The 57,671-nt window shown below is 46.4% G+C and carries 53 protein-coding genes and 1 tRNA gene (1 of these 54 cut by a window edge); 3 read left to right on the top strand and 51 right to left on the bottom strand.

Annotated features, from left to right (window positions below; all coding sequences use genetic code 11):
• Position 1: 1 nt before the first annotated feature.
• From AAH944_RS05035 to AAH944_RS04990, 10 genes are all read right to left on the bottom strand, one after another.
• Positions 2–77 (bottom strand) — tRNA-Glu (locus AAH944_RS05035).
• A gap of 85 nt (positions 78–162) precedes the next feature.
• Positions 163–1,827, bottom strand: a complete 1,665-nt coding sequence (locus AAH944_RS05030) for a ribonuclease J (protein ID WP_415537030.1) — start codon at positions 1,825–1,827, stop codon at positions 163–165.
• A 371-nt stretch (positions 1,828–2,198) separates the two neighbouring features.
• Positions 2,199–3,083 (bottom strand): 4-hydroxy-tetrahydrodipicolinate synthase, encoded by an 885-nt coding sequence (gene dapA, locus AAH944_RS05025; RefSeq protein WP_415537783.1) that lies wholly within the window; start codon positions 3,081–3,083, stop codon positions 2,199–2,201.
• A 41-nt stretch (positions 3,084–3,124) separates the two neighbouring features.
• Complete coding sequence (gene dapG / locus AAH944_RS05020; RefSeq protein WP_415537028.1) at positions 3,125–4,351, bottom strand: aspartate kinase; 1,227 nt, start codon at positions 4,349–4,351, stop codon at positions 3,125–3,127.
• Positions 4,352–4,467: 116 nt separating this feature from the next.
• Entirely contained in the window at positions 4,468–5,460 is a 993-nt protein-coding gene (locus AAH944_RS05015) for an aspartate-semialdehyde dehydrogenase (RefSeq protein ID WP_415537026.1), read from the bottom strand.
• A 111-nt stretch (positions 5,461–5,571) separates the two neighbouring features.
• Positions 5,572–6,168, bottom strand: coding sequence for a dipicolinate synthase subunit B (locus AAH944_RS05010; RefSeq protein WP_415537024.1), 597 nt, complete (start codon positions 6,166–6,168; stop codon positions 5,572–5,574).
• Complete coding sequence (gene dpsA / locus AAH944_RS05005) at positions 6,158–7,105, bottom strand: dipicolinate synthase subunit DpsA (RefSeq protein WP_415537022.1); 948 nt, start codon at positions 7,103–7,105, stop codon at positions 6,158–6,160. Before dpsA ends, AAH944_RS05010 begins: the two co-directional genes overlap by 11 nt.
• Positions 7,106–7,182: 77 nt before the next feature.
• Entirely contained in the window at positions 7,183–7,986 is an 804-nt protein-coding gene (gene dapB, locus AAH944_RS05000) for a 4-hydroxy-tetrahydrodipicolinate reductase (RefSeq protein WP_415537020.1), read from the bottom strand.
• Between the two features lie 101 nt (positions 7,987–8,087).
• Positions 8,088–8,339, bottom strand: a complete 252-nt coding sequence (locus tag AAH944_RS04995) for a YlmC/YmxH family sporulation protein (RefSeq protein ID WP_019226749.1) — start codon at positions 8,337–8,339, stop codon at positions 8,088–8,090.
• A 1-nt stretch (position 8,340) separates the two neighbouring features.
• Positions 8,341–8,655 (bottom strand): hypothetical protein, encoded by a 315-nt coding sequence (locus tag AAH944_RS04990; protein WP_415537018.1) that lies wholly within the window; start codon positions 8,653–8,655, stop codon positions 8,341–8,343.
• A 232-nt stretch (positions 8,656–8,887) separates the two neighbouring features.
• Between AAH944_RS04990 and AAH944_RS04985 the strand changes: the two genes are divergently transcribed.
• Positions 8,888–10,096 (top strand): OFA family MFS transporter, encoded by a 1,209-nt coding sequence (locus AAH944_RS04985; protein ID WP_415537016.1) that lies wholly within the window; start codon positions 8,888–8,890, stop codon positions 10,094–10,096.
• Positions 10,097–10,119: 23 nt separating this feature from the next.
• Here the strand turns inward: AAH944_RS04985 and dut are convergent, their stop codons facing one another.
• From dut to AAH944_RS04800, 37 genes are all read right to left on the bottom strand, one after another.
• Positions 10,120–10,584 (bottom strand): dUTP diphosphatase, encoded by a 465-nt coding sequence (gene dut, locus AAH944_RS04980; RefSeq protein WP_415537781.1) that lies wholly within the window; start codon positions 10,582–10,584, stop codon positions 10,120–10,122.
• Positions 10,585–10,625: 41 nt separating this feature from the next.
• Complete coding sequence (locus AAH944_RS04975; RefSeq protein WP_415537014.1) at positions 10,626–11,894, bottom strand: M16 family metallopeptidase; 1,269 nt, start codon at positions 11,892–11,894, stop codon at positions 10,626–10,628.
• Positions 11,895–11,935: 41 nt separating this feature from the next.
• Positions 11,936–13,135 carry a D-alanyl-D-alanine carboxypeptidase family protein gene (locus AAH944_RS04970; protein WP_415537012.1) on the bottom strand — a complete coding sequence of 400 codons (1,200 nt, stop codon included), beginning with the start codon at positions 13,133–13,135 and terminating at the stop codon, positions 11,936–11,938.
• A gap of 22 nt (positions 13,136–13,157) precedes the next feature.
• A complete protein-coding gene (locus AAH944_RS04965; RefSeq protein WP_415537010.1) occupies positions 13,158–13,913 on the bottom strand; it encodes a polysaccharide deacetylase family protein in 756 nt (251 codons plus the stop codon).
• A gap of 445 nt (positions 13,914–14,358) precedes the next feature.
• Positions 14,359–16,497, bottom strand: a complete 2,139-nt coding sequence (locus AAH944_RS04960; RefSeq protein ID WP_415537008.1) for a polyribonucleotide nucleotidyltransferase — start codon at positions 16,495–16,497, stop codon at positions 14,359–14,361.
• Positions 16,498–16,715: 218 nt separating this feature from the next.
• The gene (rpsO, locus tag AAH944_RS04955) at positions 16,716–16,982 is read right to left on the bottom strand and encodes a 30S ribosomal protein S15 (protein ID WP_019226874.1); all 267 of its coding nucleotides are present in this window, start codon (positions 16,980–16,982) and stop codon (positions 16,716–16,718) included.
• Between the two features lie 95 nt (positions 16,983–17,077).
• Positions 17,078–18,022, bottom strand: coding sequence for a bifunctional riboflavin kinase/FAD synthetase (locus tag AAH944_RS04950; protein WP_415537006.1), 945 nt, complete (start codon positions 18,020–18,022; stop codon positions 17,078–17,080).
• A 34-nt stretch (positions 18,023–18,056) separates the two neighbouring features.
• Positions 18,057–18,941 carry a tRNA pseudouridine(55) synthase TruB gene (truB, locus tag AAH944_RS04945; protein ID WP_415537004.1) on the bottom strand — a complete coding sequence of 295 codons (885 nt, stop codon included), beginning with the start codon at positions 18,939–18,941 and terminating at the stop codon, positions 18,057–18,059.
• Positions 18,925–19,920, bottom strand: a complete 996-nt coding sequence (locus AAH944_RS04940; protein ID WP_415537002.1) for a DHH family phosphoesterase — start codon at positions 19,918–19,920, stop codon at positions 18,925–18,927. The genes truB and AAH944_RS04940 overlap by 17 nt, the downstream gene beginning before the upstream one ends.
• A complete protein-coding gene (gene rbfA / locus AAH944_RS04935; protein WP_015044118.1) occupies positions 19,901–20,275 on the bottom strand; it encodes a 30S ribosome-binding factor RbfA in 375 nt (124 codons plus the stop codon). The genes AAH944_RS04940 and rbfA overlap by 20 nt, the downstream gene beginning before the upstream one ends.
• Before the next feature lie 22 nt (positions 20,276–20,297).
• Positions 20,298–23,162, bottom strand: a complete 2,865-nt coding sequence (infB, locus tag AAH944_RS04930) for a translation initiation factor IF-2 (protein ID WP_415537780.1) — start codon at positions 23,160–23,162, stop codon at positions 20,298–20,300.
• Positions 23,163–23,297: 135 nt separating this feature from the next.
• Complete coding sequence (locus tag AAH944_RS04925) at positions 23,298–23,615, bottom strand: L7Ae/L30e/S12e/Gadd45 family ribosomal protein (RefSeq protein ID WP_015044122.1); 318 nt, start codon at positions 23,613–23,615, stop codon at positions 23,298–23,300.
• Entirely contained in the window at positions 23,612–23,878 is a 267-nt protein-coding gene (gene rnpM / locus AAH944_RS04920; RefSeq protein ID WP_015044123.1) for an RNase P modulator RnpM, read from the bottom strand. The genes AAH944_RS04925 and rnpM overlap by 4 nt, the downstream gene beginning before the upstream one ends.
• Before the next feature lie 38 nt (positions 23,879–23,916).
• Positions 23,917–25,389 carry a transcription termination factor NusA gene (nusA, locus tag AAH944_RS04915; protein WP_415536999.1) on the bottom strand — a complete coding sequence of 491 codons (1,473 nt, stop codon included), beginning with the start codon at positions 25,387–25,389 and terminating at the stop codon, positions 23,917–23,919.
• Between the two features lie 27 nt (positions 25,390–25,416).
• Positions 25,417–25,875 carry a ribosome maturation factor RimP gene (gene rimP / locus AAH944_RS04910; protein WP_415536997.1) on the bottom strand — a complete coding sequence of 153 codons (459 nt, stop codon included), beginning with the start codon at positions 25,873–25,875 and terminating at the stop codon, positions 25,417–25,419.
• 158 nt (positions 25,876–26,033) lie between these two features.
• Positions 26,034–29,747, bottom strand: coding sequence for a PolC-type DNA polymerase III (locus tag AAH944_RS04905; RefSeq protein WP_415536995.1), 3,714 nt, complete (start codon positions 29,745–29,747; stop codon positions 26,034–26,036).
• A 495-nt stretch (positions 29,748–30,242) separates the two neighbouring features.
• A complete protein-coding gene (locus AAH944_RS04900; RefSeq protein WP_415536993.1) occupies positions 30,243–31,967 on the bottom strand; it encodes a proline--tRNA ligase in 1,725 nt (574 codons plus the stop codon).
• A gap of 129 nt (positions 31,968–32,096) precedes the next feature.
• Positions 32,097–33,176, bottom strand: a complete 1,080-nt coding sequence (gene ispG, locus AAH944_RS04895) for a flavodoxin-dependent (E)-4-hydroxy-3-methylbut-2-enyl-diphosphate synthase (protein WP_415536991.1) — start codon at positions 33,174–33,176, stop codon at positions 32,097–32,099.
• Positions 33,177–33,883: 707 nt separating this feature from the next.
• Positions 33,884–34,963, bottom strand: coding sequence for an RIP metalloprotease RseP (gene rseP, locus AAH944_RS04890; RefSeq protein ID WP_415536989.1), 1,080 nt, complete (start codon positions 34,961–34,963; stop codon positions 33,884–33,886).
• A 1-nt stretch (position 34,964) separates the two neighbouring features.
• Positions 34,965–36,113 (bottom strand): 1-deoxy-D-xylulose-5-phosphate reductoisomerase, encoded by a 1,149-nt coding sequence (locus tag AAH944_RS04885; protein ID WP_415536987.1) that lies wholly within the window; start codon positions 36,111–36,113, stop codon positions 34,965–34,967.
• A gap of 93 nt (positions 36,114–36,206) precedes the next feature.
• On the bottom strand, positions 36,207–37,310 hold the full coding sequence (gene ytvI, locus AAH944_RS04880; RefSeq protein WP_415536985.1) for a sporulation integral membrane protein YtvI: 1,104 nt from the start codon (positions 37,308–37,310) through the stop codon (positions 36,207–36,209).
• 2 nt (positions 37,311–37,312) lie between these two features.
• On the bottom strand, positions 37,313–38,095 hold the full coding sequence (locus AAH944_RS04875; protein WP_415536983.1) for a phosphatidate cytidylyltransferase: 783 nt from the start codon (positions 38,093–38,095) through the stop codon (positions 37,313–37,315).
• A 10-nt stretch (positions 38,096–38,105) separates the two neighbouring features.
• On the bottom strand, positions 38,106–38,867 hold the full coding sequence (locus AAH944_RS04870) for an isoprenyl transferase (protein WP_415536981.1): 762 nt from the start codon (positions 38,865–38,867) through the stop codon (positions 38,106–38,108).
• A gap of 303 nt (positions 38,868–39,170) precedes the next feature.
• On the bottom strand, positions 39,171–39,728 hold the full coding sequence (gene frr / locus AAH944_RS04865) for a ribosome recycling factor (RefSeq protein WP_415536979.1): 558 nt from the start codon (positions 39,726–39,728) through the stop codon (positions 39,171–39,173).
• Positions 39,729–39,734: 6 nt separating this feature from the next.
• On the bottom strand, positions 39,735–40,451 hold the full coding sequence (gene pyrH / locus AAH944_RS04860; RefSeq protein WP_019225602.1) for a UMP kinase: 717 nt from the start codon (positions 40,449–40,451) through the stop codon (positions 39,735–39,737).
• A 157-nt stretch (positions 40,452–40,608) separates the two neighbouring features.
• A complete protein-coding gene (gene tsf / locus AAH944_RS04855) occupies positions 40,609–41,262 on the bottom strand; it encodes a translation elongation factor Ts (protein ID WP_415536977.1) in 654 nt (217 codons plus the stop codon).
• Positions 41,263–41,354: 92 nt separating this feature from the next.
• A complete protein-coding gene (gene rpsB / locus AAH944_RS04850) occupies positions 41,355–42,092 on the bottom strand; it encodes a 30S ribosomal protein S2 (RefSeq protein ID WP_415536975.1) in 738 nt (245 codons plus the stop codon).
• 159 nt (positions 42,093–42,251) lie between these two features.
• Positions 42,252–42,710: a hypothetical protein gene (locus AAH944_RS04845; RefSeq protein ID WP_415536973.1), complete on the bottom strand. Its 459-nt coding sequence runs from the start codon at positions 42,708–42,710 to the stop codon at positions 42,252–42,254.
• A gap of 18 nt (positions 42,711–42,728) precedes the next feature.
• Positions 42,729–43,520 (bottom strand): GTP-sensing pleiotropic transcriptional regulator CodY, encoded by a 792-nt coding sequence (gene codY, locus AAH944_RS04840; RefSeq protein ID WP_415536971.1) that lies wholly within the window; start codon positions 43,518–43,520, stop codon positions 42,729–42,731.
• A 78-nt stretch (positions 43,521–43,598) separates the two neighbouring features.
• Entirely contained in the window at positions 43,599–44,981 is a 1,383-nt protein-coding gene (gene hslU, locus AAH944_RS04835; RefSeq protein WP_025205392.1) for an ATP-dependent protease ATPase subunit HslU, read from the bottom strand.
• Positions 44,981–45,523, bottom strand: coding sequence for an ATP-dependent protease subunit HslV (hslV, locus tag AAH944_RS04830; protein ID WP_415536969.1), 543 nt, complete (start codon positions 45,521–45,523; stop codon positions 44,981–44,983). Before hslV ends, hslU begins: the two co-directional genes overlap by 1 nt.
• Positions 45,524–45,625: 102 nt before the next feature.
• Entirely contained in the window at positions 45,626–46,516 is an 891-nt protein-coding gene (xerA, locus tag AAH944_RS04825; RefSeq protein ID WP_415536967.1) for a site-specific tyrosine recombinase/integron integrase, read from the bottom strand.
• A 446-nt stretch (positions 46,517–46,962) separates the two neighbouring features.
• Positions 46,963–48,297, bottom strand: a complete 1,335-nt coding sequence (gene trmFO, locus AAH944_RS04820; RefSeq protein ID WP_415536965.1) for a methylenetetrahydrofolate--tRNA-(uracil(54)-C(5))-methyltransferase (FADH(2)-oxidizing) TrmFO — start codon at positions 48,295–48,297, stop codon at positions 46,963–46,965.
• 44 nt (positions 48,298–48,341) lie between these two features.
• The gene (gene topA, locus AAH944_RS04815) at positions 48,342–50,435 is read right to left on the bottom strand and encodes a type I DNA topoisomerase (protein ID WP_415536963.1); all 2,094 of its coding nucleotides are present in this window, start codon (positions 50,433–50,435) and stop codon (positions 48,342–48,344) included.
• A gap of 199 nt (positions 50,436–50,634) precedes the next feature.
• On the bottom strand, positions 50,635–51,762 hold the full coding sequence (gene dprA, locus AAH944_RS04810; protein ID WP_415536961.1) for a DNA-processing protein DprA: 1,128 nt from the start codon (positions 51,760–51,762) through the stop codon (positions 50,635–50,637).
• 129 nt (positions 51,763–51,891) lie between these two features.
• Positions 51,892–52,131: a DUF2922 domain-containing protein gene (locus tag AAH944_RS04805; RefSeq protein WP_415536959.1), complete on the bottom strand. Its 240-nt coding sequence runs from the start codon at positions 52,129–52,131 to the stop codon at positions 51,892–51,894.
• Between the two features lie 87 nt (positions 52,132–52,218).
• Positions 52,219–52,443, bottom strand: a complete 225-nt coding sequence (locus tag AAH944_RS04800; protein WP_415536957.1) for a DUF1659 domain-containing protein — start codon at positions 52,441–52,443, stop codon at positions 52,219–52,221.
• A gap of 207 nt (positions 52,444–52,650) precedes the next feature.
• Here AAH944_RS04800 and AAH944_RS04795 point away from each other — a divergent pair, with 207 nt between their 5' ends.
• The gene (locus AAH944_RS04795; RefSeq protein ID WP_415536955.1) at positions 52,651–53,544 is read left to right on the top strand and encodes a DUF3102 domain-containing protein; all 894 of its coding nucleotides are present in this window, start codon (positions 52,651–52,653) and stop codon (positions 53,542–53,544) included.
• A 40-nt stretch (positions 53,545–53,584) separates the two neighbouring features.
• Positions 53,585–54,049, top strand: a complete 465-nt coding sequence (locus AAH944_RS04790; RefSeq protein WP_415536953.1) for a type II toxin-antitoxin system HicB family antitoxin — start codon at positions 53,585–53,587, stop codon at positions 54,047–54,049.
• 217 nt (positions 54,050–54,266) lie between these two features.
• Here AAH944_RS04790 and AAH944_RS04785 read toward each other — a convergent pair whose 3' ends face one another.
• From AAH944_RS04785 to serA, 4 genes are all read right to left on the bottom strand, one after another.
• The gene (locus tag AAH944_RS04785) at positions 54,267–54,683 is read right to left on the bottom strand and encodes a hypothetical protein (protein ID WP_415536951.1); all 417 of its coding nucleotides are present in this window, start codon (positions 54,681–54,683) and stop codon (positions 54,267–54,269) included.
• A gap of 266 nt (positions 54,684–54,949) precedes the next feature.
• Positions 54,950–55,699, bottom strand: coding sequence for a hypothetical protein (locus tag AAH944_RS04780; RefSeq protein WP_415536949.1), 750 nt, complete (start codon positions 55,697–55,699; stop codon positions 54,950–54,952).
• A 564-nt stretch (positions 55,700–56,263) separates the two neighbouring features.
• Positions 56,264–57,097: a TIM barrel protein gene (locus AAH944_RS04775; RefSeq protein ID WP_415536947.1), complete on the bottom strand. Its 834-nt coding sequence runs from the start codon at positions 57,095–57,097 to the stop codon at positions 56,264–56,266.
• Between the two features lie 12 nt (positions 57,098–57,109).
• A protein-coding gene (serA, locus tag AAH944_RS04770) for a phosphoglycerate dehydrogenase (RefSeq protein WP_415536945.1) crosses the window boundary here: on the bottom strand, positions 57,110–57,671 show its end. The gene runs 1,031 nt beyond the window's last position; the window shows 562 of its 1,593 coding nt (coding positions 1,032–1,593); its start codon lies off the right edge, out of view; it ends in the stop codon at positions 57,110–57,112.

Below are 57,671 nucleotides of genomic sequence, written 5' to 3'. Positions count from 1 at the left end.
ATGGTGACCCGTACGGGATTCGAACCCGTGTTACCGCCGTGAAAGGGCGGTGTCTTAGGCCGCTTGACCAACGGGCCAAAATTGCGAGAACATTTGATAGTATAGCTAAATGCGAAAACATTGTCAACCCGTTTAGGAAAAAAATGTTCGAACTTGTTGAACTTATTTCACTTCTTGAATGATTGGCAGGATGACCGGCTTTCTTTTCGTTTTTTCGTACAGATGCTTGCCTAGAACGTCTTTAATCTGATTTTTGAGAGTGACCCATTCAATAATGCCGTTTTCAAGGCAGCGTTCGGTTGTCTGTTTGATTTTCTCTTTGGCCTCATCCAGCATCGTTTCGGATTCTCTGACATAGACGAATCCCCTGGTCACAATATCAGGCCCGGCAACGATTTCATTGGTGGAACGGCTCAGCGCAATGACTACGATTAAAATACCGTCCTGAGACAGCTGTTTGCGGTCGCGCAGCACAATATTGCCGACGTCCCCTACGCCAAGTCCGTCCACTAAAATTCTGCCGGATGGCACTTTTCCAGCGATACCTGCTCCATTTCTGGTGAACTCAATGACACTTCCATTTTCGGCAATAAAAATATTTTTGTGCGGAATGCCAAGCTGTTCGGCAATCTGACCATGCTTGATCAGCATGCGGTACTCACCGTGCACAGGCACAAAATACTGCGGTCTTACCATATTCAGCATCATCTTTAATTCTTCCTGACTGCCATGGCCGGAAACATGGACGCCCGATGCTTGTTCGTGGATCACATTGGCGCCGAGTTTAAACAACTGATCGATGGTCCGGGCAACCGATTTCTCATTTCCCGGAATCGGACTCGCCGAAATAATCACCGTATCACCGGGCAGGATTTCGACCTGTTTATGATCGCTGGAAGCCATACGAGAAAGTGCCGACATCGGTTCTCCCTGGCTCCCTGTTGTAATAATACAGACCTGATTCGGCGGCAGCTGCAGAACCTCTTCTACATCGACCAGTGTTCCTTCTGGAATGATCAGATAGCCGTATTCAGCAGCGATTGAGGCGTAATTCTGCATGCTCCTGCCAACAATTGCAACCTTCCTGTTCGTTTTGAAAGCAGCGGTGATGACCTGCTGCACGCGATGGATATTCGAAGCAAAGCTGGCTAAAATGATCCTTTCCTTGGCGGTACGGAATACATCGTCAAACATCTGGCCGACCACTCTCTCCGACATCGTAAAACCAGGCCTTTCTACATTTGTGCTGTCGGACATTAAGCAGAGTACGCCTTTTTCACCCAATTCGGAGAATTTATAAATATCTAGGATCTCCGAGGTAACGGGGGTATGATCCAGTTTAAAATCTCCGGTATGGACAATCACACCGAGGGGTGTATGGATAGCCAGACTCACAGAATCAGGTATGCTGTGGTTGACCCGGATAAAATCAATTTTAAAAACGCCAAGCTTGATACTCTCTCCAGGATTGACGACAGTCGATTTAAACCGGTTGACATTGCACTCCTTTAATTTGGCCTGGATCAGTCCCAAGGTAAGTTTTGGCGCAAATACAGGCGCGTCTATGTCCTTCAGAAGATACGGGAATGTGCCGATATGATCTTCATGACCATGGGTCACCATAATCCCGAGCAGCATGTCCTTGTTTTCGATAACATAGGAATAGTCAGGGATGACCAGATCAATTCCAGGCATGTCATCTTCAGGAAAAGCCATACCGGCATCAATCATGATCATCTGGTTGTCATACTTTACCAGCGTCATGTTTTTCCCGATCTCACCCAACCCGCCTAAAGGGATAATTTGCAGTTTGTGTTCTTTTGGCAAGGGCAATACCTCCATCAATTTATATATATTTCACTTTACTAATTTCAATTTCAATCCTATTAATTTTGTAAACAAAAGAAAACAAGAAGATACCCCGAAGTATCTGAGCCAGATAAAAAAGACTAAAACAAAAAAACACAAACAAAAATAGAAACAGGTAAAAATACCTCTTGGTTTCTTTGATTCCGTTATTCGGTTAGCCGTACAACACCATTAGATTTATTATAGTACCTGAATATCAGATATGCAAGCTGGGTGAACAGCTTCCAACACTATTGTTGCCCATTCGCGAATAAAACTAAAACTTCGGCATAACCAAAGTTTTTAATTTTATTTTTAATTTTAGTTTTATCTGAAAGCAATTTTTAAGGTCAAACCTCTTCAGGCAGATTCCGGATATTCGTGAGCAATTCTTTTAAGAAAGCCTGTTCCGTCTGGGTCGGGCCAACGATGGGCAACCGGTAGCCTCCAGCTTTGATGCCGACTTCATTTAGCAGATACTTCACCGGCACTGGATTTGTTGCCACGAACATTCCTTTAAAGATTGGGAACAGCAGCAGATGCCATTTTAAAGCTTTCTCCATATCGTTGGCCTTAAACGCAGCAACCATTTTTTGCATCTGGGTACCGATCAAATGAGAAGCGACACTTACGATCCCTGCCCCGCCTAAAGACAGCATCGGCAAGGTCAGTGAATCATCGCCCGAATAAATCGCAAAGGTCGAAGGCAGTTCCTTTTTCAGTTCACTGACCTGGTCCATTGATCCTGCTGCTTCTTTAATACAGACGATATTCGGAATTTCAGCTAGTTTGGTGACTGTGGAAGGAAGAAGATTGATGACTGTCCTTCCTGGTATGTTATAAAGCATCACCGGCCGGTCTGTGGCCGCTGCGATGGCTCTAAAATGCTCATAAAGACCTTCCTGGGAAGGTTTGCTGTAATACGGAACCACTGCCATAATGCCATCGAGCTGATTTGAGACTTTTTCGGCAAGTTCAATACTTTCACGGGTCGAATAGGTACCCACGCCTGCAATGACTTTACACGTATCCCCAACCGCTTCTTTCACTGTCGTAAAAAGCTTAAGCTTTTCTTCACCGGTTAGATTAGGGCTCTCACCGGTTGTTCCGGCTACGACGATCCCTTCTGTGCCGTTTTCAGCCAAATATCTGGCCAGCACTGCGGCTGCAGGATAATCAATCTCCAGCTTATCGTTAAATGGTGTCACCATAGCTGTTAAAACGCTGCCAAACATTTCTCTTTCCTCCATAAACTATTTTATGCACTGCCTGGCTGTCAAATACCAAGCTCAAATTTTTTGTGCAAAGACTGAACAGCCGGAACCATATGTTCCTTTCTGACAAGCACCCAGATCGTGGTATGGGAGTCAGCGGACTGCAGAATCTCAATGCCGCTCTCAGCAAGTGCTTCTGCCATATTGGCCATGACACCGGGTACATCGGCAATTCCCCCGCCGACAAGTGCAATCTTGGCGCATCCTGGTGCGGATTCAGGGTTAAAGCCCAGATTCTTTAAAATATTGACGGCTTTCTTTGCCAGCTCATCACGAACGGTATACAGGACAGTTTCTGGCTGAACACTGATGAAATCGACACTAATATCCGCTAAAGCCATTCCCTTGAATATTTTGGTGATCGCTTTGGGTTTATTTTCTTCTTCCTGAATATGGATCTTGATCTGGGTGACATTCGGGGTATGTGCAATCCCGGTAATGATCCTGTCGCCGATCATGTCCGAACCCTCCGCGAGGTCAGGCTGAACATTGGTGACCAGCGTTCCAGGAGCATCGGAAAACGTACATTTTACCCGTAGTGGGATATTCTTTTGCATCGCGATTTCCACGGCACGCGGATGGATGACTTTGGCTCCCTGATGCGCCAGATGGCAGATATCATTATAGGTGATCACGTCAAGGATTTTGGCATCCTGGACGATCCGGGGGTCTGCGGTCATAATACCTTCGACGTCCGTATAAATATCGATTGCTTCAGCATTTAGTGCGACGCCAATCGAACAGGCCGTCGTATCGCTGCCACCTCTGCCCAGGGTTGTAATTTGTCCGTTTTCGGTCATGCCCTGGAAGCCCGTAATGACGACAACCTTACCTTCTTTCAGTTGCTCCAGGATATTTTCCGGTTCGATTCTGACAATTCTTGCATCGCCAAAACTGCTGTTGGTGATAATGCCGGCCTGTCCACCCGTTAAAAGAACAGCTTCCAACCCGAGACCCTGCAGCGTGCTAACCATAATGCTGCCGGAAATAATTTCCCCGCAACTTAAGAGTAAATCCATTTCTCTTTTGGGCACTTCGGAATAAATGCTTGAAACCATCTTAATCAGCGTATCGGTCGCATAGGGATCTCCCGAACGCCCGATTGCCGAAACAACAACTACAGGCGAATATCCTTGATTAATAGCCTCGGAAACCTTAGCCGCGACCTGCGCTCTTCTTTCCGGATTGGCTAGGGAAGTTCCGCCAAATTTTTGAACCAATATACGCAAGGTAATTTCTCCTTCCTCTAATTTTCTTAACTTGTCTTGTATTTTGCTTTCCTTACTATTATAACGTCTATGTTTTCTTTTCTTTTCTTTTAATCTTATCCGTTATTTCCTATCTATTATAACAGCAATTCTGCAATCTGGACTGCATTTGTCGCTGCACCTTTGCGAATCTGATCACCTGCGATCCAGAGATTAATCCCCTGATCGATGGTTTGATCTTCCCGGATTCTTCCGACCAGAACTTCATCCCTGTTCGAGCTATCGAGCGGCATCGGATAAATATCTTTCGCCGAATCGTCTTTTAAGATTACGCCGGGAGCCTGGGCAAGCGCAGCCTTGACCTGATCAATCGTGATTTTTTTCTCAGTCTCAATATTGATGGATTCACAGTGGGAACGAAAGACTGGAACACGGACACAGGTAGCCGTAATACGCAAATCATCCCTGTGGAAGATTTTTTGGGTTTCCTTGACCATTTTCCATTCTTCCTTTGTATAGTCACCCTCCTGGAATACATCAATTCTGGGTATCAGGTTAAAGGCGATCTGATATGGGAAGGTATCAATATCCGTGATCTTTTCCCTGTTACTCCACGACTTCACTTGTTCCTCCAGTTCAATAATTCCTTCTTTGCCCGCGCCGGAAACTGCCTGATACGTGGATACCACAATGCGTTTGATTGGCGAAAGCGCTTCGAGCGGTTTCAGTGCCACGACCATGATAATCGTGGAACAGTTCGGATTGGCAATAATCCCTTTATGCCATTTGACATCTTCGGGGTTGACTTCAGGCACAACCAGAGGAACATCCGGATTTAGCCGAAAAGCACTGCTGTTGTCAATGACGACTGCCCCGCTCCTGACTGCGGCCGGCGCATACTCCGTACTGGCGGAACCGCCCGCAAATAAGGCGATATCAATGCCATGAAAGCTCTGATTCGTTGTTTCTTGTACTTCTATTTCTTTTCCCTGCCAGGAAATCCGTGACCCGCTTGATCTTTTCGTCGCAAGCAAGCGAAGCTCATTCACCGGGAACTTCCGTTCAGCAAGAATTTTCAGAAATTCCTGACCAACGACACCCGTTGCCCCGACAATTGCAATATTCGGCATTGAGATCCTCCTTAAACATGGATATTCAATAATTCTGACAATTCACTTTCAACAACTAAGTATTAATATAGTATAAATCATTATTGTCTCATAGGATACTAAATATTTTGGTTACTCAGAAGAAGTAATTTCTACCAGGAGCGGTTCAATTTGTTTTCCCTGGCAGGCCAGCAGTATTGTGTCCGGTATTTTATCCATCTGGGCAACTAGTGAATTGGTTTTTTTGAGCGGGCTGTCCTGACCAAAAGGCACCAGGTAGATATTCTTGGCTAAGAGTAAGGCTCCGATATTCTTGGCGTTAACCCCTAACCCGTCATTTGTGGATATAGCGATTACCACAGGACCTAAGTTGCGCAAATGCGCTTTGGTAGCCATTAAGACGGGTGTATCGGTGATACCGTTGGCGAGTTTGGCAAGTGTATTCCCGGTACAGGGCGCAATAACTATACAGTCAAAAAGCTTGCCCGGACCGATTGGTTCTGCTTCCGGGATAGTTCTGATCGGGTCTTTCCCGGTAATCTCTTTCAGACTGGATTTCCAGTACGCTGCTTTTCCAAATCTCGTATCCACTGTATTAACGGACTCCGAAACAATCGGCGTTATATCTGCTCCTTCTTCGACAAGCTGCCTGATCACCCCCATGACACGGCCAAGGGTACAATGGGAACCGGTCAGCGCAAAACCGATGTGCAACTTTTCAAATCTCATTTTTGGGCACCCCCTTCCGGACTGCAGCTGCAGTGGCTGCATCTGCAGCAGGTACAAGGTGCTCAAGAATCAGAGATGGATAAAGTTTTGCCAGCATTTTTCCGGCGGTTCTGGGTGCCACAATGCCTGGGAGGCCAGGGGCAAGCTGCGCCCTAATGCCAAGCATCTGAGCATATTCAAAGTCTGTTCCCCCCGGAATAGAGGCGATATCAATAATGACGGTATCCTGAGACATTTTGTTTAAGACTTCTTTGCCGAGAACCAGAGCAGGCACAGTGTTGAATACGATTTCCGCCCTGCTGATTTCCTTCTCAAGATCAGCAAAACTGGCAACATGCACGCCCATTTCTGATGCCCGGGCCAAATCTGCCGGCTTACGGGCAACGCATGTAACCCTAGCTCCCATTCCCTTCAACAAATTGACCAGCGTCATGCCGCAGCGGCCAAACCCTAAAACAAAGCTTTCACTACCGTGAAGGGTGATATTGGTAGCCTCCATTGCCATCTGAACCGCCCCCTCGGCTGAAGGTATCGAATTCAAGATGACAATCTCATCACGGTTGGCAATTTCTACAAGGTCTATGTTCATCTTCTGGGCTGCACTGATCAGAGCAGGACGGGCCCAGCCTATAAACAGTGGAACACCGGGTGGAATCGATTCCAGAACTTCATTATTCAAGATGATCGGGTAGCTGGAATACTTTGCCTTGATCAGGCCCCGTGCATCTGTACCAAACATTGGCAAGATAAGCGCATCTGCTTTAGCAATAACCTCGGTAAAAGATTTGGCATGTTCAATGCTGTCTCCAAGCGGAGACTTTTCCAGACCGAGCCCGATGATCTTCGCACCACACTTTTGCAGCTCAGGGACAAGAAATATTTCTCTGTCATCCCCGCCGATTACTGCCAGGCGAACTCCTTCAAGTACCGCATTCATGTTTATGCCTCCTTACTGGATAGTGTCCAGTTAACTACTATCCAGTATATGAGCAGCCGAGAAACGCGGTGCTTAACCTAATCCAGGAAATTCTCCAGTCCGACAACAAGTCCGGTCAGCTTATATGCTTTGCGAATGGCCAGTATCACCCCGGGCATGTAGGTTTCCCGTGTATACGCGTCATGACGGATCGTAAGCGTCTGTCCGGATCCTCCAAAAATAACTTCCTGATGGGCGATCAGTCCCGGTAAACGGATGGAATGGATGTGAATGCCATTCAGGTCTCCGCCCCGCGCACCAGGTATTTTCTCATATTCGTTCGGATGTCCCTGGATGATTGGTTCCCGGATCTCAGAGATCATATCCGCGGTTTTCAAAGCAGTGCCTGAAGGTGCATCCAGCTTCTGATCATGATGATATTCAACGATATCGACGTGATGAAAGTATTTTGCGGTTTCTTTCGCAAACTTCATCATCAGTATTGCGCCAAGCGCAAAATTCGGTGCAATAAAAACCCCTGTGCCGGTCGCTTTGGACAGATCTTCCAATTCACTGATTTCATGATCGTCCAGCCCAGTCGCTCCAATAACAGGAACAACCCCCGCTTTAATTGCAGTTTTGGCATTGGAAAATACTGATTGGGGATTCGTAAAATCAACGAGAATATCTACTTGCAGTTCTTTTAATTTTTCTATTTCCATCTGGCCGGAAATCTGTAAGTCGAATGGCTGCTGTCCAAGGACTAATCCAATATCCTTTCCTTGATTCTGAATATCTGATACCCCTGCAAGCTCCATATCGTTCTGCAGACGTATTGTCCTGACTGTTTCCATGCCCACTTTGCCACATGCTCCGGCAACAAATACGCGTATTTTGTCCAAATATACCCCTCCTGAATACGATAACGCAAAACCCCGCGCCAGAAGCCTTTCGGGGTTTAATACACTTCTTATTCTATTATATCAATAGAAACCTGTCAAACCTACATATCGATATCTACGATGATCACTTCACTGCCTACTTTTTTAATGGCTTTCCAGGGGACGACCACATACCCGCCTTCTTTTTCACTGTTCTTATTAAAAAACCTTCCGTATCCCGCTCTTGAATCGATGATGATTGCCTCGATTTTTCCTTCAGGGCTAATTTTAATATCACTCTCGCCAATTGAACCGAGCTTCGCGCCATCATGAAGATTAATAATCTCTTTCCCTGACAGTTCACTTAAAAGCATATTACACACTCCTGCCCCGGACCGTTTCCCATATTTTTTGACCATAAGGCTGCAGTATCGCAATGATCAGCGAAAAAACAGCCAGTGGCTTTATAAAATAAACCGTTGAGGGATTCCAGATGTTTTCTGGTATTCCTAGAAAGGTCAGTAGCAGTTCCAAAGAGATATAAATTCCACCCGCAGTCCCGACCAGCTGGGTAATGGCTTTGGCCAAACGATTAGGTGCCTCAGGAGACCTCCACATCATGACTTTTACTCTGGTTCTCAATGATACGGCAATCCCGAGCGCCAGCAGAACACTATATAGAATACTCATAAACGCTTCAGGGCTTTCATTAGGAATCCCCCCTAAGCATATCTATGAGGGAAAAAACAGCATTATTCTTCCGTAAACGGGTAACGCCTTATTATCTTCCGTTGACGTGCTGAATACTGCTTTTGCAGTCAGAATCACAAACCTTTGATCTCTTTTCTGATAAGATACCTAAAAGATAACACTGGCCGGATTCCATCAGGATTGACGGACAGATAAAGAAAGGAAGATAATGATGAACAGAGTGAGACAGGGTTGGACAGTTACTTTGGCCGGAACCGGCATTAATTTGGCTCTTGGCGTTCTGTATACCTGGAGCGTTTTTGCAGCTGCCCTGATTGAGCAGGCTCACTGGACTAAAACTGCGGCTTCTGTTCCGTATATGGTCGCTTGCGCAGTGTTTGCCTTGATGATGGTTCCCGGCGGATATCTTCAAGACCGGTACGGCCCCCGCTGGATTGCTGCCTTTGGCGGAATCATGGCAGGCAGTGGTTTAATCCTGAGCAGCTTTACGCACTCACTGACCATGCTGATCGTTACTTTCGGTTTAATTGCCGGGATGGGGATCGGGCTCGGATACTCGGCTGCGACACCTGCCGCAGTCAAATGGTTTCCCCCAGAGAAAAAAGGTCTGATCTCGGGTGTCGTTGTTGCCGGCTTTGGTTTGGCTTCTCTTTATATCGCACCATTAACCAATGCTTTACTCAGAAAGTTTGGCATAGAGAACACCTTCCGTATTGAAGGGATCCTGTTCTTACTGATTATTGTTTTGCTTGCCCAGGTACTGACTGTCCCTTCCACTCTAAGCAGCCAATCTCAGAGCAGCACGGCTTCCCCTTCAGCGGCTACTGCCTCGACAGGAGGCCTAAACTGGCGGCAAATGCTTATAAGACGAGAATTCTATCTGCTTTGGGTGATGTATGCGGCAGGAGCCAGCGCCGGGCTGATGATCATCAGCCAGCTTTCTTCAATTGCCAAAACGCAGGCCGGTATTTCCTGGGGGTACGCGATGGTCGCTTTGCTGGCCGTTTTTAATGCCTCCGGCAGGGTTATTGCCGGCTGGCTCTCCGATAAAATCGGGCGTTCCTGGTCGATGCGTATTTTCTTTCTGATCCAGGCGCTCAACATGCTTGCTTTCAGCACTTACAATACTCCGGCATTAATTGCGTTGGGTGCAGCGATTGCAGGATTAGGCTACGGTTCTTTGCTTTCGCTCTTCCCATCAGCAACCTATGATTATTTCGGCACAAAACATGCCGGTGTGAATTACGGTTTTGTCTTTACTGCCTGGGGCGTCGGAGGTGTCTTTGGCCCCCTGATGGCCGCTCGAATTGCTGATGCCACGAAAAGCTATTCGCTTGCGTTTACCATTTCGTGTATCCTATGTTTGTTAGCAGTCTTTTTGACTTTCTTTTTGAAAAGGCCGAAAAGACTTGGACAATAAAATGAATCAGCTTAACTGACTTTCTATAAGCCAGTCGATCCAAATCCACCTTCGCCCCTAAGCGTGTCACCCAGATCGTCAACCTCTGTAAAAATGGCCCGGCAAACAGGCATAAACGCAATCTGGGCAATGCGATCACCATTGCTGACGACAACGTCTTCATTTCCGAGATTGATCATCAGTACTTTGATTTCTCCTCGGAAATCCGAATCAATCACACCAACCCCGTTGCTTAAAGCAAGCCCTTTTTTATCTGCCAGACCGCTGCGTGCAAACACAAATGCTGCCACCTGCGGGTCTGGCAGCTCTATGGCTATTCCGGTAGGAACACGGACCCTTTCCCCTGGCCTCACAACCATGTCCTGATCCAGGGAAGCAAACAGGTCTGCGCCTGCGGCTCCTGTCGTTGCATAAAAAGGTACATTGGATCTATCCGCATCTCCGTCCGAAATCTTCTTTATCTTGACTCGGATCCTCTCTTCCAGCATCGTTTTCCTCTTCCTCCTCATTTTTCTTTGCCTTTATTGCATCATATTTCCGCAAAAGCTTCCTCAATCATCCTGTCAAAATCTGTATGATAATCCTTTTGTCCCAACGTGAGGATGCTGATTTTGTCTTTCTGCCAGAGACGCTCCATCACTCTCGTGACATCGCCCGTGGTGACCTTTTCCAGTTTCTCAACTGCGTCTTCCGGTGTTTTTACTTCGCCAAAAGACAGCTCTGTTTTACCGAGTCTGCTCATTCTGCTGCTGACAGATTCCAGTCCCAGATAAAGGTTGCCCTTGATCTGGGCTTTTGTTTTCATGAGCTCCTCTTCAGTTAATCCTTCTCTTTTTAATTTATTCAATTCATCGAGGACGCATTTGATGACTTCATCCGTATTCCCGGGGCTTGTGCCTGCATAAACCGCAAACAGACCAGTATCAACATAGGTGGAGTGATAGGAATAGACGGAATAAGCCAGGCCTCTCTGTTCCCTGATTTCCTGAAAAAGGCGTGAACTAAGCCCTCCACCTAGGATGCTGTTGATCACGTGCATCACATAGATATCCTCATGATCCTGTCCGAGCCCCGGCACCCCCACGATCAGGTGCATCTGCTCGGTATCCTTGCCTATCGCTTTTCTAAAGGTCGTCCCTTGAGGGTTTTCCTTGATGGAATCTGTTCTTTGTCTCTGGAATTCACCGAACATGGCCAGCTGGCGGATGATATCCTCATGCTTAATCTTTCCGGCTACCGCAATGACGACCTGGTCCGGTGTATAGCGTGTCTCCAGGTAATGGGAAACCTTTTCGCTGCTTAAATCGTGAATGGTTTCTTCCATACCAAGGATGGGTTTGCCCAGCGGGTCTTTATGCCAGACATACTGGGAAAAGAGATCATGGATCAGCTCATCCGGAGAATCCTGATACATTTTAATTTCTTCAATGACAACATTTTTTTCTTTATCCATCTCCTTTGGATCAAAGAGAGAGTTAAAAAACATATCACTTAAGACATCAATCGCCAGTGAGAGGTCCTCATCGAGCACTTTGGCATAATAACAGGTAAGCTCCTTGGTCGTAAACGCATTAATCTGGCCGCCGACTGCTTCCAGAGATTCTGCGAGCTGACGGGCGCTCCGTTTTCCGGTTCCTTTGAAAAACATATGTTCAATGAAATGAGAAATACCTTCATACCCTTCCGTTTCGTTGCGAGATCCTGTTCCGACCCAGATCCCAATTGCCACGGAACGGACATAATCGATCTCTTCGGTGATGATTCGAACCCCGTTAGGCAATACGTGTTTTCGATGCAATGATCTTCCTCCTTAAGCACTTTGATAACGCTCTATTTAGTTTATCCTTTCTTAGCAAAGAAATCCAGTAAATCGTCCACAAAGATTCGGACTCTTCCGGGAAGATTGTCCGGGTTTTCCCCATCATGCTGTGCCAGGAGCGGTACTTCTTTAAGAAGCTTGTCCCCTGCATAAATTTGATAATGACCCAGAATGTCTCCTTCTTTAATTGGATAGTCAATCTCCGTCCTTCGGTTTATCTGCATTTTAAGGCCTTTGATCGTGTCTTTTTCAAGACAGAGCCGGATATCTTTGCTTAGAACCAGCGGAATTTCCGTATCTGAAATCGGGAAGTTACCTGCAACGTCCCCTTTTTTCCCGATTTCAATGATTTCGGTATAATCAAAGCCCCATTGCAAAAGTCTTCGGGCATCTCCGAAACGATCCGGGGCATTCAGTACAACGCAGATCAGTCTCCGCCCGTCTTTACTGGCTGACGCCACCAGGCATTTCCCGGCTGCATTGGTCGTTCCCGTTTTTACACCATCCGCCAAAGGGTAGTTCCACAGAAGTTTATTGGTGTTTTTGGCATTTTGAGACTTACGCGGTTCCTCAAAGTTAATAACTGAATATTTTTGGCTTACGATTTCGGCAAATTGAGGGTTATTCATCGCATATCTGGTGATGATGGCCAGGTCAAACGCCGTGGAATAATGATTTGGATCGGGCAGACCGTTTGGATTGACAAAATTTGTGCGATAAGCGCCCAACGAGGCTGCTTTCTGATTCATCAGTCGTATGAACTCATCCTGGCTTCCCGCGGTATTTTCAGCGAGCGCGACACACGCATCATTGCCGGAGCTTAAGAGCGCCCCTTCCAGCAATTCTCCAATCTTAATCTTGTCTCCCTTGTCCAGATAGATAGAAGATTCCCCAACATTGCCGGCTTTCTCACTGACCGTGGTTATCTCCTCAGGTTCTGTCAGCTCCAGAGCCAGGATTGCAGTCATAATCTTGGTGGTGCTGGCGGGCGGCCGTTGGACATTCCCATCTCTGTCATATAGCAGCTCTCCTGTTTCCGCATCAAGCAGCACTGCCGAATGCGCTGTTACATATGGAAGCGTCCACTTTCCGCTGGATAAATTGGACGTCTCTACGATCATTTCTCCGGATAACCTGGTATTTTGGGCATATAGAGGACTGCCTGCTGTCAGTATCATGGTCAGCAGACTCAGAATTATGCCCAAGAATTTTTTTTTCAATTGTACCACCCCTTCATTTTGCTTAAGGAGTAGTATTTCCTGTTAATCCGTTTGTTATTAATTTTTCTATTGTTACAAAACTGAATCCTTCACTTTTTAAACCGGCTAAGATATTGGGTAACGCTTTGACGGTATTTTCCTTGGGATGCATCAGCACAATCGCACCCTTTTTCTCCGGTTTTACGCCATATCGTATTTTAGGTTCCAAAATTCTCTGGGTGATCAGTTCCGGAGTGCTCTCCGGCTTCCAGTCAATGGTATCCAGCGTCCAGAGAATGGTCGTATAGCCCAGCTCATCTGCTGCCTGAAGTCCGTTTTTTCCTTTTTCCCCATATGGAGGGGCATAGTATATTGTTTTGCACCCGGTCGCTTCTTTAATTATGTTTTCCGTCTTGCTTAACTCCTCTTTATTTTGAACCACAGTCATGTTGTCCGGATGCGAATGGGAATAACCGTGATTCCCAAGCAAATGGCCTTTTGCTGCAATCTGCTGAATGAGTTCGGGATGTTTGGCGGCCCATTTGCCCGTCACAAAAAAAGTTGCCTTGGCCTGATAACGGTCAAGGGTATCCAGTATTTCCGGGATATACGCTTCCCCCCAGTCGACATTAATGGTAAGCGCAATCATTTTATTATCTGTCTGAACCTGATCGACCGGAACAGGCAAATTCGGGTTGCTGACTCCAACGACCCGGCTTTGCATCAAGGTTAGACCGATAAATACAACCAGCAGGGTAATTGCTTTAAATTTAATTTTTGTCAGAGGAAAAAATGACATCTGCATCCCCTCCCCTACATTAATATGACGATGAGAAGTAATACAGACGTCATTCTATATCGGCTATTAAATACTTATTTGAGGCGGATCTCCATAATGCATAACCGCTTTCGGCTATTGTGCCATCCATGGCCCGTCGCTCCTTGCCATCCATGGCATCACGACATTAGGCCATCCATGGCCGTCAAAAAGCCGCACTCCGCATCGTGCTCCGCTTGACGCTGGTTATGCATTACGGAGACACTAATTTCAAGTGCCATAACGTATTAGAGTATGGATGCGATGCCATATTTAACGTCTCGCGTATTCTCCAAACATATCTGTGCAAGGCTACACTGCCCAAGAATAGAAAAAAGACGCCTCAATTATATGAGACGCCTTCTGTGAGCTGAGTTTAGTTAGCTCCATTAATTAATGATTGCAGGCTTAAACTCGCAAAAATTCCTTATTCTTTTGCTCCCTGGCTCTGTCCCATTGCTTCTTTACGGGACAAGTTCAGTCTGCCCTGCTTGTCAATACCGGTAGCCTTGACGATGATCTCGTCGCCGAGTTTGACGACATCTTCTACTTTGTTCACGCGGTTCACATCGAGCTGGGAGATATGCACAAGACCGTCTTTTCCCGGAAGTCCAAGCACACCTGGAATGACTTCGACAAAGGCACCAAAATCCATGATCCGGACAACTTTGCCTTTGTAGATCTTCCCGACTTCAATGTCCTGCGTTAAAGAGCGAATAATCTCAGCTGCCTTGTCTCCGGCTTCACCATCAACCGCAGCAATAAATACCTGTCCGTCATCTTCGATATCAATTTTGACCTTGGTTTCTTCCACGATCTTCTTAATGATCTTGCCGCCTGGTCCGATGACATCTCTGATTTTATCAGGATGAATGGCAAAGGTAATAATCCGCGGTGCAAACGGCGAGAGATTCGGTCTGGACTGTGGCAGGACCTGCAGCATTTTATCTAGGATGAACATCCTGCCGGCCTTGGCCTGAGCCAGAGCCTGAGCGAGAATTTCACGGTTGACGCCTTTGATCTTGATATCCATCTGCAGTGCTGTAATGCCCTCGGCAGTACCGGCTACTTTAAAGTCCATATCACCGTCGTGGTCTTCCAAACCCTGAATATCGGTAAGAATCGCAAAATGGTCTTCTTCTTTGATCAGTCCCATCGCAATCCCAGCTACCGGAGCCTTAATCGGAACCCCTGCATCCATCAACGCGAGTGTGCTGCCGCAGACGGAAGCCATGGAGCTCGACCCGTTGGACTCCAATACTTCGGAAACCAGACGCAGCGTATACGGGAATTCACTTTCCGGAGGAATCATCGGCAGCAAGGCACGTTCTGCTAAAGCGCCGTGACCAATCTCACGTCTGCCCGGTCCCCTGTTCGGACGGACTTCGCCGACACTGAAGGCCGGGAAATTATAATGATGCATATAACGTTTGGAATCTTCCAATCCCAAACCGTCGATGATCTGCTCATCACCGGCAGCTCCTAATGTCGCAACCGTGAGTACCTGTGTCTGTCCGCGCGTAAACAGACCGGTACCGTGTGTTCTAGGCAGACGTCCGACTTCAATCGTAATCGGCCTGATCTCATCCAAAGCACGGCCGTCAGGTCTGATATGTTCGTGGGTAATCAGCTTACGGACAATTTTATGGGTCAGGTCATCCAATATTTTCGTAACTAATTTTAAATCCTCAGGAAATTCCTCGGCAAAAACTTCGAGCGCATCTGCTTTGACCTTGTCGACAGCTTCCTGGCGGGCCAGTTTTTCTTCAATACGGATAGCCTGATCGAGCTTATCATAACCCCAGGCCAGGACCTTGTCGGATATTTCCGCAGGGATCTCGACCGGAGTGACTTCTCTTTTGGCTTTGGCAAGTCCCACTTCCAGGGCTGCTTCCCTGTATCTCTCAATAAATTCTGCTATCTTTTTAATTTCTTCGTGCGCAAACATGATCGCTTCAAGCATCTGATCCTCGGGAACTTCCTTGGCACCAGCCTCGACCATCATAATCGCATCTTTGGTTCCAGCAACAGTCAGCTGCATTTTGCTGATTTCCGTCTGGGCTACCGTCGGGTTAACGACAAACTCGCCATCGACAAGCCCGACAACCACGGCGGCAATAGGCCCCAGAAAAGGAATATCGGAAATCGTGAGCGCAGCCGAAACTGCGTTGATAGCCGTTACGTCTGGTGCACAGTCCTGATCGACGGACATGACCATCGCACTGATCTGTACATCGTTGCGGTAACCGTCCGGGAAAAGCGGACGGACCGGTCTGTCTATCAGTCTTGACGACAATATGGACTTCTCACTAGGTCTGCCTTCTCTTTTAATGAATCCACCGGGAATCTTTCCTACGGCATAAAAACGTTCTTCCAAATCAACAGTCAAAGGAAAAAAGTCGATCCCTTCCCGTGGTTTAGAACTGGTCGTTGCAAATGCAGATATGACTGTGTCTCCATATCTGGCATAAATTGCCCCACCGGCTTGACGACCTATGATACCGGTTTCAAACGACAGGTTTCTGCCTCCAACCTGTAGCGAGCGTTCCAAGACTTCTTGAGTCACTTTGGAAACCTCCTTAAATACGCTTCTTTTATTCACAATTTTTTATATCCGGAATGTGTTCGACATATTATTTATTATTTCCTGCACCCGAACAAAAAAAACAATCCGGACAATTTTTCTTAAGATAAATACCCTAATACATAAATACAAAGAGCGCTGAACACGCTCCTGTAAATATCGACATATAAATTGAATAACCAAAATATTTTCGATGGTTTTTAGTGACGTAAGCCAAGTTCTGTTACTACTGTGCGGTAACGGTTAAAATCGGATTTCTTGAGGTAGTTCAGCATTGCACGGCGTTGTCCAATCAATTTGAAAAGACCCCGGCGGGAATGATGATCTTTCTTATGGGTCTTGAAGTGTTCTGTCAACTCATTGATTCTTGTAGTGAGAAGAGCGATCTGAACCTCGGGTGAACCTGTGTCTCCTTCATGCTGCTGAAACTTCGCAATGATATCCTTCTTTTTCTCCGGTGTAAGCATTGGTTCTGCACCTCCATATTTTTTAAGCGCCTGCTGCCAAGTAAGACGGTGGAGATTCGTCGAACCCAGTCAGCGGTTACCTTTGTCATTTTAACTTATTCCATAAATATTGTAAAGTTTTGTTTTTGCAGCTTTTGTTTTGCCGCTTCCATGTCTTTGCCGAGTTGCTCTGTGATTTCCTTGACTCCGCTGAATTTTTTCTCAGCGCGCAGTCTGACCTGAATATCTATAAATAAGTCCTTCCGATATAAATCTCCGTGAAAATCAAAAAAATGAATCTCAATGGTCTTCTCCTGGCCGGTTTTAAAGGTCGGTACAATCCCGATGTTCATTATCCCGCCGTAGATCCTGCCGTCAATTTTTGCAGTAACAGCATACACACCATTTTTCGGGATTAGCAAGTCCTCATGCGTCTCTATGTTGGCTGTCGGAAATCCAATATCCCTACCCCGCCCGTCACCGTGAACCACCGTTCCGATAATCGTAGGTGCACGTCCCATCATCGCCTTGGCCAGATCGATATCCCCGTTCAGAAGTGCACGTCTGATTTCGGTCGAAGAGATCACTCTGTCGTCAAGCATCTGGGCTTGGACAACACTTACCCCAAAATTATAAGTTTCACCAAACTTTTCGAGGTCGCCAGGTTTTCCTTTGCCATGACAGCCGAAGGAGTAGTTGAAGCCAACGGTAACATGAACGGCTCCGATCTTCAGCAGAATATTTTCAACGAATTCCTGTGGTGTTGTCTCGGCAAATTTCGGAGAGAAAGGCAATAAGAACACTTTGTCTACGCCAAATTTTTCAAATAGCATGATTTTCTCATCCTTGCCGGTAATCAATTCCAGTTTTCTATCTGGATGAAGTACTTTCAGTGGATGGGGATCAAAAAGCAAAACTGAAAACAATGTCTTCAGTGAACGTGCTTTCTCCAAGCCGTGCTTCAACAGCTCCTGATGTCCGAGGTGTATACCGTCAAAATTCCCCAGAGCAAGCACAGTCGGCTCAAATTTGTGTCCCGGAATCAAAGTGCAAACTTCCAAAAACCTTTACCCCCTAGTACCTCTTTAACCTTTGCTAACCCATCACCTTATTGGGGCATAAACATCCGTTTTCCCAATTCCCTATGCCAATAAAACGTCCCTCACAAAATACCTGAACAGGAAGCTGTTCCCCGTACACTTCAGCATCAACAAGATCCCCTCCGGTAGAAAGCCCGTTTCGGAAAGCGGCAAGCCGATAGGCCGGTATACTTGCCTTTGGCAGTGTGAGTCCCCATTCCGGAGCCAGGAGCATGTGTTCATCGCCGTCGGCAAGCGCCTGGTCAATCTCTTCCAGTGTGTAGGTGGAATCCAGCGTAAACTTGCCTGCGCTTAATCTGAGCAAAAAGGACATATGTGCACCGCAGCCCAGGGCAGCGCCAATATCGTGACATAAAGTGCGTATATACGTTCCTTTGGAGCATTCCACATCAAATAGAACTCTTGGAAACGTCTCTTCATGCCATTCCACCAGATCCAGCCGCTTGATCTCAACCTGTCTTTTTTCTCTTGCAACATCGATCCCCTGGCGGGCATATTCGTACAGATGCCTGCCATTCTTTCTGACAGCGGAATACATGGGCGGTTCCTGTTCAATGACACCAAGAAAATTCTCCAGTTTATTTGCAAATTGCGCTCGTGATACTATAGGAACAATCCTCGATAGTTCCTGTCCGAAAGCATCCTGCGTATCTGTCGTGATTCCGAGTGTAATCTCAGCTCTATAACTTTTCCCCTGGTCACTGTGGTATTCTGCCAGCCGCGTTGCCTTGCCAAGGCAAATCGGAAGCACCCCGGCAGCTCCGGGATCCAGCGTCCCAATATGGCCTGCCTTGCCGGCTTTTGTTTTTCGAAGCAGCCACCTAACAACGTCTGTGGAGGTCATTCCAACAGGTTTTAAAACATTAATGATCCCGTCCAACGTTCAGGGCCTCCTCAAGTGCGGATACAATCATTTGCCTGGCTTGACCCATTGTTCCATTAATAGAACAGCCTGATGCCCGCCGGTGTCCGCCTCCGCCGAACCGGCTCGCAACTTGATTTACATCAAGCCAGGTATTGGACCGGAAACTGACTTTGATTTCATCTGGGGCAATTTCTTTTAACAGCGCAGCAGCTTCCACCTTTTCGATATTGCGTGCATAGTTCACCAAGCCTTCACTCAAGCTCTCATCTGCACCTGTTTCTTCAAAGTCTTCTCTGGTCAGAACAATGACAGCCATCGTTCCCTGCTGATGAAGTTCCAGGTTCGTCAGCGCTTTTTGCAGCAGTTTGGTCTGAGCCAGGCTTTTCTGTTCAAACAGTATATTGTTGATCTGAACAAGATCAAGGCCTGTTTTGAGTAATTCCGCAGCAATCCTGAAGCTTTCGACTGTGGTATTGCTGTAGCTGAACCTGCCTGTATCCGTGATAATCGCAGTATAGAGATTCTCTGCAATTTCCTTGGTCATGGAAACTCCCATTTCACCCAGCAGGTGAAAAATCATTTCACCTGTGGCGGCTGCACCGGCGTCAATCCAATTAACCGTACCAAAACCGTTATTGGAAATATGATGATCAATGTTAATCACCGTTTTCCCCTGAAGGAACTCCGGGCAAAGACCGCTGTACGCCCTTTCCGCTTCAGCGCAGTCAATAAAAATAAGGGTTTCTGGAAACTCTTCTGGAGGCAGAACAGAACATATCTTGTCCACACCCGGAAGAAACTTCAAATTTACCGGCAGAAACCCAGGATTATAATAACATATTTTTTTGTTCAGACTTTCTAAGGCAATCCCCAAAGCAAGCATTGAACCAATGCAGTCCCCATCCGGGGATATATGCGTAAGCAGTGCAGCCTCGGAGATTGTATCCAATTTTTTAGCCAGTTCTGAGATCACCTTATTCGTCGTCTTGTCCATCGCTGGATTCACCTTTCGCGCCAACCTCACGAAGCAGCTTGGAAATATGGGCGCCATGTTCAATAGACTGATCATACTTGAAAGTGATCTCGGGAAAATAGCGCAGGCTGATGATTTTACCCAGTTCGCTGCGCAGATATCCGGATGCTTTATTTAAAACATCCAAACTGCTTTTCATTTCTTCTTCTGTTCCCAATACGCTGACGAATATTTTGGCATGCCGCAAATCGTCAGCTACCTCCACATCCGTGACGGTCACGAATCCAAGCCGCGGATCTTTGATATCCTCCCGGATCATCTGTGCCACTTCTGCTTTGATCGATTCTGCCAGGCGAAAAGCCCTGTGTTTAGCCATTCAGAAAACCTCCAATGCTGGTCTAGAGCTCTCTTTTAACTTCCTCCATCGTAAAGGCTTCCAAGATATCTCCTTCTTTAAGATCATTGAAGTTCTTTAAGCCAATCCCGCATTCGTATCCTTCCGCAACTTCCTTGGCATCATCCTTGAAACGTCTCAGAGATTCCAGGTCTCCCTCGTGAACGACAATTCCATCTCTGATTACCCTGATCTTATCCGACCGATGAATCTTGCCGTCGGTTATATAGCTTCCAGCAACAGTTCCAGCCTTTGGCACCTTGAAAATCTGACGGACTTCCGCTTTACCCTGTATGACTTCCTTGAAGGTAGGTTCGAGCAGGCCCTCCATCGCTGCCTTAATGTCATCAATCGCATCATAGATGACTCTGTACATCCTGATGTCCACACCCTGGAGTTCTGCTGTCGATTTTGTGTTGGAATCATGTCTGACATTAAAGCCAATAATGATCGCATTGGAAGCAGCAGCGAGCATCACGTCAGATTCACTGATCGCACCGACTCCGCCGTGAATGATGTTTACACGTACTTCCGAGGTCGTCAGCTTGGCCAGAGACTGCTTAATAGCTTCGACAGAGCCCTGAACGTCAGCTTTAATAATGATATTCAAATCTTTGACTTCGCCTTCTTTGATCTTATCGAAAAGATCATCAAGGCTAATCCTGGATTTTTGTTTAACTTCTTCCGCTTTTTTCTCATCCATTCTGGCTTCGGTAACGCTGCGGGCGAGTTTCTCATCGTTAACAACGTTGAAGATTTCTCCCGCCGGCGGAACTTCAGACAATCCCTGAACCTCCACAGGCATGGAAGGTCCCGCTTTTTTTACTCTGCGGCCTTTGTCGTCAACCATCCCCCTGATCCTACCAAAAGAATGCCCGGCAACAATAATGTCACCGATATTCAGCGTACCTTTGGATACCAGGACAGTTGCTACAGGCCCCTTGCCTTTATCGAGCTTCGCTTCAATAACGGTTCCGGTTGCCTTCCGGTTCGGATTAGCTTTCAGATCTTTCATCTCTGCAACAAGCAGGACCATTTCCAGCAGAGTGTCAATGTTGAGTCTAGCTTTGGCTGAGACCGGTACCGTGATCGTATCCCCGCCCCATTCTTCAACAACTAAGCCGTACTCAGTCAATTCCTGTTTGACACGGTCCGGATTGGCATTTTCTTTATCAATTTTATTGATAGCAACAATGATGGGTACATTGGCCGCTTTGGCATGGTTGATCGCTTCCACGGTCTGGGGCATGACACCATCATCCGCAGCAACAACCAGTATGGCAATATCTGTGACCTGGGCCCCTCTCGCTCTCATGGCTGTAAAAGCCTCGTGACCAGGAGTATCCAGGAAAGTAATTTTTTGATTTTTAATTTCTACCTGATAAGCACCGATATGCTGCGTAATCCCGCCAGCTTCGGATGCGGTGACATTGGCGGAACGAATCGCATCGAGCAAAGATGTTTTTCCGTGGTCGACGTGGCCCATGACCGTGACAACCGGAGGACGGAATTTGAGCGTGGACGCATCATCTTCTACTTCCTCAATGACTGCCATGGATTTTTCGGCTCTAACCTCAAGCGTCATGCCCATTTCAGTAGCGACAATCGTTGCTGTATCAGCATCAATTTCCTGATTGATGGTCGCCATAACACCAAGCTTCATTAATTCCTTGATGACTTCTCCGGCTTTGCGGCTCATTCTGAGCGCCAGTTCCTGAACTGACAAGGACTCAGGAATAATAATATGCTTGGGAACCACTTCTTTAACCATCTTATTGAGTTGGTTCCGGTTTGGTTGACTCCGGTCATTTTTTCTTAAGATGGAAGAAAAATCTTTTTCATCATTGCGCCGTTTATCAAATAAAAACTCTTTATTCTCGTGGGCTTTCTTTTTCTCCGGTGGCTGGCGTTTTACCGGCTGCTCGGCGACAGTAAGCTCAACGGATTTTCCTTCGATCTTGATCCTCTGAGTTTGAGGGGCTTTTTTATCTGCTCCCGGACGCTGTCCCTGGGAAGGTCTTCTTCCGGTGTCGGAGAACGGACGTCCGCCGCCCTGCGGTCTCCGGTCATCACCTGCAGGACGCTGTGATGGACGAAAATCGCCCTGCGGTCTCGGCGCATACGGCCGGTCTCCGCTCATCGGCGGTCTTGGTCCCGGTGGTCTTTGACCCTGTGGTCTGAATTCACCCGGCGGTCTTTGACCCTGCGGTCTGAATTCACCCGGTGGTCTTTGACCCTGCGGTCTGAATTCACCTGGCGGTCTTTGGCCCTGCGGTCTGAATTCACCTGGCGGTCTTTGACCCTGCGGTCTGAATTCACCTGGTGGTCTTTGACCCGGCGGTCTGAATTCACCCGGCGGTCTTTGGCCCTGCGGTCTCATCTCACCTGGCGGTCTTTGACCCTGCGGTCTCATCTCACCTGGTGGTCTTTGACCCGGCGGTCTCATCTCGCCTGGCGGTCTTTGACCCTGCGGTCTCATCTCACCTGGCGGTCTTTGACCCTGCGGTGTGTTGTCAGGTGGCGGTGTGAGTGGCGGCCTGCAGTGTGCTCGTGGGTTACTTTGACCCTGCGGTCTCATCTCACCTGGCGGTCTTTGACCTTGCGGTCTCATCTCGCCTGGCGGTCTTTGACCCTGACTTCTTTTGTGACCTTCTGCATCTCTGAAGCTTTCCGGGGGAATATCTTCTTCGGTCCTTTTTCTGGCAGGGACTTTTTCCTCAGCCCCGGCAGCCTTAACCGGCTTGCTTGCTTCTTTTTGCTGTGATTCGCCTATCTTGGTCAGCGCTTTTTTAACTTTTTCAACTTCCTCCGTGGATACCGCACTTAAGTGGTTTTTCACTGGTATCCCAATATCATTAAACTTTTCCATTAAAGCCTTGCTGGATATATTCAATTCTTTAGCCAGTTCGTGAACTCGAATATTGGTCACATTGTCACCCCCCAAAAACGAAAATAGAAATATAACCTTTCAACTCCTTATCTCTTACTGGGGACATAAAAACTTTTAAACCCGCTCATTTTCAGGTGTGTCCCCCAACCTGATGATTGCTTTGGCGAAACCGTCATCCATAATCAGTATAAGTGCTCTTGGTGATAATCCGACAGCCGTCCCGAGTTCTTGTTTCGTGCTGCAGATCATAACTGGAATATGAAGATCATCGGCCCATTGCGTGTACTTGGTGATAGAGCCCGGTGAATCTTCTGCAATAATCAATAACGAGCCCTTTTGTTTTTTTAAGAACGCTTCAACCTGTGATTCTCCGGAAGAAATTTTCCCGGCTCTCCTTGCCATTCCAAGCAATGATAATATTTTTGGTGTCAAGAAGAATTCATCTGCCTTTCAATTTCGGCCAGCATCTCTTTGGTCGGTTTGATGCCAAAAGTTTTTTCAAAACGGTTTTGTTTCAGAGCTTTTATCAGACAATCTGGACACTGGCAAAGGTAAGCTCCACGCCCATTTTTCTTGGAAGAAGGATCAAATTCCAATACTCCCTCAGGTGTTTTTACGATTCTCAATAATTCTTTTTTTGGTTTCATTTCCTGGCAGCCAAGACACATGCGCAGAGGGATTTTTCGTACCTTCATTTTCTCACCTTTCAGGAATTACTTTTGGTCACTGAAGCCTATTTTTTCTTGCTTGAAGACTTGGCCTTTTTCTTGGGTTTCTCTGCTTCCTGCTGTTCATCTGCTTGGGAAGCTTCATCAGCAGGTGATTCTAATTCTGAATAAGAAACATCAGCATCACTGTCTTCATTTCGGGCATTTTCATCGCCGTCATATTCTGCAGATTCATCGTATTCATCGTAGTATTGGCTGTCCTCGTCCTCCTGATAACTCCCGTCATCATATTCATCGTATCCTTCTTCTGTGTAGTCCTGATAGCCTTCATCATATTCCTGATATTCTTCTTCAGATTCTTCATACTCGCCTTCTACATAATCGCCGTAGGGTTCGTCTTCATAATCTGTATATTCTCCTTCTTCATAGGGTTCATACGCCTGTTCATAGTATTCACTCTCATACTCTTCATCCTGATAGCCGTCTTCCGGGATCAAATTCTGAGCGAGCGCCTGCGTTTCGTTCTTAATATCGATTTTCCAGCCGGTCAGCTTTGCGGCCAGTCTGGCGTTCTGTCCTTCTTTCCCGATAGCGAGTGATAATTGATAGTCCGGCACGACCACCAACGTCACCTTGTCTTCATACCGCGGATAAACGCCCAGGACTCTGGCCGGGGAAAGCGCATTGGAGACAAAATCAATCGGATCAGCCGACCAGTTGATGATGTCCATTTTTTCGCCTTTCAGTTCATTCACGATATTCTGTACCCTGCTGCCCTTCGGTCCAACACACGCTCCGACCGGATCAACGTTTTTGTCTTTCGAGTAAACTGCAATTTTGGAGCGTGCACCTGCTTCCCTTGCAACTGCTTTGATTTCTACAATTCCATCGTGAATCTCCGGAACTTCCAGCTCAAACAATCGTTTGATCAGTCCTGGATGGGTGCGGGAAAGCAAAATTTGGGGGCCTTTGGTCGTTTTCTTCACTTCAACAACATAGGCCTTGATTCTTTCAAAAGGCTGGTAGTTTACTCCGGGATTCTGCTCTGAGGCAGGCAGTACGGCCTCCACCTTGCCAAGATCCACAATGACGTTACGCTGTTCATAGCGTTGGACAATACCGGTGACAATATCTCCCTCGCGATTAATATATTCATCGTATATCAATCCGCGTTCAGCCTCGCGTATTCTTTGGACAACAACCTGCTTGGCAGTCTGCGCTGCGATGCGGCCAAAGTCACGCGGGGTGACTTCAAATTCAACAATATCTTCAGTTGAATAGTTCGGGTCAATTTTTTTAGCTTCTTCTAATGATATTTGGGTGCGTGGATCATCCGCAATTTCCACAACGTTTTTGCGGGCATATACTTTAATTTCTCCATTCAAGCGGTCTATATGGATCCTTACATTCTGTAAAGAGGAAAAGTTCTTTTTATATGCCGATATCAGAGCAGCTTCAATCGCTTCAAACAATATCTCTGTCGAAATACCTTTTTCTTTTTCTAATTCGTGAATTGCCTCAATGAACTCCATGTTCATCTGTCTGAATCCCTCCTTAAAATCATTTTAAAACTCAAAAGTAAGATGGGCCTTTTCAATTAGCGACAAAGGAATGGCAATCTCCCGCCCCTCATATTCTAGGATAACCTGGTCATCAGCCAATCCTTTTAAATTTCCGGTAAAGCGGTTGTATCCCTCAAACACTTCTGTCGTATTAATACTGACAAGCTTTCCTGTATATTTGATATAATCTTCTCTCTTTTTAAGCGGTCTCTCAATTCCGGGAGAAGAGACTTCCAGCATATAGGCCTGGGGGATCGGGTTTTCTTTATCCAGAACCTCATTAATTCGATGGCTTACCTCGGCACAGTCGTCAATCTCTACTCCGCCTTCCTTATCAATATATAATCGCAGATACCAGTAAGCACCTTCCTTAACATACTCGACATCGACGAATTCCAGTCCCAGCTCCATTACGAGTGGTTCTGCCAAACTTCTAACTTTGTTTAGAATAGAATTGCTCATCGTATACTCCTTTTAGAGTTAAGCATTTTTTATTTTTTCATCATACCAAATGAAAGAGTGGGTAATCCCCACTCTGAACCAAAAATCTGCTTAGAATAAAATTCCTGCTTTTACTATATCATATACTGTTTCCGTCTGCAATATTCCTAATGTCCAGTTTAAAACAAACTCAGCTGATTTTTGTCGGGCAGCCCTTCCAGACACCCGTGCTGCTGAAGCGTTTCAATGACGGTTTTGCTGATTTTTCCGTTGGATCGGGCCTGGATATCTTCGACAGATTTGATCGTTCCATGTTCCCTGAGTTTGACCAAACTCGCCGCAGCCGTTTCACCGACTCCCTGCAGGGATGACAGTGGCGGCAGGAGCCCATCAGGCGTTACCTGAAAACGTACCGCATCCGATTCCCACAGGTTAACCTTGCGCAGCTTAATCTTCCGGCAGTACATTTCCACCACAATCTCAAGGATCGTCTGCAGGTTCTTGTCCTTAGCCGTTGCATTGTTGCCTTTGGCGGCAATTTCTTTGATAGCCTCCCGGCACTTTTTCACACCGCTGCAGATCAGTTCCGCATCAAACTCATCTGCCCTGACGGTAAAAAATGTTGCATAAAACGCTTCAGGATAATTGATCTTAAACCAAGCGATCCTGAAAGCCATTGTCACATAAGCTACAGCATGGGCCTTCGGAAACATATAGCTGATCTTCTGACAAGAGTCAATATACCAATCCGGAACGTTTTGTTTTTTCATGGCCTCAATATCTTCATCTTTGAGTCCTTTGCCCTTACGGACCGACTCCATAATTTTAAAAGCATGGCTGGAATTAAGTCCCATCTGAATCAAATAGATCATAATATCGTCACGGCAGGCAATAATGTTGGAGATGTCAGCTGTACCGTTTAAGACAAGGTCCTGGGCATTGCCAACCCAGACATTCGTACCATGGGAAAGTCCGGATATTCTGACCAGATGGGAAAAGCTTGAAGGTTTGGTGTCTTCCAGCATCTGTCTTACAAATTTTGTACCAAATTCCGGGATGCCAAGTGTTCCGGTCGTGGACCCGATTTCCTCCGCAGTCACGTCAAGCGCATCCGTACTCGAAAAGAGTGAGAGGGTTTGCGTGTCATCAAGCCGGATTTTCTTCGCATCAAGCCCTGTCAAGTCCTCTAGCATTTTAATCGACGTCGGATCGTCATGACCGAGCAGGTCCAGTTTGGTTAAACGCCCGGAGATGGAATGGTAGTCGAAATGGGTCGTAATAATATCTGAAGAGGTGTCGTTGGCCGGTCTTTGCAGCGGGGTAAAATCAAAAACATCGCATTCTTTCGGGATGACCATTAATCCTCCCGGGTGCTGTCCTGTCGTTCTTTTTACCCCCGTACAACCGCTGACCAGCCGGTTCAGTTCTGTCTGGTTATATTTGACCTTTCTTTCCTCAAGGTAATTCTTCACAAAACCATAGGCAGTTTTTTCAGCAATCGTGGAAATCGTTCCGGCCCGGAAAACATTTTCCTTGCCAAATATCTCCTCGGTGTATTTCATAGCTCTGGGCTGATATTCTCCCGAGAAATTTAGATCGATATCAGGAACCTTGTCTCCCTTAAAGCCTAGGAAGGTTTCAAACGGAATGTCATGTCCGTCTTTGACCAGTTCCCTGCCGCACTGCGGACATATTTTATCCGGCAGATCCACACCTGCTCCGGCGATTCCGTCCGTCACAAACTCTGAATAAAGACACTCCGGGTTAGCACAACGATAGTGCGGCGGAAGCGGATTGACCTCCGTGATGCCGGTAAAAGTTGCGACGAGCGATGAACCGACGGAACCCCTTGATCCGACCAGATAACCATCCTCGTTCGATCTTTTTACGAGCAGATGCGCAATCAGATACAATACGGCAAAACCGTTGCCGATGATGGAATCCAGTTCCTTATTTAAGGTTTTCTGAACCATTTCCGGCAAAGGATTGCCGTACAGCTCATACGCTCTGGTCATCGTCATATCCCGGATTTTATCGGCAGCACCTTCAATCTTCGGTTCGAAAAAGTCGTCCGGAAACGGTTTGATTTCAGCGACCTGTTCGGCAATCATTCTCGGTGTTGCGACTACCGCCCGATAGGCATCCTCTTCATCAAGATAAGCAAATTCCTTGAGCATTTCATCCGTTGACCTGAAATACAGCGGAGCCTGCTCATCAGCATCGGCAAAGCCTTTCCCGGCCATCAAAATTCTTCGGTAAACTTCATCTTCCTTATCAAGAAAATGGACGTCACAGGTAGCCGCGACAGGAATACCAAGTTCCTTGCTAAGAGAGACAATGTGCCGGTTCATATCGATCAATTCTTGTTCGCTGGAAACCTCACCGTTTTTCAGCATAAACCGATTGTTCCCCAGCGGCTGGATTTCCAGATAATCGTAATACGAAGCAATTTTTTTGATTTCTGCCGCATCTTTCTTTTGCAAGATTGCCCGCATCAGTTCTCCTGATTCGCAGGCCGAACCAAGGATCAAACCTTCCCTGTGGGCATCAAGCAGCGAACGCGGAATACGGGGACGTCTGTAAAAATACTCCATATGGGAAGCGGTAACAAGTTTATACAGATTTTTTAAGCCGGTATAATCCTTGGCCAAAATAATGATATGGAAAGAACGGCTGCGGCTCAACTCGACCGGATTCGTTCCGGCATCCTCGACCAAATAGCCTTCCATGCCATAGATGATTTTGACACCGTACTTTTTTCCGGCTTCAGCCGCATCCGGAAAAGCCTGGACGACCCCGTGGTCTGTTACAGCAATCGCGGTATGTCCCCATTCACCGGCTCGCTTCACCATGTTTTGGATCGATGAAACACCATCCATTTCCGAATGCTTGGTGTGCAGATGCAGTTCAACCCGTTTCTCTTCCGCAAGATCCGGCTTGGACGTCTTCGAAACAGTCATCATATCCCTTGGCATCAACGTCAGCTCGGTCGTATACCGATCGAACTGCACAGACCCTTTCACTCTGAGCCAGTCACCTTTATTGATTTCCAGAGGTTTTTTTCCTTCGTCAAAGAACAGTTTGCAGCCTATTGAGTTTGTCTTGTCTGTCAAACCGAACGACAATAATTGACGTCCGCTTTTTAATAGTCTGATTTCTGTTTCACAGACCTCACCCTCCACAATGACCTGTTTCTCCTCGTCATGAATATCGGCTAACGGAGCCGGCGTACCCTTTATCTCTCTGCCAAGCAAAACAGCATTCTGCTCTTTCTTCTCTTTTTTCTCCTCAGGCTTTTTGGACAGGATTTCCTCTACATACTTTTGCTCTTCTTTTTCCGCGTCAAAATAGATTTCTTCTTCGGCGGCAGTCTCTTCAATTTCCCAGAAAATCCTTGCCTCCAGACCATATTTCTGCCGAAAGAAGCTTTCCAGACTATCCTGTTTCAGCTGACAATATTCCATTGCCATCATACTCGGAACGAAAAAGGTCAGTCTGTTTTTAACAACCTCATATTTTACGGAAGCATTCAGCCAGACCTTAAGGGAAGGCACCTTCTCGTGAATATCCTGGATGATTTGCAGCCAATGTTCTTGACAAAGCAGCTCTAGGGTAACATCGGGAGACATTTTTGTTTTTATCTCAATCGTGATTCCGTTATTTTCGTTCCCACTATTTAATCTTTTCTTTAAGGATTCAGTTAAAAGGCCCAGAATTTCTTCCTGGACCGGACAGGATAAAGAAAGATGGAGTATCCACTTTCTTTGTTCAGGAACAATCTCCACCCTCTCCAGCAGTATGTAATTTAGAAAAGTATCCAGCCTCATGCTGACATCACTTGGTAATTCCTGATAAAATGGTGTTGCTACCAGTTTGACCGCCGCAGTTGACACCAATGAATGCCTCCTCTGTATCCAAACGCAATTCACATCACTGCATATTACGATGTAACTTATTTGGGGTTGGTCTGTATGCCACAAATCCGCTTTCGGCCGTTGTGTCATCCATGACACAAAAGGCCGCGCTTCGCACTCCATGCTCCGCTTGACGCTGGAATTGTGGCACACAGACTGAATCTTTGGATAATAAGATTATAATGTTTGCTTAAATTAAGCATGTAACTTTGAGAAGTATAACGAGTACACTGTTCTGTTCTTTTCTTTTAATAAATTCTCAAGAATAATCTACATTCTGACATGCAGACTTGCTTGAATAACCCTAAGATTAGTTTGCGGGCCACAGTTCCGCGACAAGCGGAGCCTGGATGGCGAAGCGCGGCCTTTTGCGTCAAGGAAGACGCAACGGCCGAAAGCGGTATTGTGGCCCGCAAACTGGCCCAAAGTCATTATCCCACAGACTTGCCCTAATATTAAAATTCGTGTACTACTCTAGGCACGACAGGCTTCTTTGATGATTTCTGTTACAAGACTGCAAACGCGGTCCGCTTCAATCAGCTCAACTTGCCGGGTGCTTCTGTTGTACAGTTCAACTTTACCTTCGGCGAGTGCTTTAGCGCCGATTGTCAGTCTTAGAGGATATCCGACGAGATCCGCATCCTTGAATTTTACGCCGGGACGTTCGTCCCTATCATCGTATACTGTCTCGATTCCGAGGGCTTTTAATTCTTCATAAAGCCGTTCAGCAGTGGCAACGACATTTTCGTCCTTTAAGGAAACCGGGACAATAATACAATGATACGGGGCAATCGGCATTGGCCAGATAATTCCGTTCTCATCATAATTCTGCTCAATGGCGGCAGCCATTGTTCTGCTGACGCCTATCCCATAGCAACCCATATAGCAGACCTTTTCCTTACCTGTATCGTCGAGGTAGGTTGCCTGAAGGGCCTGACTGTATTTCGTACCAAGATTGAAGACTTGCCCGACTTCAATCCCACGGGCTTCCTGGAGCGATCGCTGGCATTTCGGGCAGGGTTCACCCGGCGTTACCATTCTGAGGTCTGCTATTACAGCAGGAATAAAATCCTTTCCGCAAGCAACACCGAGCAGGTGATAATCTTTTTTATTGGCTCCGCAGACTCCCTGTTTCATCTCAGCTACTTCAAGGTCTGCGGCAACATAGACATCCTTAAGTCCAACCGGCCCGATGAACCCGTGCTCGCAGTTGAAAACCTCCCGGACTTCCTCCGGGTCAGCCATTCTGAGGTTCAGGAACGGTCCGAGCATATTATTGACCTTGATTTCATTGACTTCCCGGTCTCCCCTAACCAGGACAAGTATAAAACGGTCGTCACCTTTATACAAAAGCGTTTTTATCAGAGAAGACTTGTTGATTTTTAAGAAATCGGCTAGCTGGTCAATCGTTTTGATATTGGGGGTATGAACCTCACCTGTCCGGCCTGCCAGAATATCCTGATCAGTGTCTGGATGCGGCAGACATTCAGCTTTCTCGACATTGGCAGCATAATCGCAATCTGGACAGAATACCACCGCAGCCTCTCCGGATTCGGCCAGCACCATAAATTCATGGGTTCCGCCTGTTCCGCCAATGGCACCGGCATCTGCCTCGACAGCACGGAAAGTCAGTCCACAGCGCGTAAAAATCCGTTCATAAGCCTCATACATCTTGCGGTAACTTTCCCGTAAACTTTCCTGATCCCTGTCAAAAGAATACAAGTCCTTCATGATAAATTCCCGGCCGCGCATCAGTCCGAAACGTGGTCTTCTTTCATCACGGTATTTGTTTTGAATCTGGTACAGAAGGAGCGGTAGCTGTTTGTAGGAACGGACTTCACTTCTGACCAGGTCGGTGATGACTTCTTCATGCGTGGGTCCGAGACAGAATTCCCGGTCATGCCTGTCTTTTAATCGGAACATCTCCGGACCATAGACATCCCAGCGTCCGGTTTCTTTCCACAGTTCAGCCGGCTGGACAATCGGCAGCATGACTTCCTGTCCGCCTTTGGCATCCATCTCTTCGCGCACGATTTGCTCGATCTTTTTAATGACTCTGAGTCCCAGAGGAAGATATGTATAAATCCCGGCTGCAGCTTTGCGGATAAATCCGGCTCTCAGCATGAGCTGGTGACTGATCACTTCGGCTTCTGCAGGCACTTCCCGCAAGGTCGGATTCAATAATTGGCTAACTTTCATTGTTTATTTCTTCCTTTCAACGAGTGCTTGCTCTTAAAAAGTTCTTGCTCTTCAATATTACCATTTTCACACAGGATTAAACAACCGGAAAACCTCAGATTTATTTTTTAAAGATCTATCAGAAAATGTTTAGAGTTTTTCTGATAGACTTAAATCCGCCTCGATTTTCTCCATCAAAGCCGGCACTAATTCATCTTCAGGCAGCTGCGCGATGACCTCACCCCGTGCAAAAAGCAGCCCCCTGCCTTTTCCTCCTGCAATGCCAAAATCGGCTTCCCGGGCTTCCCCAGGGCCATTGACCACACAGCCCATCACGGCTATGGAAACCCTCTTGGATGGTGCCGGTAAAGCTTCAAGTCTCTGTTCTACTTCCTCAGCCAGATGAACTAAATCCACCTGAGTCCTGCCGCAGGTCGGACAACTGATTAATTCGAATCCGCCTTTCTTGAGATCCAGTACCCGCAGAATCTGTTGGGCAACCGGAATCTCTGCTGCAGGATCGCCTGTCAGTGAGACTCTGATCGTATCGCCGATGCCTTCAGCCAGAAGCGTTCCTATACCGATTGCAGACTTTACCACCCCGGATCTGACCGTACCGGCTTCAGTTACCCCGATATGCAGCGGATAGTCCACCCGATCGGCAATCATGCGGTAAGCGTCAATCATCAACGGAACATGGGACGACTTCAGGGAGATCTTGATATGATGATAGTTTTCTTGTTCCAGGATGCCGACATGGCCCAAAGCGCTTTCGACCATCCCTTCCGCAGTCGGTCCGCCGTATTTCTCAAGGATTTCCTTTTCCAGAGATCCGGTGTTGACTCCGATCCGGATCGGGATGTTTCTTTCGCGGACCGCGTTGATAACCTCCTGTACCTTCCAGCGCTCACCGATATTTCCCGGATTGATTCGGAGTCCATGAACCCCATTGGCAACAGCTTTAAGTGCAAGTCTGTAGTCAAAGTGAATATCCGCAACTACCGGAATCGGACTTAGGTTGCAGATGTCTTTCAACGCAAGCGCAGCCTGCTCATTTAAGACAGCCGTCCGGATAACCTCACAGCCAATTTCCGCTAGGTGCCTGATCTGATTGAGGGTGGCTTGAACATCCCGGGTATCCGTATTGGTCATCGACTGAATCACGATCGGATTATTTCCGCCAATCGCCACCGATCCGATTTTCACTTCTCTTGTAATCCTGCGTTTCAATCGATAAACCCTCCTATTTTGACGTAGTTTATCTTGGGCTAGTCTGTGGGCCACAATACCGCTTCTCGGCTGTTGTGCCCTCCGTGGCACAAAAAGCCGCGCTCCGCATCGTGCTCCGCTGACAGCGGAACTGTGGCCCCCAGACTAATCTTAAGTTTAATTTGCAAGCTAGATCAAGGAGCCAGAAAGTATCTCTATGAAGAAGAAGCCTGCCAAGCTCCTTCAAGCGCTCTGATATCATCGATTGGATGCATTCAGCTGATGATTGACCTAGCTAACATCATTCGTTTGCATAGCGTTGGGAACTTAAAGGCTAAAGAATAATCCGTGCTTAAATCAAATCAGATAAACACGCTTTTTATTCGTGATTAAAATCTAGTATGAATTCCCAGCAAGAGAACTATAATTGTATTCTCTACATAGAAGAACTGCAACTTCCGTATAAGTCATGCCAATTACCCTAAAAATCAGGCTGCGGGCCACAGTTTCGCTGTGAGCGGAGCAAGGATTGCGTAGCGCGGCCTTTTGACGGCCATGGATGGCCTAATGTCGCGATGCCATGGATGGCAAGGAGCGACGGGTCAAGGAGGACACAACGGCCGAAAAGCGATATTGTGGCTCGCAGACTTACCTAAGCAAAATGTAAAATGATATTTATAATTCAAGGATTTTAGGAACTCATCCGGCAATCATTATTCAAATGAAATTTACTTCGTAATTATCCTCAGTATATCCTGATACGTCACCGCGATCATCAGCGCAATGAGCAGCGCAAAGCCTGTCAGCTGAATCCAGCCTTTCTTTTCGATACTTAAAGGCTTACGCCGGATTCCTTCAAAAGTCATCACGGCCAGCTGACCGCCGTCGAGCGCCGGCAGCGGCAGAATATTTAATACACCAAAGTTGATGCTGAGCACAGCGGCCAGGGTAAATAGCGACGACATTCCCTGTTTTACGCCTTCCCCGATGACCTGGGCAACACCAATCGGACCCGAAAGTTCGACCGGCACCTTGCCGGTAATCATTTGGATCAGATAAAGGACAAGTTGTCTGGTAAACTCTACCGTCTGCTGAAAACCATATTGGATGGATTTCAGGACGGATACTTTCTGCATGGTATAAGAAGGTGTAATCCCGATCAATCCTTTTCCAAGCTCCTGATCATAAACCGGGGTAATCTCAACCGTGACAATTTGTTTCGTATCCGCTTTTTCTACGGTAAACGACATCTTTTCTCCGGGGTTGGTGTGAATTTGCTGCGTTACAGAATTCCAGTCTGGAGTCTCTGTGCCGTTGATCGCAATAATTCTGTCTCCGGCGGCGAGTCCCGCCGTGGCTGCAGGTTTACCCAGTGACGCCTCACCGATTAGGTTCTGGTTATCGGCTACGGCTACGCCAAAAAAGGCAAAAGCAACCACAAAAAGCACCGCACCGAGGATGAAGTTCATGAGCGGTCCGGCCACAATGACGGCCATTCTCTTCCAAATTGATTTGCTTTCAAAACTTCGGGCCAACAGTTCCTCCCTACTGACCTGATCGCCTTCTTCGACTTCTTCAGCACTTAAGAATCTGCAAAATCCTCCCAGAGGTAGTATCCTGACGGAGTAAAGCGTTTCCTTACCCTGGAACCCAAAAAGCTTTGGCCCAATGCCAAAAGCAAATTCCAGCACTTTAATCCCCGATCTCTTGGCTACGATAAAATGCCCAAATTCATGTACGAATACCAAAACGCCAAATATTACGATAAAAGCAATTACCGTTTTTAAGATGTCAAACAAACCATTCACCTCAACCCAGATTTATTTGCGATGCAGCATAATCCCTAGCCCATCTGTCCGCAGCCAGTACGGTATCCAAGTCCTTTATCTCCTGAACCTGATGGACCTGACAAGTGCGTTCCACAAGTTCGTGCATCTCATGATATTTTATGCGGCCTGCCAGGAAAGCATGTACACAGATTTCGTTGGCAGCATTCATGACCGCAGGAAGTGTCTTTCCTGTCTGACCGCAGGCATAAGCGAATTTCAAAAACGGGAAAGCGGCCAAATCAGGCTTCTCAAACGTTAAGCTCTTTCCGGCAAGCGAAAGTTCCGGTAAACGGTTTTCCCAGCGTTCGGGATAGGTCAGCGCATACTGAATCGGAATGCGCATATCCGGTATGCCAAGCTGGGCAAGAACAGTGCCGTCACGGAATTCGACCATCGAGTGAACAATGCTCTGAGGATGAACCAAAACATCAATTTGGTCATAATCTACGCCGAAAAGAAATTTTGCCTCAATAACTTCCAAACCTTTGTTCATCATGGTTGCTGAATCAATGGTAATCTTGGCGCCCATATTCCAGTTCGGATGTTTCAGCGCCATTGCCGGTGTTACATCAGCCAGCCTTTCCCTGTCCCATCCTCTGAAAGGGCCGCCTGAAGCAGTCAGAATAATTTTTTTAACTGCATTTTTGTTGCCGCTGAGACACTGGAACACAGCAGAGTGTTCACTGTCAACAGGAATAACGGAACAGCCGTTCCGTTCTGCTGTCTGCATTACAAGTTCCCCTGCGGCAACGAGCGTTTCTTTGTTGGCCAGCGCAATATTTTTTCCTGCGTTCAGTGCAGCCAGTGTAGGCTCAAGACCAATACTGCCGCTGACAGCGGTCACAACCGTGTCAACCTCTGCTGCAGTCGCCGCCTCAAGCAGTCCCTCCATACCTGCCAGCACCTTGACAGACAGGTCAGCAACCCGTTGTTTCAGGAAAAGTGCACTTTCTTCCTGCATCATCACGGCAATCCTCGGCCTGAACTCGCGGATCTGTTGTTCAAAAAGGTCGGCCCGGGAATTGGCCGACAAAGCATAAACAGCTAATTTTCCTTCCGAGTTTCTGACCACATCCAGTGTCTGCGTGCCAATTGAACCGGTGGAGCCTAAGACCGAAATTATTTTCACTTTGATATCTCCAATTCCAATTCTATCCTAATTCGTTATGCTTAAGTTTTACTTAGAGTGGATCTTTTAAGAGAGTGGCTTTGAATGGCTTTGCTATTCTCCCTTAAAAACTTCGGCTTTCCTGACGGCTTCATACATGACGACCAGAGCGGGGCCGATGAGCAGTCCTACTGCTCCGAAAAGGTTCATTCCAACGTACATGGACATCAGGGTGGCCAGCGGATGCAGCCCGATATTTTGAGACAAAATCTTTGGTTCCAGGATCTGCCGGATCACTGTAGCGGCAAGGTAGATGACCAAGAGTTTGACTGCCGAGGCTATACTGCCGGTAAAAAGCAGTACCAAGATCCACGGAATAAATATGAGGGCCGGTCCGATAACCGGTATCAGATCGAGCAGGCCGGACAGAATGCCAAGCGTAAAGGCATAGCTATTACCGATGATCAACAGTCCAATTGTGATCACAGCGAATGTGATGCAGACAAGAATGGTCTGAGCTCTTAAGAATCCTACCAGTGCTGAACCAAGGTCTGCAGCAATTTGTCTGGTTTTGCCAAGATATTTCCCTTTTACCCTGCCAAACAGCCATTCCTTGACGGCCGGAAAACTCATGCTCGTCAGCAGTGTTGCTACAGTTGTAATCACAATCACAAACATCAAGCCCGGCAGCGCACCCAGAAAATTCAGCAAGCCAAGACTGCCGTTTTTAAGAATGACCTGGAGTGCCGCAAGTATTTTTTCCATATTGGACTGAATCGCACTATTGATCTCAGGATTCAGCTGAATAAACTGCTGAATTAAGCCGATCTTTTCTGTCAGCATTGCCAAGGTCTGTTGATAAATCATCGGAAAAGCAGTATATAGTTCGGCTAACTCGCGGTATATCCGGCTCCCGAACAAAACCAGCAGCAGCACAAACACAATCAAAACCAGGATCACCACAAGCAGAGATGCGTAGGTTCTCTTGATTTTAAGCACATTAATCAGTTTTAATATAAGCGGTTCCAGCAGAAAAGAAAGGATAAATGCCAAAATAAAGGGCAGCAGGGCCGAGACCACTGTTCCAAGCGTTGAGCCAAAGACAGGGAAAAACTCGACGATCGCATAGGTAAAAAGTTTCAGGCTGAGTAATGCAGCTGCGATCATAACCAACCTGTTTAGATTCACCCTTAGGGAGTTTTTGGTCGTATCGTTCATGCTTATCCCACCAATCCTAGGTTAATAGAAAAAAACACCAACGGCAGCGCAAACAAAAAGCTGTCAAAGCGATCCAGGATACCGCCATGGCCTGGGATCAGCCTGCCGGAATCCTTCACACCGGCAGTCCGTTTCAGTGCGGATTCAAAAAGATCACCGATCTGGGAAGCAATGCTGGTCAAGAGTGACAGGACAAGGATAGCCGGGAGAGTTGCTTGCTTGGTAATCAACCAGAAAACAAAACCGCAGACTAAAGCCGTCACCAGGCCGCCAACAGCCCCTTCGACTGTCTTGTTCGGGCTGACTTTCGGGGCAAGCTTTCTTTTACCAAGCGTATTCCCGACAAAAAAAGCTCCGGTATCTGTGAGCCAGACCAATAAGAAAACAAGAAAACACCAAGAAACGCCAATTTCTCTTAAGGAGTAGAGATAGGTAAACAGAAAGACCGGATAAATCAGTGCCAGAAAATAATACGTTGAAGACGCTAAAGACTGATTTGGATAGCGCAGCGCATAACTTCCAAATGTCAGCATGAACCATATGATTGCCAGCGGCAGCATCCATTCCGTGCGGCCAAGAAGAAAAATAGCCAGCCACAAGATGCTGTAAACGACTGCCGGCCATAACTTGTTTACTAAACCGGCCTTTTGTCCAATCTGCAAAAACTCTTTAAGTCCAAGTAAAGCCAGAATCACAACAGCAATGGACAAATACCATCCTCCGAGCCAGGTCAAAACCAATAAAAGGGGGGCTCCGACCAGAGCACTCAAGATTCTCTTAACCATTTTCTATCCCTCAACCTTCTTTTACGCCGCCAAACCTGCGTTCCCGGTTTTGAAAAATCCGAATCGTTTCAAATAATGATGCTCTGTTAAAATCCGGCCAGCATTCATTCACAATCACGATTTCTGAATAGGCGGCCTGCCAGAGCAGATAATTGCTTAAGCGCATTTCACCTGAAGTCCTGACGAGAAGCTCCGGATCAGGACAATCTTTCGTATACAAATGCTTTTCAAATATTTCCTCGGTAATTTGCTGAACATTCAACGCTCCGCTTTGGACCTCCTGCGCAACTTCCTTGACTGCTTTGAGGATTTCGATCCTGCTTCCGTAATTCAGAGCTACATTCAGCACTAATCCGGTATTGTTCTTTGTTTTTTCACAAGCCTCGTTATAAGCCTTCAGGACATCCTTCGGTATATCTTCTTCCTGCCCGAAAATGCATATCTTAACATTGTTCGCATGCAGCTCGGCAAGCTCTTTGCGGACATACTCCTTCAAGAGCGACATAAGAATCCCGATCTCCGACTGCGGCCTTTTCCAGTTCTCGGTCGAAAAAGCATATACGGTCAGATATTTGATTCCAAGCTCATCACTGCCCCTGACGACTTCCCGCAGTGCTTCTACTCCCGCCCGGTGACCGACAGAACGAGGCAATCCTTTCTGCTGGGCCCATCTTCCGTTTCCGTCCATAATGATTGCCAGATGCCGAGGGATTCTTTTCATATCAATGTTTTTCAGCTGAACATCTCCACTGTCTTTTTTCCAGATTATCACAAGTATTCCTCTTCATCTCTGTAGTAGTACCCTGTCATGTATATTAGCGTTATCGAGGTACTAGAACGGTTGCGGAAAGACCCCCTGTTCTGTAGGGGGCCAAACAAAAACTCCTATATAAATCTATCATGGATTAGAACAAATTTCAAATAACCATTGGTACAACTTATTCTGGCCACACGTAAATCTCCGCAGGGAACAGCCTTTCCTACAGGGCTGGTTATCTCATAACAGAAATTCGCGCTTTCTTGTGTCAATTCCTCTTGAACGTCGTCCCACTTTTTCCCGAGCCAGCGCAACACGTTACACTTCCATAATTTCTTTTTCTTTTTTCTCGAGGATCTCGTCAATATCCTTCACAGTTTTATCGGTAAGTTTCTGCGCTTTTTCCTGTCCTTTTTTGGAATCGTCCTCAGAGACAGTTTTGTCCTTCTCAAGCTGTTTTATCTCATCAATAAGCTCCCGTCTGATATTCCGGACAGCAACCTTAGCATCTTCCGCTTTCTTTTTAACCGTCTTGACAATCTCTGCACGGCGTTCCGCTGTCAATTGCGGAATATTTAGCCTGATGACCATGCCGTCATTGGAAGGCGTAAGTCCAAGATCCGATTTAAGAATCGCCTTCTCAATATCCTTAATCGAAGATTTATCCCAGGGCTGAATGGTGATCATCCGTGGATCAGGGACTGAGACATTGGCCAGCTGATTAATTGGGGTAGGAGTCCCGTAATAATCAACAGAAACTTTGTCCAGAACTGCCGGATTCGCCCTTCCTGCCCTGACAGATGCGAGGTCCTTCTTGAGTACCTCCTCTGTTTTATGCATTTTTTCTTCAGCGTCATTCAAAAATTCATTGAGCATTTTTCGTTACCTCCCCACATAGGTACCTATTGGTTCTCCCTTAAGTGCTTTAATAATATTGCCATTTTCTTTCAAGTTAAAAACAATGATTGGAATATCATTGTCCATGCACAACGAAGTTGCTGTGGAGTCCATCACACCCAGCCCTTTGCTGAGTACATCAAGATAGGTCAGTCTATCAAATTTCTTGGCATCAGGATTCTTCATCGGATCACTGTCAAATACGCCGTCAACCTGTTTGGCCATTAAAATAACGTCTGCTTCAATCTCTGCAGCCCGCAAAGCCGCCGTCGTATCTGTCGAAAAATAGGGATTGCCTGTCCCCGCTGCAAAAATCACAATACGGCCCTTTTCCATATGGCGGATCGCTCTTCTTCTGATATAAGGTTCTGCTACCTGCCTCATCTCAATCGCCGACAATACTCTCGTGACAATGTTGTGTTGTTCCAGAACATCCTGCAGCGCTAAGGCATTCATTACAGTAGCGAGCATTCCCATATAATCAGCAGTTGTCCGGTCTATTCCCTGAGAACTCCCGGCAATACCCCGCCAAATATTTCCTCCGCCAACGACCAGTGCCATTTCCACACCAAGCTTCTGGACTTCAGAAATCTGTCTGGCGACAGACTCCAGCATGCTGTGCGCAATTCCAAAACCCTGCTCCCCGGCAAGCGCTTCTCCGCTTAGTTTCAATACGATGCGGCGGTAACGTGCATCTGTCATAAACGAACCTCCGTACTTAGTTTATTTCTACACCAAAGATAAAAATCCTCTTGTCGCTGTACGTAGATGTAACAGAAAGCATTTATACGCTGTATTATACGCAAGAAGCAATAAACCTTTCTGGTTCCCCTAAAAAAGAGAACACCGAAGTGTTCTCTTATCGATTTATTTCTTTCATGACTTCATCGGCAAAATTATCCTGGCGCTTTTCAATTCCTTCACCCAACTCATAGCGGGTAAATCTGCGAATAGCTATTTTCTCACCGATTTTGGCAATCTTAGCCATGACCAGGTCTTTGACTAAAATATCGGGGTCCTTGATAAAAGGCTGTTCTACAAGACAAACTTCCTTATAGAACTTCTCTATGCGGCCGTCAACCATCTTGTCAACAATTTTTTCCGGTTTCCCTTCGTTCAATGCCTGAGCCCTAAATATTTCTCTTTCATGGGCAACAACGTCAGCCGGAACATCTTCTTTATTGACATAAAGCGGTTTAGCTGCGGCGATCTGCATCGCAATATCCTTAGCCAGCTGCTTAAATTCATCTCCACGGGACACAAAGTCGGTCTCGCTGTTTAATTCGAGCAGAACGCCAATTCTGCCACCTCCATGAATGTAGGCTTCTACAGTCCCTTCGGCAGCAATTCGTCCTTCTTTTTTCGCAGCAGCAGCCAGACCTTTTTCTCTTAGGAAATCTATCGCTTTGTCCATATCGGCATTACATTCGGTTAATGCCTTTTTGCAGTCCATCATTCCGGCTCCGGTTCTTTCCCTGAGTTCTTTCACCTGAGAAGAAGTAACTTCAGCCATACGGTAACCCTCCTTTATTGAATACTTTACGACACATATAAAAACAGGGTAAGTCATGAAGAACATACCCCAATCTCACCCTGTTTTTTTAACTATTCTTCGTCTTCGGTTTGATTGCTCTCTTCAGCTTCTTCAGTATTGTCAAGACTTCCTTGTTGTCCTTCGATGATGGCATCAGCCATTTTCGCGGTGAGCAGTTTTACAGCCCGGATCGCGTCATCATTGGCAGGAATCACAACATCGATCTCGTCAGGATCACAGTTGGTATCGACAATTCCTACGATCGGAATATTTAATCTTCTTGCCTCAGCCACGGCAATTCTTTCTTTACGCGGATCAACGATGAATAAAATATCAGGAAGTTTCTTCATGTTTTTGATACCGCCAAGGAATCTTTCCAGCTTACCCATTTCATGGCGCAGCGCAGCGACTTCCTTCTTAGGAAGAACTTCAAAAACGCCTTCTGCTTCCATTCTTTCGAGCTGATGCAGTCTTTGGACTCTCTTTTGGATGGTCTGGAAGTTCGTCAGCATTCCGCCGAGCCAACGCTCGTTAACAAAATACATGCCGCAACGTTCAGCTTCTTCTTTCACAGATTCCTGAGCCTGTTTTTTTGTACCTACAAACAGTACAGTTCCGCCGTTTACTGCGATATCCCGGATAAAATTGAAAGCCTCGTCAACTTTTTTGACGGTTTTCTGAAGGTCAATGATATAGATACCATTTCTCTCCGTAAAAATGTAACGAGCCATTTTAGGATTCCAGCGGCGGGTCTGATGCCCGAAGTGTACACCGGCCTCTAAGAGTTGCTTCATAGAAATTACAGCCATTGTGTAACACCTCCTCTCTTCATTTGTTTTTTTCCTCCGCAGGTTCATTCCTGGTACCCTTTGCTTGCGCAAAGAACTTGTACGCTAAGTCCCACTGCGTGTGTACTCCAAAAAATCACACTGCGAATAGAATATCATACCCTACTCCCGAATGCAACTTTAATTAATCCCGTAATGGGCGGCCAGATTGGACCGGATATTATGAGAAATAATAAACTCCTCTAAATCTGTAAGCAGTTCATTATAGGGAAAATAAAGATCAGTAAGGTAATACACTTTATTATTCCCGGCTTTAAGCAGCACAATTTCTTCATTGTTTTTGGTCCAAAAGAATGAGGCTTTACGGATATCTTTCGGTTCAAATGTCTTTTTCCGGAATAAGGACCGGAAGATGATCGCCTGATCATCAATAACAATCCGTTTCGTTTTCGCCGTCAACCAGATCAACAGGATCAAGAGAATCGTAACAGCATAAATTCCGGAAAGGATCAGCAAATAAAGCGTCGGTAAAGCGTAGAAAAAGAGTATCCCTCCGATCAGCAGCGGATACAGGATGATATATAGCACTCCCGGAATTACCAAAGGTTTCATGCGGTAACCATATTCTTGCGCATCCATAATCATTTACCCTTCTCTTTAACGATGCCGTTTAATGTACTTATCCAGCTCGTCCAGCAGATAGTCATTCAGAACCTTGATATACGTGCCTTTCATTCCGAGAGACTTTGATTCAATCACGCCTGCTGATTCAAACTTGCGCAGCGCGTTGACAATCACCGAACGGGTAATGCCAACCCTGTCGGCAATTTTGCTGGCTACCAGCAGCCCCTCGCCACCGCCCAGTTCAGCAAAAATATGCTCAACTGCCTCGAGTTCCGAGTAAGACAGTGTTCCCACCGCAATTTGTACAGCAGCTTTCTTGCGGGCTTCTTCCTCCGCCTGTTCAGCCTTGACGCGCAGGATTTCCATACCAATCACGGTAGCACCATATTCTGCAAGGATCAAATCCTCCGAGCGAAACTGCTTGCCAAATTTGGCCAGAACGAGCGTCCCGACCCTGTCTCCGCCTCCAAGAATCGGCACAATTGTTGTCATCTTATTGCCAAAAACACACTCGTGATGCTTGCTGAATACACAGGCATTCGCAACTTGCGTTGTGTTCGCCTTTGTTTCGGTCATTTTTAGTAGACCTTCATTGTAGCTTTCCGGGAATCTTTCCGTATGAAGAACGATTTGTTCCATTTCCCCGCAGTGGAAATCGTCCATGAAGCTGTAGCCGAGGATTTTCCCCCTGCGTCCGACAATATAACAATTGGCAGCAATCTCCTGACTTAGTACTTTGGCCATCTCGTCAAAATCCACAGGTTTTCCGGCAGCACGCTGAATGAGTCCGCTAATTTTTCTGGTCTTTTCTAGTAAAATTTCCACAGATTACCCCCCTTATTCTTGGTACTCAGAACTCAAAAACTTGAACTATATTGATGTTAGTAATTTTGAAATACGAATTTAAAGAATATAATTTGACAGGTCCTGATTCTTCGCAACATCGCCGACCCGTTTCTGGATATACTCCCGGTTAATAGTGATGGAATAATCCTCCGGCAGTTCTGAAGCTTCGAACGAAAGCTCCTCCAAGACTTTTTCGACAATGGTATGCAGTCTCCGTGCCCCGATATTTTCCGTGTAAGCGTTGACATTGTAAGCGATCTGGGCTATTTCTTCAATCGCATTCTCGGAGAAAATGACGTCTATGCCCTCTGTTGAGAGCAGCGCACCATACTGTTTAATCAGTGAAGCCTGGGGTTCAATCAGAATCCGTTTAAAATCTGCAACACTCAACGATTCCAGCTCGACACGGATCGGCAGTCTTCCCTGGAGTTCCGGTATCAGATCGGAAGGTTTCGCTACGTGGAAAGCGCCTGCAGCAATAAATAGAATATGATCCGTCCGGACAGGACCGTACTTGGTCATTACGGTGGATCCTTCAATCAGCGGCAGAATATCTCGCTGGACCCCTCCGCGGGAAACATCAGGACCGCCTGAAGATTCCTTGCCGGCAATCTTATCAATTTCGTCGATAAAAACGATGCCTTCCTGCTCGGTCCGGCGAATGGCTTCCTGCACCGCCTCATCTTGGTCAATCAGATTCTGGGCCTCTTCCTGAGCCAGAATTCTGCGGGCTTCTTTGACGGTTACTTTGCGTTTTTTGCGTTTCTTCGGAAACATTCCGGCCATCATGTCCTGAATGTTGACGCCAAGCTCCATGCCTGAAGCACCAAGCATATCCGTATATTGAGAGCTTTCTTCCACTTCGATCTCAAGGGTATGCTCCTCAAGCTCTCCTTTTTGAAGCTTTTCTTTGAGGAATTCCCTGTCTTTTTCTACTTCCGGAGAAGCAGGGCTTTCTTTTTCCGGTTCATTATCCTGGTTGAATAAATACTGAAATGGATTAATATTGGATGATTCTTTCTTTTTGCCCGGGACAAGTATTGTTAGAAGACGTTTCTCCGCATTCACCTCAGCCTGAGCTTCAACTTCTTGCATTTTTTCGCTTTTGACCATGCGTAAAGCGATCTCGGTCAAATCCCGGATGATCGATTCAACGTCCCTGCCGACATAGCCGACTTCGGTAAACTTCGTGGCTTCCACTTTGGTAAAAGGAGCCTTGACGAGCTTAGCCAGGCGCCGGGCAATCTCTGTCTTGCCTACCCCCGTAGGCCCGATCATTAAAATATTCTTCGGAAGAACATCCTCCTGCAGGGCTGCAGGCAGAAGCGAGCGGCGGTATCTGTTGCGCAGGGCAATGGCTACGGCTCTTTTGGCCTGTTTTTGCCCAACGATATATTTATCCAGTTCGGCGACGATTTCCTTTGGTGTAAGCTGTTCCATCAGTCCGCGTCCTCCAGTTCTTCCACGACAATATTTTCATTGGTATAAACACAAATAGAGGCAGCCACTTTCATGGCTTCCCTGACAAGCTCTCCCGCGTTAAGATCCGTATGTGTATTCAGGGCGCGTGCCGCAGCCAGCGCGTAATTTCCGCCTGATCCAATGGCGGCAATACCGTCGTCAGGCTCAATGACTTCCCCTGAGCCGGAAATCAGCAAAATCGTATTTTTATCGGCCACGATCAGCAATGCCTCAAGGTTTCTGAGCATCCTGTCCGTCCGCCATTCTTTGGCCAGCTCTACTGAGGCTCTCTGCAAATTGCCGTGATACTCCTCGAGCTTTCCTTCAAATTTTTCGAAAAGCGTAAAAGCATCGGCCACAGAACCAGCAAATCCCGCCAGGACTTTTCCTTGATACAAACGGCGGATTTTACGGGCCGTATGTTTCATCACTGTCGCTTGTCCCATGGTAACCTGGCCGTCACCTGCAATAGCCACTTTTGATTCCTTTTTGATCGCGATAATCGTCGTTGCATGAAACATGAATATGTTCCCCCTCAATTTGCAGTGTACTTATAATTTTCTGAAGAGTCAAGGGTAATTTTCAAAAATGCAGTAGCTTTTATGAATATTCTAAATATTACTTCATTTTGCTCTTGGATGAGATTTCAGATAGACGCTCCGAAGTTTTTCCCTGGACAGGTGCGTGTAAATCTGGGTTGAAGACAATTTCTTATGCCCCAGCAGCTCCTGAACACTTCTTAAATCCGCGCCGCCCTCCAGCAGGTGCGTTGCAAATGTATGACGCAGCATATGCGGATGAACATGCTGGTTAAGCTTAGCGGTTTTCTCCAGTTTGTCCAGGATCCGGCGCACTGAGCGCGAACTTAGCCGCATATCTTTGTAGTTTAAAATCAGCGCTTCCTGTTGATCATCCCGCTGCAGCAGGTACCTTTTGACCGCCTCTTCCGCCGGTTCCGTCAAAGGAACAATCCGCTCCTTTTTCCCTTTCCCGAACACCCTGATCAGGCTGCCATCAATATCGACATCTGATTTATTCAAGCTGACAAGCTCGCTTACCCTAAGTCCCGAACCATAAAGCAGTTCGACAATCACCTGGTCGCGCAGTCCGTTCTTTTCATCCTGATTGGAAGCTTCCAGAAGCTTTTCCATATGCTCCTGGAAAAGAAAACGCGGGAGATTTTTGCCGACTTTGGGCGTTGCAATTTTCTGTATAGGGTTCTGGCTGACAATTTCTTCGCGGCAGAGATATTTAAAAAAAGAACGCATTGCAGCGATTTTTCGGGCAATGCTTTTTCTTTTCAGTTCCCTTTCTGTCATCTGACCAATGTAACTGCGGACAATATATTTATCAATCTGGCTAACTTCAAGACTTTCGGTCTCGATTCCGAGTTCATGGGCAGAGAATTCCAAGAACTGAATGATATCACTCTGATAAGCGGCAAGTGTCAGTTCGGAAGAATTTCTGGTTTTTAGATAAGCGGAGAACAAATCAAGGGCTTCATCTGCCAGCACTTCGTTTCACCACCTCATTCATTATGTATTAGACCGATTCATAAAGCCTATTTCGGGTTAGTCTCCGTAATGGATGACCGCTTTCGGCTGTTGTGCCATCCATGGCGAGTCGCTCTTTGCCATCCGTGGCATCGCGACATTAGGCCATCCGTGGCCGTCAAAAAGCCGCGCTGCGCAATCCATGCTCCGCTTGACGCTGGACATCCATTACGGAGACTAGTCTGGAGTAGTATAAGCTTTTTTGGAGTTAGCGTTATTCTGAGAACCTATTCTAGTATACCGTTCTCTAAATAACTAGACATTTAAACCTTCATAGCTGGGGCTGTGTGCCACAGTTCCAGCGTAAGCGGAGCATGGATGCGGAGCGCGGCAGTTAGCGCCATGGAGGGCGCTATCTGCCGAGAGCGGAATGTGGCGCACAGACCAGACCCCAATAAATATATTTGTCAAATTATTAAAAGATCAATGTACTGGAGTTGTTTTTCTTCGATGAACCTTTCCAGCTCGTGCAGGGCTCTTGCCGATAACCTTGTATTTTTTTCGCGTTTTCCTTTGATTCGTTCTCCAAGAGGAGTGATTAGACCAAAGTTCATATTCATCGGCTGAAAATGAACACTGGGCGAACCTTCCAAATGGCGGGCAAGTCCGCCAAGCGCTGTTTCAGGCGGGAAGACAAGCGTATCCTGTCCATTCAGCAGACGGGCCATATTCAATCCGGCCAAAAGCCCACTGGCGGCGGATTCGACATAACCTTCCACGCCGGTAATCTGACCGGCAAAAAACAGATCTGGCTTCATCCTGCAGCTAAAATCAGCATTCAGGACTTCAGGCGCATTCAGGAACGAATTCCTGTGCATGACACCGTAACGTACGAACTCAGCGTGTTCTAAGCCTGGTATCAGCCTGAACACGCGTTTTTGTTCGCTCCACTTTAAATGTGTCTGGAAGCCAACCAAATTCAGAAGGCTTCCCTGGATATTTTCTTTCCGCAGCTGAACAACAGCAAACGGTTTTTTACCGGTATGCGGGTTCATAATCCCGACAGGTTTTAACGGCCCGAACGCCATCGTCATGAGTCCACGCTGGGCCATGACCTCGATCGGCATACAGCCTTCAAACACCAGATTTTTTTCAAAACCTTGAACCTCGGCAGCTTCGGCCTGAATCAGGGCCTCATAAAAAGTTTCATACGCTTCTTTGCTGAGCGGGCAATTCAGATAGTCTGCCTCGCCTTTGTCATAGCGGGATGCCCAAAAAGCTTTGGACAGATCAACGGTCTCAAGATCGACAATCGGTGCCGCCGCATCAAAGAAAGACAGCGCCTCTTTCCCGGTCAGCCGCAGAATATCCGCAGCAAGTTCATCCGTTGTCAGCGGCCCTGTGGCAATGATCACTTTTTCGTCCGCCGGAATTGTTTTCACTTCCTCGCGGATGATATTAATATTCGGATGACCGGAGACCTTATCGGTAACCATTTGCGCAAAAAGATTCCTGTCAACAGCCAAAGCCCCTCCGGCCGGTACAGAAGTCTGGTCTGCTGCCGCCATGATCAGCGAATTCAGACGCCTCATTTCTTCCTTGAGCAGCCCGACAGCATTTTCAAGGCCGGCAGCCCTCAGCGAATTGCTGCAGACCAGCTCGGCAAATTGTTCCGTTTGATGAACGGGTGTGTTTTTCAGCGGACGCATTTCATAAAGATCAACGTCAATCCCGCGCTGGGCCATCTGCCAGGCAGCTTCGGGCCCCGCAAGGCCCGCGCCAATGATTGTCGCTTTTGCCATAGTACCCATCCTAGTCGTGTAGTATCGTTCTTAGATTTTAATTCTTATTCTGTTTCCTTGATTTCTTCGGTAAACCTGCAGTCATGATTGATGCAGACATATTTTTTGTTTTTTCTGGTACTTTTCTCGGTCATTACCCCGCCGCACTCCGGACAAGGGTGAGGTGCCGGTTTCTCCCAGGAAATAAAATCACAGTCCGGGTATTTGCTGCAGCCGTAAAACTTACGTCCTTTTTTCGATCTCCTGACGACAAGTTTTTCTCCGCATTTCGGGCAGTTCACGCCGATTTCCTCGAGTAAAGGCCGCGCATTCCGGCAGTCAGGAAAACCGGGGCAAGCCAAAAACTTTCCGAACCGTCCCATCTTGATGACCATATTCCTGCCGCAAAGTTCACAGACTTCATCTGAAACTTCATCCTCAACTTTGATTTTGCCGATCTTCTGTTCAGCTTTATCAAGTGTATCGGCAAACGGGCCGTAAAATTCTCCGACAATTTTCTTCCAATCCGATTTTCCGTCTTCGATATCGTCAAGCTTCTCCTCCATGTTGGCTGTAAACTCCTGGTCGACAATATCCGGAAAATGCTCTTTCAGCAAGTTGATCACAATTTCACCAAGCTCGGTTGGAACAAGTTTCTTGTCTTCCTTTGCTACATAGCCCCTCGTTTGAATCGTTTCAATCGTCGGCGCATACGTACTCGGACGCCCGATCCCCTCTTCCTCCATTTTTCGGACCAAGGTTGCCTCAGTATAACGCGCCGGGGGCTCGGTGAAATGCTGCTTCTCCTGAAGCTGCCTTAACTGCAGCTTCTGCCCGATGCTGAGATCTCCTTTCAGGCAGTTTTCCTCATTATCCAGTTTTTCCGGTTCATCAGTGCTTTCTTCATAGACGGTGAGATATCCCGGAAACTTCACTGCTGAAGCATTGGCTCTTAAAAGGTAATCACCAGCCAGAACGTCTACGGTAATCGTATCATAAACCGCCGCACTCATCTGACTGGCGACAAAACGGTCCCATATCAGCCGGTAAAGCTTGAACTGCTCCCGTCCGAGAAAGCCTTTGACGGATTCAGGCGTCCTGAGAGCGGATGTTGGTCTGATTGCCTCGTGCGCTTCCTGGGTCCGGCCTTTGCTGGCAAATTTCCTCGGCTCTTCGGGATAATAGGTTTCGCCGTAAGTCTCGATGATAAAACCTTTGGCCTCTTCCTGTGCAGTGTCGGCGATCCGGACAGAATCCGTACGCATATACGAAATCAATCCGACCGTACCGGCCTTCCCGAGATCAAGTCCTTCATAGAGCTGCTGGGCCAGCATCATCGTCTTTTTAGGTGTATAGTTTAATTTGCGGTAGGCTTCCTGCTGGAGACTGCTGGTCGTAAAAGGAGGCGCCGGCTGTTTTCGCTTTTCCTTCGTTTTTACCTCTCCGACTGTGAATGCGGCCGCCCGAAGTTCCCGCAATACTTCATCCATCTGCTCGCGGCTCGAAATCGTGATCTTTTTGCCCTGCTTATGAAGCAGTTTGGCGGCAAAACTGCCGCCCCGGCACAAGAATTCCGCATCCAGAGTCCAGTACTCTTCCGGTTCAAAGTTGCGGATTTCTTCTTCTCTGTCACAGATCATTCTGACCGCAACAGACTGAACACGTCCGGCACTTAAACCTTTTTTAACTTTCCGCCACAGAAGCGGGCTTAATTTGTAGCCCACCAGTCTGTCCAAAACCCTGCGCGCCTGCTGGGCATCTACGAGATGCATATCCAGTTTGCGAGGTTTTTTAACGGCATTTTGAATCGTTGGTTTCGTTATTTCATGAAATTCGATCCTGCTCAGCTCTTCGGGATTCAGACCGAGCAAGTGCGTCAAGTGCCAGGCAATCGCTTCACCTTCCCTGTCGGGGTCGGACGCCAGCAAGACACGGTCGGCAGTCTTCGCTGCAGCTTTAAGCTCTTTGACCAAATCGCCGCGTCCTCTGATTGCAATGTATTTCGGCTCAAAATTATGATCGACATCAACCCCGATCTGGCTCTTTGGCAAATCTCGCAGATGTCCCATGGAAGCTTTGACCGTATAATTCTTAGACAAAAATTTGCTGATGGATTTTGCCTTGGCCGGGGATTCAACGATAACCAAAGTTTTCGACATGCTTCACCTCATGATTTCTCTCAATGTAATTCTATTGTATCAATATTGATTAAAATTTGATTAATATTACTAAATTATCTTCCTTAATCCTATGCATCGTTTCTGATTTAACCCTTAAAAAAAATAGCAACACAAATTATACCATTTATTTTCAAAACCACAATGGTAAAACAAAATATTGTACAAATGAATAACGTTTTTAACGCTGAAGGACATAATGCTGGCCTGGCAGCTGCAAAATCTCTCCGGCAAGCTGGAGCTCCAGCAGTCCCAGTGCAATGCCCTGAGCCGGAAGCGGGCATAAGACAGCCAACCGGTCAATATGCAGCGGAATATCGCTCAAACACCCCAGGATTTCAGCCCATTTCGATTCTGTTTGCCTCATTCCCTTAGACCTTACCCGAGTCGTTCCTTCTCGACATGCCAGAACTTCGGATAGCCTGTTTTCGGGTGTGAACGGAGCCAGTTCGCTCAGTACATCCTTCATGTCCTCCGTTACTTTTGCGCCCATCCGCAGCAGCTGATGTGTTCCCCGGCTTAGCTTACTGAAGATCGGACCTGGAACAGCGTACACCTCCCGTCCCTGTTCCAGGGCACAGTCAGCTGTAATCAGTGCGCCACTTTTTTCGGCTGCTTCAACCACAATGACTCCGCGGGACGAACCGCTGATCAGCCTGTTCCTGGCCGGGAACTGTCCTGGCTCGGGCGGAATACCCGGTGGATACTCACTTAACAGTGCGCCTTTTTCCATAATGGAATCTGCGAGCTTCGTATTCTCGTACGGATAGATCGTATCAAGCCCTCCGGCCATAAAGGCCCAGGTAATTCCACCGGCCTCAAGTGCTCCTCGATGCGCTGCCGTGTCAATGCCTCGGGCCAAACCGCTGACCACAGCATAACCTTCTCCGGCAATCCCACCGGCTAAAAAAGATGCCGCCGCTTTGCCATAGGGTGAAGCCTTTCTCGCACCCACCACCGCTATTCCCTCCTGCTGAGCCTGAAGCACACCTTTGTAAAACAGCACAGGGGGTGCATCCGGACACTCGGCCAGTAAACATGGGTACTCTGACTCTCCCGGCATAACCAAGGATATACCTTTCCTCTGCAGTCTTTCCTGAAACGCTCCAAGATCAAGTTCTGCCCTGTGCTGCAGAAATTCTTTCACCCAAACGAGATGGGCTAACTCGGAAAAAGCACCGGCAGGCGCTTCCAGAGCTTGAGCAGCACTCCCAAAATAGGCTATCAGCTGACGCAGTCTTTGACTACCGATCCCTGAAATGGTCAAAATACTTGCTCGAAAGATTTTTTCCTGGATTATCCTCATCATGATCCCTCCAACAACAGCGATTCGACATATTCCATATTTTTCCTGCCTAAACCATTTATTTTGAAGAAGGAGGAGCCTTAAGAACTGGGTGCAGTTCAAAAAGCGCCTCCTTTTCTATGGGCAAATTGCTTATGCTACCGGCGGATCATACAGATCGTTCGTAGTCATGTCAATTACCCGGATATCCCGTATCGTGACCAGTTCGCCGCTGGGGCTGTTAAATATATTCTTGGCAATAACCGTTTCCATCGCGGTCTGGGCCTCAGCCAGCGTCAGGTCCACCCTCGGCTGGGGGACGGAAATAATGAAGGATTTGCCGCCGGTGGTGAGAAAAGTTAGCTTTAACACCTTGCTTGTAATAATCGCCATTTTAATCACCCCCTGAAGATTTGCCTTGACAATCACCTTGGCATTCACACTAAACCTAGCCAGTCTTTCAGATAGATTTGCCGCTGCTTATTCATCCGTAAGCTCCCAGTTTTTGCTGAGCACAACATTCAGCAGCGGATACTGGCTCAAACCGGATAGAGCCGCTGCAACATCATAGATGTCTTGACTCGTGGCAGTAGGCTTCACATAATTCAGGCTTTTCTTCTGGGTCACCGGGCCGCCTGCCGGCGAAGTCCCGGTCTGGTATTTTGTTGACACGATCGAATCCAAAGTTATTTCTGTCACTGCCATGGTTCATCCCTCCCTTCAACAGTTTGACAAGCCGGGCTTGTTCGTTCCCGACCTTATATACTATGAGAGAGATTGTCCGATGTTAAGGATTTGGGGAAATAAAAGATTTCTTCCCTAAAATAAAAAGCCTGACGACTGAGCTTGTCACACTTTTAAGCCTGGCCACGTATCCTATGAGTGAAATCAGCCCCAAGGAGTGTGGATATCTTGACGGATCCAGTGACTAATCCAGTAACTGATACATTATCTAATACGGTATCTGATACACTAACGGATATCATCAGCGGACGCACGCCGCATGTCATAGCAGCTGAAATTAACATGATCAAATACCAGACGGAGAGGATCTACCTTGCCGCCGCTGTCGAGATTGGAAGGCGGCTGACGGAGGCCAAGGCCCTGCTTAAGTTTGGAGAATGGGGCAAGTGGCTGGAGGAGTCGGTCGATTTCTCTCAGAGCAGGGCCAATAAACTGATGCGTATCTTCAAAGAGTACGGAGCAGGACAGCTTAGCTCCTCAAATTCGGATCCGGCTCCGAATTTAAACTACAGCCAGGCGGTGATCCTCTTAGGAGTCCCAAAGGAGGAACGGGCGCAATTTATCGTTGATATGGATATCGAGGGGATGACCAAGCAGGAACTCAGGAAAGCGGTCAAGGAACGGACGCAGGCCCGGCAAGAAAAAGACCTGGCCTTACAAAAGAACACAGATCTCCAGAAAACAGTGGCAGACCAAAGCGATATCATCACCGGGCTGACATCAGAACTCGCCCATCTGAAGGTCCAATTGGAGAACGTCAAGACGTCCAAAGCAGAACTCGCTAAAACGGCCAGGCAGCTGAATGATGCGCTGGAATCGCTCCAAAAAAGCTCAGCCGCCAAGGGCTACGAGCGGATGAAAACAAACTTCCTGAATACGTCGCTCAAAGTCAGGGCCAACCATATCGCCTTCCTCTGTGAAAACTTGGATCAAACCATGAAGGAAGTCAAGCATAAGCTGCTCCAAATCGCCCCTAATGACAAGGAGACGTATATCATTTATAAGAATAAAGTTTACGATCTTCTGAATGTGTGGCTTAAAGACGAGACGTGGAGCAGGTAAGCTTACCCTATCGGAAATGCGCAGTAAGAGATGGTGGATGATGAAGAGCAAATATGTTTTCCCGGCCATTATTGAGCGGAATAAAATAAGCAGTAAATATACGGTTGTTTTCCCGGATCTGCCGGGCTGCGCCTTCGAAGCAGAGGATTTTATCCAGGCATATTACTGGGCCGGACCCAGGCTGGAGTATCATTTATATAGGATGGACAAAGCGTATGAGCACATCCCCGAAGCTTCAGATACTTCAGGCTGGGAGATCGCAGCGGACGCTATCGTTGTTCAGGTAGCGGCCGGTCTGCCGGAGTACCGGAGAATGTTCGGCCCAAAATACGCCAGAAAAGCCATCGGGTTTCCCAACTGGCTTTTCCAATTGGGGAAAAAAGACGAGCCGATGTCCGCGCAGAACATCCGGGAGGTATTAAGGGAGAAGCTGGGGATTGACATGCTGCTTGAAAACGCTCATGATTTATCCGAAGTGTTCGGGAATGAAGACGGGTCGTTTTAATTTATAATCTATCTACGGGCTGTAAATATTTCAGCTAGAAAAAGGTTTGTCTAAATAAAGACTAACCTTTTTCTGGCTTATCGTTGCCACGTAATGAGAAATCAAACCTTTCGCAGCAAAAATTAATTTCATTTATCATTTTCTTCTATTTCGCAGTTATCCTCCAAGTAATTTCTTCTTCGCTTATCGGCCTTACATTATTTCCAAAGTCAAGTTTCTAATAAATATCATCGTTATTTTGTTCTATTACGATATCTTGACCTTCAAATTCAGGTAACTTTTTCTTTCTTATCCTATTTCCAACCAATAGTAATATAATCGAGAACAGATAAAAAGCTAGAGCTAATCCGAAATACCTAAAAATACTAGGGTTCATTGCCATGTATAAACCTAATGGCAATAAGATTAAGAATACTATGATTAAAGGCCATACTTTTTTTAAAACAGAAGATACTAGCCCTACAATCCCAGGTAGAATTTGGGTTATTATATATAGTTTCGAAGCATGTTGCCCTTTTGCAAAAAAGATAAGGATTACCCATAATGTAATAGATATTACCGAGCCACAAATTCCAAATAAAGCTCCAACTTTCTGATAATAATTACTTTGTATGCGATAAGAGGGAAACTTCATTGACTTACCTCCTCGTAAATTGAAAAGAAAAATTTAAAATGTTAATTAATTATACTCACAATATTGTCGTGAATAGTTGACATTGAATCAAATAGTTTTCTTATGAGACCATGGTTTTAACAACTCTGTTATGATCAATTTACTCAATGCTGAAAATCTTCCAAAAGAAATATTAATAAAACAATTGTTCATATTCAAAAACCTCCAATAAATCAATAAATGAAGGTTTTTGGTAAAATATTTAGATACATCAATGAAACCCAAAGTTAATATGTCGTGTAATTAAAGCTTAATAAAAAATAATCCTCTCCACTCCTTGTAGTTGAAGCCGTATAATAAGCACTCCCATTCCAGCCACCTTGACAAGTTATGCTATGGCTTACATATGTTGCATAATTAGGTAAAATGAAGTCCCAGTTATAAAAATCAGCAGTATTTGAGCTAGTTACTGAAGGCACCCCCTGACTTAAGCCCGTCCAATAAAGACCATTACAGTACCAATGTGTACCAAGAATTGATGGATTAGCCGCATAATAGCCTTCATATCTGCTTTGTAAATAACTGGTAGTCCCTTCATTATACCAATATAACTCATTATAAGTTTGGCATAGAACATATCCAGGAGGATCAAATGTTGTTGCAGCAACTCTTAAAGAATATGATCCTCGACTGGATAAACCAGACTTAGAAGACGGGCTGTTCCTTTCTATTGTGCTTGTAATTTTTTCTAATTCTTTACCTGTTGCTTTTCTGGCTTTATACGTTTTATTTTCTTTGTCAATAGTAACGGTATAAGATTCTAGCCCTGCATCTTTCTCTTTATGATCCTTTACAGTTAATGTTGCACTGTCTGTGTTCATAATTAATTCAACATTATCCAGTATTTTTTCTGTTTGTACATCTGGCGAAAGTTGAATAACTTTACTTGTTGACTCGATTGCATAAACCGGCATAGTAAAACAAATCAACATTAATAAGCTCAGAACAAGACATAACATCCTTTTTGCTTTAAACATTTATTCTCCTCCTTAAAAAAATACTTTTTGATATTAAATTCTTTAATATTACATATATCACCCCCCAATGAACATCTATATATTGCTATATTATCAAACATATGTAAATACCATTGCGCTCATTTATCTATTTTCAACAAAATGAGCAAAATATTGACACTGATGAATAAAATTGACAGTAATATTATAGAGTAAGAATACAGAAGCTAAAAATTATTCATCGTATGATATTTTTGGGATTTCCAGTACAGCAAAAATTACATAACAGTAAAGCTATGAGACAGAAGCCTCCTAATATTGATTAGAAAACTTATCTCATAGCTTTTAATATTTATTAACGAATTCTTATTTCTCGTTCGAGTGTATTGTAATAGGTACATGTGCAATTTACAAGTTTCTCCTTATTCCTTTAAAATCTATCGTTGCCGTCTGATATTGATGATTTGAAAATTAGGCAGCAAAAGTTGAGTAAAATAGCAAATGCGGGCTCAAAGAGCCCGCAAACACTGTATCATTATCGGTCGGAGATAACCGTCTATGAATGTAAGAACTGCCAAAACTGCCTTAAGAATTTAGCTCCAAATAAGCCTTTTGCAGGATCAGAGCATCCTCCTCAAGCTTCGGACTTTCACAAATCACGGTTCCCTGGATGCCAAAGCTCAGGCAGGCTTTAAGGATTTCCCGGAATTTCAGGTCAGCTTCTTGCAAAACGAGATGTCTCTTTTCGCCTTTCGGACCATATTCAATCCCGGAAATATGGAAATGCGCATTGCTTGTCCACTTCTCACCAAGCCCTTCGGCTGTCTGCTCAAGAATCGCGCAGAACTCGTCATAGCTGTTGAATTGACCATTGGCTCTGGCATGCAGATGGCTGAAGTCAATACAAGGCAATACACCCGGAACCTCCTGCGCTATTTTGATCGTTTCGCCGAGATCGCCAAACTGGGAGGGTTTGCCTGTCGTTTCAGGCCTCAGGATGACTTGATTACCTTCCTGATCAAGTTCCTGCCGGACATCGCTGAGTTCTTTGACTACTCTGGCTAAGACGGTATCCGAAGTATCCCCGGAATAAAATGCCGGATGAAAGACGATGCTTCCGGCCCCAAGTATCCTGGCAATCCTGGCAGTATGAATAATCCTTGTTTTGCTTGCCTCAACTTTTTCCGTTTCACTGGAATTCAGGTTGATATAGTAAGGCGCATGACAAGACAGGGATACGCATTCTTTTTTCGCAGTTCCCCCGGTCTTTAACGCTTTGTCTTCCTTCATTCTCACCCCGTGAACGAACTCGACTTCCATCGCATCCATTCCGAGTTCCCTGATTCTTAGGATTCCGGCCTCGGTGGATGCTTCCTTGGAAGACAAAGGCACTCCGGCCGTGCCAAACTTGATGCTCATGCCGATCTCCCCTTAGGACAGATATTTATTGAAGAAAATCTCTTCAACATTTTCGGTTCCCTTAATCTCTTTCAATTTGCCGATGACTTCCGAATCGGCTTCGGTTTGAATACCGACAATCATAATGTTTCTGCTCATGGAACTGATCTTGCCAACCTGCATACTGGTAATGTTGATGTTATGCTCACCTAATACAGTCCCGACTTTGCCGATCATTCCCGGATAATCCTCATGTGAGATAAGCAGGAACCACCCCGAAGGATCTATTTCAACCCTGAAATCGTCGATCTCCACAATCCGCTGTTCGCTTTTGCCGAAAAGCGTGCCTGCTACCTTATGCTCAGTCAAATCAGTTTTAACGGTAATGCTGATCAGATCAACAAAGCTTTGCGCCTCTTTGCTTTTGATCTCCTTGACGGTTATGCCGCGTTCTTTCGCAACTTCAGGCGCGTTGACAATATTGACCTCTTCCTGAAGAATTGGATTTAAGACCTCTTTTATGGCTGCCAGCGTCAGCATTTTGGTATCCGCAGTGCTGATATCTCCATTATAGCGGACTTCAATATTTTTTATT

The sequence above is a fragment of the Dehalobacter sp. CP genome (assembly GCF_047652685.1).
Classification (GTDB): Bacteria; Bacillota; Desulfitobacteriia; order Desulfitobacteriales; family Syntrophobotulaceae; genus Dehalobacter.
This window is presented reverse-complemented; position numbering and strand designations above follow the sequence as displayed.

Excerpts from the sequence above, each read along its gene's own strand:
- dapA (WP_415537783.1), bottom strand. The coding sequence starts at position 3,083 with ATGTTTGGCAGCGTTTTAACAGCTATGGTGACACCATTTAACGATAAG.
- AAH944_RS05015 (WP_415537026.1), bottom strand. The coding sequence starts at position 5,460 with ATGCCGAATATTGCAATTGTCGGGGCAACGGGTGTCGTTGGTCAGGAA.
- AAH944_RS05010 (WP_415537024.1), bottom strand. The coding sequence starts at position 6,168 with ATGAGATTTGAAAAGTTGCACATCGGTTTTGCGCTGACCGGTTCCCAT.
- dpsA (WP_415537022.1), bottom strand. The coding sequence starts at position 7,105 with ATGAATGCGGTACTTGAAGGAGTTCGCCTGGCAGTAATCGGCGGGGAT.
- AAH944_RS04995 (WP_019226749.1), bottom strand. The coding sequence starts at position 8,339 with ATGCTTTTAAGTGAACTGTCAGGGAAAGAGATTATTAATCTTCATGAT.
- AAH944_RS04990 (WP_415537018.1), bottom strand. The coding sequence starts at position 8,655 with ATGAGTATTCTATATAGTGTTCTGCTGGCGCTCGGGATTGCCGTATCA.
- AAH944_RS04985 (WP_415537016.1), top strand. The coding sequence starts at position 8,888 with ATGAACAGAGTGAGACAGGGTTGGACAGTTACTTTGGCCGGAACCGGC.
- dut (WP_415537781.1), bottom strand. The coding sequence starts at position 10,584 with ATGCTGGAAGAGAGGATCCGAGTCAAGATAAAGAAGATTTCGGACGGA.
- AAH944_RS04965 (WP_415537010.1), bottom strand. The coding sequence starts at position 13,913 with ATGTCATTTTTTCCTCTGACAAAAATTAAATTTAAAGCAATTACCCTG.
- rpsO (WP_019226874.1), bottom strand. The coding sequence starts at position 16,982 with ATGCTTACACCGGAGAAAAAGAAGGATATCATTGCGAAGTTTCAGCAG.
- AAH944_RS04940 (WP_415537002.1), bottom strand. The coding sequence starts at position 19,920 with ATGGACAAGACGACGAATAAGGTGATCTCAGAACTGGCTAAAAAATTG.
- rbfA (WP_015044118.1), bottom strand. The coding sequence starts at position 20,275 with ATGGCTAAACACAGGGCTTTTCGCCTGGCAGAATCGATCAAAGCAGAA.
- infB (WP_415537780.1), bottom strand. The coding sequence starts at position 23,162 with ATGGAAAAGTTTAATGATATTGGGATACCAGTGAAAAACCACTTAAGT.
- rnpM (WP_015044123.1), bottom strand. The coding sequence starts at position 23,878 with ATGAAGGTACGAAAAATCCCTCTGCGCATGTGTCTTGGCTGCCAGGAA.
- nusA (WP_415536999.1), bottom strand. The coding sequence starts at position 25,389 with ATGAACATGGAGTTCATTGAGGCAATTCACGAATTAGAAAAAGAAAAA.
- rimP (WP_415536997.1), bottom strand. The coding sequence starts at position 25,875 with ATGAGCAATTCTATTCTAAACAAAGTTAGAAGTTTGGCAGAACCACTC.
- AAH944_RS04900 (WP_415536993.1), bottom strand. The coding sequence starts at position 31,967 with ATGAAAGTTAGCCAATTATTGAATCCGACCTTGCGGGAAGTGCCTGCA.
- ytvI (WP_415536985.1), bottom strand. The coding sequence starts at position 37,310 with ATGAACGATACGACCAAAAACTCCCTAAGGGTGAATCTAAACAGGTTG.
- AAH944_RS04875 (WP_415536983.1), bottom strand. The coding sequence starts at position 38,095 with ATGGTTAAGAGAATCTTGAGTGCTCTGGTCGGAGCCCCCCTTTTATTG.
- frr (WP_415536979.1), bottom strand. The coding sequence starts at position 39,728 with ATGCTCAATGAATTTTTGAATGACGCTGAAGAAAAAATGCATAAAACA.
- pyrH (WP_019225602.1), bottom strand. The coding sequence starts at position 40,451 with ATGACAGATGCACGTTACCGCCGCATCGTATTGAAACTAAGCGGAGAA.
- tsf (WP_415536977.1), bottom strand. The coding sequence starts at position 41,262 with ATGGCTGAAGTTACTTCTTCTCAGGTGAAAGAACTCAGGGAAAGAACC.
- rpsB (WP_415536975.1), bottom strand. The coding sequence starts at position 42,092 with ATGGCTGTAATTTCTATGAAGCAACTCTTAGAGGCCGGTGTACACTTC.
- AAH944_RS04845 (WP_415536973.1), bottom strand. The coding sequence starts at position 42,710 with ATGGATGCGCAAGAATATGGTTACCGCATGAAACCTTTGGTAATTCCG.
- hslU (WP_025205392.1), bottom strand. The coding sequence starts at position 44,981 with ATGGAACAGCTTACACCAAAGGAAATCGTCGCCGAACTGGATAAATAT.
- hslV (WP_415536969.1), bottom strand. The coding sequence starts at position 45,523 with ATGTTTCATGCAACGACGATTATCGCGATCAAAAAGGAATCAAAAGTG.
- trmFO (WP_415536965.1), bottom strand. The coding sequence starts at position 48,297 with ATGGCAAAAGCGACAATCATTGGCGCGGGCCTTGCGGGGCCCGAAGCT.
- topA (WP_415536963.1), bottom strand. The coding sequence starts at position 50,435 with ATGTCGAAAACTTTGGTTATCGTTGAATCCCCGGCCAAGGCAAAATCC.
- dprA (WP_415536961.1), bottom strand. The coding sequence starts at position 51,762 with ATGATGAGGATAATCCAGGAAAAAATCTTTCGAGCAAGTATTTTGACC.
- AAH944_RS04805 (WP_415536959.1), bottom strand. The coding sequence starts at position 52,131 with ATGGCGATTATTACAAGCAAGGTGTTAAAGCTAACTTTTCTCACCACC.
- AAH944_RS04800 (WP_415536957.1), bottom strand. The coding sequence starts at position 52,443 with ATGGCAGTGACAGAAATAACTTTGGATTCGATCGTGTCAACAAAATAC.
- AAH944_RS04790 (WP_415536953.1), top strand. The coding sequence starts at position 53,585 with ATGAAGAGCAAATATGTTTTCCCGGCCATTATTGAGCGGAATAAAATA.
- AAH944_RS04785 (WP_415536951.1), bottom strand. The coding sequence starts at position 54,683 with ATGAAGTTTCCCTCTTATCGCATACAAAGTAATTATTATCAGAAAGTT.
- AAH944_RS04780 (WP_415536949.1), bottom strand. The coding sequence starts at position 55,699 with ATGTTTAAAGCAAAAAGGATGTTATGTCTTGTTCTGAGCTTATTAATG.
- AAH944_RS04775 (WP_415536947.1), bottom strand. The coding sequence starts at position 57,097 with ATGAGCATCAAGTTTGGCACGGCCGGAGTGCCTTTGTCTTCCAAGGAA.